Annotated in this window: 50 protein-coding genes and 1 pseudogene (2 of these 51 cut by a window edge); 22 read left to right on the top strand and 29 right to left on the bottom strand. The window is 55.8% G+C overall.

Annotated features, from left to right (window positions below; translation table 11 throughout):
- From ACTJJI_RS21875 to ACTJJI_RS21835, 9 genes and pseudogenes are all read left to right on the top strand, one after another.
- Positions 1–908: the 3' portion of an amidohydrolase gene (locus ACTJJI_RS21875; RefSeq protein ID WP_440655542.1), read on the top strand. Its footprint begins 214 nt before the window's first position; the window shows 908 of its 1,122 coding nt (coding positions 215–1,122); its start codon lies off the left edge, out of view; it ends in the stop codon at positions 906–908.
- A 16-nt stretch (positions 909–924) separates the two neighbouring features.
- A pseudogene (locus ACTJJI_RS21870) lies at positions 925–3,187 on the top strand (NtaA/DmoA family FMN-dependent monooxygenase).
- Between the two features lie 9 nt (positions 3,188–3,196).
- On the top strand, positions 3,197–3,706 hold the full coding sequence (locus ACTJJI_RS21865) for a GNAT family N-acetyltransferase (RefSeq protein WP_014832060.1): 510 nt from the start codon (positions 3,197–3,199) through the stop codon (positions 3,704–3,706).
- 9 nt (positions 3,707–3,715) lie between these two features.
- Complete coding sequence (locus ACTJJI_RS21860; protein ID WP_014832059.1) at positions 3,716–4,648, top strand: amino acid ABC transporter permease; 933 nt, start codon at positions 3,716–3,718, stop codon at positions 4,646–4,648.
- Positions 4,632–5,405: an amino acid ABC transporter ATP-binding protein gene (locus ACTJJI_RS21855; RefSeq protein ID WP_440655541.1), complete on the top strand. Its 774-nt coding sequence runs from the start codon at positions 4,632–4,634 to the stop codon at positions 5,403–5,405. Before ACTJJI_RS21860 ends, ACTJJI_RS21855 begins: the two co-directional genes overlap by 17 nt.
- Before the next feature lie 9 nt (positions 5,406–5,414).
- Entirely contained in the window at positions 5,415–6,302 is an 888-nt protein-coding gene (locus ACTJJI_RS21850) for an ABC transporter substrate-binding protein (RefSeq protein WP_440655540.1), read from the top strand.
- Positions 6,303–6,343: 41 nt separating this feature from the next.
- On the top strand, positions 6,344–6,961 hold the full coding sequence (locus ACTJJI_RS21845) for a glutathione S-transferase family protein (protein ID WP_050860628.1): 618 nt from the start codon (positions 6,344–6,346) through the stop codon (positions 6,959–6,961).
- Positions 6,962–6,998: 37 nt separating this feature from the next.
- The gene (gene pptA / locus ACTJJI_RS21840) at positions 6,999–7,229 is read left to right on the top strand and encodes a tautomerase PptA (protein ID WP_014832055.1); all 231 of its coding nucleotides are present in this window, start codon (positions 6,999–7,001) and stop codon (positions 7,227–7,229) included.
- 176 nt (positions 7,230–7,405) lie between these two features.
- A complete protein-coding gene (locus ACTJJI_RS21835; protein ID WP_014832054.1) occupies positions 7,406–8,407 on the top strand; it encodes a Kdo(2)-lipid IV(A) acyltransferase in 1,002 nt (333 codons plus the stop codon).
- 37 nt (positions 8,408–8,444) lie between these two features.
- Here ACTJJI_RS21835 and ACTJJI_RS21830 read toward each other — a convergent pair whose 3' ends face one another.
- The gene (locus ACTJJI_RS21830; RefSeq protein WP_395523280.1) at positions 8,445–10,130 is read right to left on the bottom strand and encodes an NAD-dependent malic enzyme; all 1,686 of its coding nucleotides are present in this window, start codon (positions 10,128–10,130) and stop codon (positions 8,445–8,447) included.
- Positions 10,131–10,507: 377 nt separating this feature from the next.
- Here ACTJJI_RS21830 and ACTJJI_RS21825 point away from each other — a divergent pair, with 377 nt between their 5' ends.
- Together ACTJJI_RS21825 and ACTJJI_RS21820 are read left to right on the top strand one after the other, a co-directional pair.
- On the top strand, positions 10,508–11,836 hold the full coding sequence (locus ACTJJI_RS21825) for a 2-hydroxycarboxylate transporter family protein (protein ID WP_063426991.1): 1,329 nt from the start codon (positions 10,508–10,510) through the stop codon (positions 11,834–11,836).
- Between the two features lie 121 nt (positions 11,837–11,957).
- Entirely contained in the window at positions 11,958–12,590 is a 633-nt protein-coding gene (locus tag ACTJJI_RS21820; RefSeq protein WP_014832051.1) for a helix-turn-helix domain-containing protein, read from the top strand.
- Positions 12,591–12,621: 31 nt separating this feature from the next.
- On the opposite strand, the gene ACTJJI_RS21815 is transcribed toward ACTJJI_RS21820, so the two are convergent.
- On the bottom strand, positions 12,622–12,921 hold the full coding sequence (locus ACTJJI_RS21815; protein WP_014832050.1) for an ArsR/SmtB family transcription factor: 300 nt from the start codon (positions 12,919–12,921) through the stop codon (positions 12,622–12,624).
- Between the two features lie 161 nt (positions 12,922–13,082).
- Between ACTJJI_RS21815 and fusA the strand changes: the two genes are divergently transcribed.
- Positions 13,083–15,182, top strand: coding sequence for an elongation factor G (gene fusA, locus ACTJJI_RS21810; RefSeq protein WP_440655539.1), 2,100 nt, complete (start codon positions 13,083–13,085; stop codon positions 15,180–15,182).
- Between the two features lie 35 nt (positions 15,183–15,217).
- Here the strand turns inward: fusA and ACTJJI_RS21805 are convergent, their stop codons facing one another.
- Positions 15,218–15,790: a flavin reductase family protein gene (locus ACTJJI_RS21805; RefSeq protein WP_046889592.1), complete on the bottom strand. Its 573-nt coding sequence runs from the start codon at positions 15,788–15,790 to the stop codon at positions 15,218–15,220.
- Between the two features lie 108 nt (positions 15,791–15,898).
- Between ACTJJI_RS21805 and nhoA the strand changes: the two genes are divergently transcribed.
- Positions 15,899–16,735, top strand: coding sequence for an N-hydroxyarylamine O-acetyltransferase (gene nhoA / locus ACTJJI_RS21800; protein ID WP_038419511.1), 837 nt, complete (start codon positions 15,899–15,901; stop codon positions 16,733–16,735).
- Positions 16,736–16,743: 8 nt separating this feature from the next.
- Here nhoA and ACTJJI_RS21795 read toward each other — a convergent pair whose 3' ends face one another.
- Both ACTJJI_RS21795 and ACTJJI_RS21790 read right to left on the bottom strand, forming a co-directional pair.
- On the bottom strand, positions 16,744–17,697 hold the full coding sequence (locus tag ACTJJI_RS21795; RefSeq protein WP_440655538.1) for a GlxA family transcriptional regulator: 954 nt from the start codon (positions 17,695–17,697) through the stop codon (positions 16,744–16,746).
- 49 nt (positions 17,698–17,746) lie between these two features.
- Entirely contained in the window at positions 17,747–18,472 is a 726-nt protein-coding gene (locus tag ACTJJI_RS21790) for a cysteine hydrolase family protein (protein WP_440655577.1), read from the bottom strand.
- 229 nt (positions 18,473–18,701) lie between these two features.
- Between ACTJJI_RS21790 and ACTJJI_RS21785 the strand changes: the two genes are divergently transcribed.
- Positions 18,702–19,151, top strand: coding sequence for a membrane protein (locus ACTJJI_RS21785; protein WP_046889606.1), 450 nt, complete (start codon positions 18,702–18,704; stop codon positions 19,149–19,151).
- A gap of 76 nt (positions 19,152–19,227) precedes the next feature.
- Here ACTJJI_RS21785 and narI read toward each other — a convergent pair whose 3' ends face one another.
- From narI to ACTJJI_RS21755, 6 genes are all read right to left on the bottom strand, one after another.
- Positions 19,228–19,908, bottom strand: coding sequence for a respiratory nitrate reductase subunit gamma (gene narI / locus ACTJJI_RS21780; protein WP_014832031.1), 681 nt, complete (start codon positions 19,906–19,908; stop codon positions 19,228–19,230).
- Positions 19,905–20,600 (bottom strand): nitrate reductase molybdenum cofactor assembly chaperone, encoded by a 696-nt coding sequence (narW, locus tag ACTJJI_RS21775; RefSeq protein ID WP_050860636.1) that lies wholly within the window; start codon positions 20,598–20,600, stop codon positions 19,905–19,907. Before narW ends, narI begins: the two co-directional genes overlap by 4 nt.
- The gene (narH, locus tag ACTJJI_RS21770; protein WP_440655537.1) at positions 20,600–22,144 is read right to left on the bottom strand and encodes a nitrate reductase subunit beta; all 1,545 of its coding nucleotides are present in this window, start codon (positions 22,142–22,144) and stop codon (positions 20,600–20,602) included. The genes narW and narH overlap by 1 nt, the downstream gene beginning before the upstream one ends.
- Positions 22,141–25,881, bottom strand: a complete 3,741-nt coding sequence (locus ACTJJI_RS21765; RefSeq protein WP_440655536.1) for a nitrate reductase subunit alpha — start codon at positions 25,879–25,881, stop codon at positions 22,141–22,143. The genes narH and ACTJJI_RS21765 overlap by 4 nt, the downstream gene beginning before the upstream one ends.
- A 67-nt stretch (positions 25,882–25,948) precedes the next feature.
- Positions 25,949–27,334 carry a NarK family nitrate/nitrite MFS transporter gene (locus ACTJJI_RS21760; RefSeq protein ID WP_083021962.1) on the bottom strand — a complete coding sequence of 462 codons (1,386 nt, stop codon included), beginning with the start codon at positions 27,332–27,334 and terminating at the stop codon, positions 25,949–25,951.
- 208 nt (positions 27,335–27,542) lie between these two features.
- Positions 27,543–28,118 carry a TetR family transcriptional regulator gene (locus ACTJJI_RS21755; protein WP_163281181.1) on the bottom strand — a complete coding sequence of 192 codons (576 nt, stop codon included), beginning with the start codon at positions 28,116–28,118 and terminating at the stop codon, positions 27,543–27,545.
- Between the two features lie 116 nt (positions 28,119–28,234).
- On the opposite strand from ACTJJI_RS21755, the gene ACTJJI_RS21750 reads away from it, so the two are divergent.
- Positions 28,235–29,722, top strand: coding sequence for an MFS transporter (locus tag ACTJJI_RS21750; RefSeq protein WP_047361799.1), 1,488 nt, complete (start codon positions 28,235–28,237; stop codon positions 29,720–29,722).
- Positions 29,723–29,784: 62 nt separating this feature from the next.
- On the opposite strand, the gene ACTJJI_RS21745 is transcribed toward ACTJJI_RS21750, so the two are convergent.
- The 3 genes from ACTJJI_RS21745 to yddG all read right to left on the bottom strand — a co-directional run bounded on the left by ACTJJI_RS21745 (position 29,785) and on the right by yddG (position 33,042).
- Positions 29,785–30,321, bottom strand: coding sequence for a dihydrofolate reductase family protein (locus tag ACTJJI_RS21745; protein WP_368278688.1), 537 nt, complete (start codon positions 30,319–30,321; stop codon positions 29,785–29,787).
- A gap of 141 nt (positions 30,322–30,462) precedes the next feature.
- Positions 30,463–31,536: a porin OmpC gene (gene ompC, locus ACTJJI_RS21740; protein WP_368529193.1), complete on the bottom strand. Its 1,074-nt coding sequence runs from the start codon at positions 31,534–31,536 to the stop codon at positions 30,463–30,465.
- Positions 31,537–32,163: 627 nt separating this feature from the next.
- A complete protein-coding gene (yddG, locus tag ACTJJI_RS21735; protein ID WP_083021959.1) occupies positions 32,164–33,042 on the bottom strand; it encodes an aromatic amino acid DMT transporter YddG in 879 nt (292 codons plus the stop codon).
- Between the two features lie 221 nt (positions 33,043–33,263).
- On the opposite strand from yddG, the gene fdnG reads away from it, so the two are divergent.
- The 3 genes from fdnG to fdnI are packed head-to-tail and all read left to right on the top strand — an operon-like array spanning position 33,264 to position 37,856.
- A complete protein-coding gene (gene fdnG, locus ACTJJI_RS21730) occupies positions 33,264–36,311 on the top strand; it encodes a formate dehydrogenase-N subunit alpha (protein WP_440655535.1) in 3,048 nt (1,015 codons plus the stop codon).
- An 11-nt stretch (positions 36,312–36,322) separates the two neighbouring features.
- The gene (gene fdxH / locus ACTJJI_RS21725) at positions 36,323–37,207 is read left to right on the top strand and encodes a formate dehydrogenase subunit beta (protein WP_440655534.1); all 885 of its coding nucleotides are present in this window, start codon (positions 36,323–36,325) and stop codon (positions 37,205–37,207) included.
- Positions 37,200–37,856, top strand: a complete 657-nt coding sequence (gene fdnI / locus ACTJJI_RS21720; protein WP_014832018.1) for a formate dehydrogenase-N subunit gamma — start codon at positions 37,200–37,202, stop codon at positions 37,854–37,856. The genes fdxH and fdnI overlap by 8 nt, the downstream gene beginning before the upstream one ends.
- 54 nt (positions 37,857–37,910) lie before the next feature.
- Here fdnI and ACTJJI_RS21715 read toward each other — a convergent pair whose 3' ends face one another.
- Positions 37,911–38,234 (bottom strand): CcdB family protein, encoded by a 324-nt coding sequence (locus ACTJJI_RS21715; protein WP_072058360.1) that lies wholly within the window; start codon positions 38,232–38,234, stop codon positions 37,911–37,913.
- Positions 38,235–38,525: 291 nt separating this feature from the next.
- A complete protein-coding gene (gene ppk2, locus ACTJJI_RS21710) occupies positions 38,526–39,344 on the bottom strand; it encodes a polyphosphate kinase 2 (protein ID WP_046889624.1) in 819 nt (272 codons plus the stop codon).
- A 168-nt stretch (positions 39,345–39,512) separates the two neighbouring features.
- Between ppk2 and araJ the strand changes: the two genes are divergently transcribed.
- Positions 39,513–40,688: an MFS transporter AraJ gene (gene araJ / locus ACTJJI_RS21705; RefSeq protein ID WP_203461167.1), complete on the top strand. Its 1,176-nt coding sequence runs from the start codon at positions 39,513–39,515 to the stop codon at positions 40,686–40,688.
- Positions 40,689–40,694: 6 nt separating this feature from the next.
- Here the strand turns inward: araJ and ACTJJI_RS21700 are convergent, their stop codons facing one another.
- The 12 genes from ACTJJI_RS21700 to ACTJJI_RS21645 form a co-directional block, all read right to left on the bottom strand.
- Positions 40,695–41,786 (bottom strand): alkylhydroperoxidase domain protein, encoded by a 1,092-nt coding sequence (locus ACTJJI_RS21700; protein ID WP_063425853.1) that lies wholly within the window; start codon positions 41,784–41,786, stop codon positions 40,695–40,697.
- Positions 41,787–41,796: 10 nt separating this feature from the next.
- Entirely contained in the window at positions 41,797–42,786 is a 990-nt protein-coding gene (locus ACTJJI_RS21695; protein ID WP_440655533.1) for a putative FMN-dependent luciferase-like monooxygenase, read from the bottom strand.
- The gene (locus ACTJJI_RS21690) at positions 42,783–44,390 is read right to left on the bottom strand and encodes a dipeptide ABC transporter ATP-binding protein (protein WP_440655532.1); all 1,608 of its coding nucleotides are present in this window, start codon (positions 44,388–44,390) and stop codon (positions 42,783–42,785) included. Before ACTJJI_RS21690 ends, ACTJJI_RS21695 begins: the two co-directional genes overlap by 4 nt.
- Positions 44,387–45,238 (bottom strand): ABC transporter permease, encoded by an 852-nt coding sequence (locus tag ACTJJI_RS21685; protein ID WP_440655531.1) that lies wholly within the window; start codon positions 45,236–45,238, stop codon positions 44,387–44,389. Before ACTJJI_RS21685 ends, ACTJJI_RS21690 begins: the two co-directional genes overlap by 4 nt.
- Entirely contained in the window at positions 45,235–46,179 is a 945-nt protein-coding gene (locus ACTJJI_RS21680) for an ABC transporter permease (protein WP_063411658.1), read from the bottom strand. Before ACTJJI_RS21680 ends, ACTJJI_RS21685 begins: the two co-directional genes overlap by 4 nt.
- Before the next feature lie 10 nt (positions 46,180–46,189).
- Positions 46,190–47,809, bottom strand: a complete 1,620-nt coding sequence (locus ACTJJI_RS21675; RefSeq protein WP_063411657.1) for a TIGR04028 family ABC transporter substrate-binding protein — start codon at positions 47,807–47,809, stop codon at positions 46,190–46,192.
- Between the two features lie 150 nt (positions 47,810–47,959).
- Positions 47,960–48,970 (bottom strand): alcohol dehydrogenase AdhP, encoded by a 1,011-nt coding sequence (gene adhP / locus ACTJJI_RS21670; protein ID WP_440655530.1) that lies wholly within the window; start codon positions 48,968–48,970, stop codon positions 47,960–47,962.
- Between the two features lie 196 nt (positions 48,971–49,166).
- Positions 49,167–50,876: an ABC-F family ATP-binding cassette domain-containing protein gene (locus ACTJJI_RS21665; RefSeq protein WP_440655529.1), complete on the bottom strand. Its 1,710-nt coding sequence runs from the start codon at positions 50,874–50,876 to the stop codon at positions 49,167–49,169.
- Between the two features lie 330 nt (positions 50,877–51,206).
- The gene (locus tag ACTJJI_RS21660) at positions 51,207–52,904 is read right to left on the bottom strand and encodes an NAD-dependent malic enzyme (protein WP_013096532.1); all 1,698 of its coding nucleotides are present in this window, start codon (positions 52,902–52,904) and stop codon (positions 51,207–51,209) included.
- Between the two features lie 177 nt (positions 52,905–53,081).
- A complete protein-coding gene (sra, locus tag ACTJJI_RS21655; RefSeq protein ID WP_013096533.1) occupies positions 53,082–53,219 on the bottom strand; it encodes a stationary-phase-induced ribosome-associated protein in 138 nt (45 codons plus the stop codon).
- 95 nt (positions 53,220–53,314) lie between these two features.
- Entirely contained in the window at positions 53,315–53,530 is a 216-nt protein-coding gene (gene bdm, locus ACTJJI_RS21650) for a biofilm-dependent modulation protein (RefSeq protein ID WP_008501713.1), read from the bottom strand.
- Between the two features lie 232 nt (positions 53,531–53,762).
- Positions 53,763–54,614 (bottom strand): Vmh family MBL fold metallo-hydrolase, encoded by an 852-nt coding sequence (locus ACTJJI_RS21645; RefSeq protein WP_096927958.1) that lies wholly within the window; start codon positions 54,612–54,614, stop codon positions 53,763–53,765.
- 111 nt (positions 54,615–54,725) lie between these two features.
- On the opposite strand from ACTJJI_RS21645, the gene ACTJJI_RS21640 reads away from it, so the two are divergent.
- The gene (locus tag ACTJJI_RS21640) at positions 54,726–55,622 is read left to right on the top strand and encodes a LysR family transcriptional regulator (RefSeq protein WP_014832007.1); all 897 of its coding nucleotides are present in this window, start codon (positions 54,726–54,728) and stop codon (positions 55,620–55,622) included.
- On the opposite strand, the gene ACTJJI_RS21635 is transcribed toward ACTJJI_RS21640, so the two are convergent.
- Entirely contained in the window at positions 55,623–56,579 is a 957-nt protein-coding gene (locus ACTJJI_RS21635) for a hypothetical protein (protein WP_014832006.1), read from the bottom strand.
- A 115-nt stretch (positions 56,580–56,694) separates the two neighbouring features.
- Between ACTJJI_RS21635 and ACTJJI_RS21630 the strand changes: the two genes are divergently transcribed.
- The gene (locus ACTJJI_RS21630; protein WP_014832005.1) at positions 56,695–57,123 is read left to right on the top strand and encodes an OsmC family protein; all 429 of its coding nucleotides are present in this window, start codon (positions 56,695–56,697) and stop codon (positions 57,121–57,123) included.
- Positions 57,124–57,451: 328 nt separating this feature from the next.
- Positions 57,452–57,671, top strand: partial view of a lytic polysaccharide monooxygenase auxiliary activity family 9 protein gene (locus ACTJJI_RS21625; RefSeq protein ID WP_072057284.1) — the start only. 515 nt of this gene lie beyond the right edge of the window; 220 of the gene's 735 nt are visible here — the first part of the coding sequence; it begins with the start codon at positions 57,452–57,454; its stop codon lies off the right edge, out of view.

Here is a 57,671-nt window from a genome sequence, read left to right as displayed (position 1 = left end):
CGATCGAAGAGCGCAGCGGGGTGGCGTTTAGCTCACAGCGTGCGGGGGTGATGCACGCCTGCGGTCATGACATCCACACCAGCGTGATCCTCGGGGCGGCATTAAAACTGAAAGAGCGTGAAGCGTCGCTTAACGGTCGCGTGCGGATCCTGTTTCAGCCTGCCGAAGAGAATTTTGGCGGTGCGAAGAGCATGGTGCGGGCCGGGGCGTTACGTGACGTCAGCGCCATCTTCGGCATGCACAACGAGCCGGGGTTGCCGGTGGGTGAGTTTGCCACCCGCGGCGGGCCGTTCTATGCCAACGTCGATCGGTTTGTGATCCGCATTACTGGCAAAGGGGCCCATGCCGCGCGGCCACATGAAGGCAACGACGCGATTGTGCTGGCAAGCCAGCTCATTACCGCGCTGCAGAGCGTCGCCAGTCGCAACGTGAATACGCTGGACTCCGTCGTGCTGAGCGTAACGCGCATTGCGGGCGGTAATACCTGGAACGTCCTGCCGGAAAGCGTTGAGCTGGAAGGGACGCTGCGCACACATCGCGTGGAAGTTCAGCAGAACGTCAAAGCGCGCGTCGGTGAAATCGCTGCCGGATTCGCCAGCGCCTTCAGTGCCCAGATTGATATCACCTGGTATGCCGGGCCGACTGCGCTGGTCAATGACGAGCGCTGGGCGGAATTTGCCACCTCGGTCGCCCGGGAAGCGGGGTATGAAACCCAGCATGCTGAATTGCATATGGGCGGAGAGGATTTTGCGGTCTATCTGCAGCAGGTCCCCGGCGCGTTTGTCAGCATTGGCAGCAATAGCCCGTATGGTTTACATCACCCGGCCTTTAATCCGGACGAAGCATTAATTGAGCCGGCTGCCCGTTATTTTGCACAGCTTGCGGAAAAAGCCCTGCAACACGTTTAATTCAGAAGAGGTGAATATGTCTGCAACCCGACAATTGCGGCTGGGGACCATTTTGCATGGTGCATCCGGGAATATGTCCGCCTGGCGCCATCCTGCGGCGGTCGCCGATGCCAGTATTAATTTTGATTTCGTCAAAGCGACGGCGTTAAAAGCCGAGGAGGGCAAGCTCGACTTTTTATTCGTCGCCGACGGCCTCTACATTAATGAGAAATCGATCCCGCATTTTTTAAACCGTTTTGAGCCGTTAACGGTGCTCTCTGCACTGGCGAGCATTACCTCGCGGCTGGGTCTGGTGGGCACGTTATCCACCTCCTACAGCGAACCCTTTACCGTGGCGCGCCAGTTTGCCAGCCTGGATCACCTGAGCAACGGCCGTGCGGGCTGGAACGTCGTGACCTCGCCGCTGGAAGGGTCGGCCAGGAACTTCTCGCGTGAAAAACACCCGGAGCACGCGCTGCGCTACCGCATTGCGGATGAGTATCTCGACGTAGTGAAAGGGCTGTGGGACTCGTGGGAAGGCGATGCCTTTGTGCGCAACAAAGAGAGTGGTCAGTTCTTTGACCCCGCCAAACTGCATACCCTGGATCATCACGGTGATTTCTTCCAGGTCGCCGGGCCGCTCAATATTGGTCGCACGCCGCAGGGGCGTCCGATTGTGTTCCAGGCGGGTGCATCGGACGACGGCAAAAAGCTGGCAGCGAAGCATGCCGATGCGATCTTCACCCATCATGAAACCTTTGAAGAAGCACAAGCGTTCTACCGCGACGTAAAGCAGCAGCTGGAAAATAACGGTCGTCGTGCTTCTGATTTGCACATCTTCCAGGGCGTGAGCGTGATTGTCGGAAAAGATGCCGAAGATGTGGAAAACCAGTACCAGACCACCGCGGCGCTGGTGTCGGTTAAGGATGCGCTCAATTATCTCGGACGTTATTTCGAACATCACGATTTCAGCCAGTATCCGCTCGACGAGCCGTTCCCGGACCTCGGCGATCTGGGGAAAAACAGCTTCCGCAGTACCACGGATGAGATAAAGCGCAATGCCCGTGAACGTCAGCTGACGCTGCGTCAGGTTGCGCTGGAAGCGGCCTCGCCACGCCCCCGTTTTTCCGGCACGCCGGAGCAGGTGGCGGACGGCCTGCAGGCGTGGTTCGACGGCGATGCAGCCGACGGCTTCATCATTCAGGGCGGGACGCCAGATACCTTCCCGCGCTTTGTTGACCAGGTGGTGCCGGTGCTACAGGCCCGCGGCCTGTTTCGCACTGACTACCCCGGAACCACACTGCGCGACAGCCTGGGCCTGGACGAACCCAAAAATCAGTTCACACAACAATAAAGAGAACACCGCTATGCAGAAACCATCGCTTATTCTGGCGCTCGCGCTGGCCTTTACCCCTGCCGCCTGGGCAGAGAATGTGAACATTAACGGCACCGGTGTGAGCATTGAGGCCAACAAAACGCCGATCAACACCGCCAAAAACAGCGAGGCTATCGCGCAGTTGCCGAAAGATTATCGCTTTGCCGTGCCGGGGAAATTTACCGTTGCGGTGGCAGGTCTCAATCAACCGCCACTGACGGTTTTCTCGGATGACAACAAAACGCTTCTGGGAAGCGAAGTTGACGTCGCCCGTCTGGTGGCCGACAGCCTCGGGCTGGAGCTGAACGTGGTGCCCACCTCCTGGGAAGACTGGCCGCTGGGCGTCGCCTCCGGGAAATACGATGCGGCGATCAGCAACATTACCGTGACCAAAGCGCGTAAGGAGAAGTTTGATTTCGCCACCTACCGTAAGGATTCGCTCGGTTTCTATGTGAAATCAACCAGCCCAATCACATCCCTGCAGAAGGCGGAGGACATTGCCGGGCTGCGGATTATTGTGGGCTCTGGCACTAACCAGGAGGCCATCCTGCTGGCATGGAACGCCGAAAACCTGAAGAAGGGATTAAAACCGTTTACCCCGATCTACACCAAAGATGACGCGGCACAAACGCTGGCGCTCCAGTCCGGGCGTGCGGATGCGTATTTTGGTCCGAACGTGATTGGCGCGTGTAAAGCCGCGCTGACGGGTAAAACCAGACTGGTCGGTAGCGTAGACGGCGGCTGGCCGAAGACGGCGCATATCGCGGTAACGCTAAAAAAAGGCAGCGGGCTGGTGGAACCGGTGCAGACCGCACTTAACGGCGTGATCAAAAACGGCGATTACGACAAAGTGCTGAACCGCTGGGGGGAAGGGGTGGAACGCATCCCGCTGTCGGAAGTGAACCCTGCCGGTCTGGGTGACTAAGGAGGCGCTATGAGCGAACAATTTCGTGACGTTTCGCCGGAAGATGCCGATCTTCAGCCCATCATCAATGGGCTGTTCGGTGAATACGCTGCCCGCTACGGAGACTATTTTTCGAAAGATGCAGAGGTGGAGCTCACCGAGTGGTATCTGGCGCCACAGGGGCTGTTTATCGTCCTTGAGCGTGACGGGAAAATTATCGCCACCGGTGCGTACAAACCCTTCGACGAACGCACCGCGGAAATCAAACGCATCTGGACGGACAAAACCCTGCGTCAGCAGGGGCTTGCCGGGCGCGTGGTGCAGGAGCTGGAGCGCAGGGCGGTGCTGGCCGGCTACAGCCAGATCTACCTCACTACCGGTTTCCGTCAGCCGGAAGCGGTACGACTTTATCTCAGCCAGGGGTACCAGCCGCAGTTCGATCTGCATCGCGATCCGGAAGAGTACAGCCAGCCCCCGTTTGATGGCCGGCTGCGTTTCACCAAAACGCTGGTTCGCGAAGCGTTAAGTAAAACCGCATGAGGAACGATGATGAGCAACGTTGAAACCATTAAAGTGGTCCCTGCGCGTTATCCGCTGCGGGCCGTCGGTGCCGTGGTGGCGCTGTTTGTCCTGGCGGTCGTTATCCAGTCCGTCGCCTTTAACCCGCGCTGGGAGTGGTCTGTTTTTGCCCGCTGGTTCTTCGACCCGGTGATCCTTGAAGGCGTTGGCCAGACATTACTGCTGACGCTGATCGGCACCGCGCTGAGCGTGGTTTTCGGCGGTATGCTGGCGCTGGCGAGACTCTCCTCATCCTGGTTGCTGAGCAGCCTGGCCTGGGGCTATATCTGGCTGTTTCGTTCGCTGCCGCTGATTGTGGTGCTGATCATCCTCTATAACTTTTCCTATCTCTACGACACGCTCTCCCTTGGGGTGCCGTTCACCGGCATAACCTGGGGCAGCTTTGAAACCATCAACGTGCTGGGGCAATTTTCCACTGCCGTTGTCGGGCTGACGCTGGTACAGAGCGCCTATACCGCGGAGATTATCCGCGGGGGCTTCCTCGGCGTGGATCATGGTCAGTATGAAGCGGCCGCTGCGCTGGGGCTACCGGCCTGGCGTCGTACGGTGCGGATCATTCTGCCGCAGGCGCTGCGCACCATTCTGCCGTCCGGGTTTAACGAAATCATCAGTCTCGCGAAGGGCACGGCGATGGTCTACGTGCTGGCAATGCCGGAACTGTTCTACACCATCCAGATGATTTACAACCGCACGCAGGAAGTGATCCCGCTGCTGATGGTGGGGGCCGCCTGGTACCTGGTGATTACCACCGTATTGTCCGCTATCCAGTATGGTGTAGAGCGGGGCCTGGCCCGCAGCGAACGTCGCTCGGCGGTGAATCAGAACCGTACCCTCAGCCGTACCCGTTCCCGTTCCGTCACCACCACGCCCGCACAGGAGCCCGTCCATGCAAGCCTCTCATGAAGGACATATTTCCATTACCGGCGTCAGTAAATTCTTTGGTCGCCATAAAGCGCTCGATAACGTGTCGCTTGAGATCCCACCGGGATCCGTCACCGTGATCCTCGGACCGTCCGGCTCTGGTAAATCGACCCTGTTGCGCACCATCAACCACCTGGAGCGCGTTGACGAAGGGTTTATTCAGATTGACGGGGATTACATCGGCTATCGTCGTCGGGGTGACAAACTCTACGAGTTAAAAGAGAAAGAGATCCTTAAACAGCGCGTCAATGTCGGTTATGTGTTCCAGAACTTTAACCTCTTCACGCATCTCACTGTGCTGGAAAACCTGATTGAAGCGCCCATCGCCCATAAAAAACTGAGCAAAAAAGAGGCCGTTGAGCGGGCATACAGCCTGCTGGATGTGGTGGGGCTGCGTGATAAAGCAGATGCCTGGTCGCGCCATCTCTCCGGCGGGCAGCAGCAGCGTATCGCCATTGCCCGCGCGCTGGCGCTGCGTCCGCGGGTCATGCTGTTTGATGAACCCACCTCGGCGCTTGACCCGGAGCTGGTGGGCGAAGTGCTGGATGTCATCAAGAAACTCGCCCGTTCCGGCACCACGCTGGTGGTGGTCACCCATGAGATCGGCTTCGCCCGGGAAGTGGCGGATCAGGTGGTGTTTATGGTCGACGGTAAAATTGTGGAGCAGGGCAGCAGCGACGAGGTGCTGAACCGGCCATCGCACCCGCGAACGCGTCAGTTCCTTTCCCGAGTCCTGTAAGGAGTTCCGATGAAATATGGACTTTTAGCGGGGCTGGCTTTTACCGCCGCCAGTCATGCCAGCATTGATTTAAAGGTCAACGAGCAGCCGCTGCCGGTGACAGTGGATCCGCAGGCGGTGGCGAAGATCCCCGCTCATTACAAATTTGTTGAGCCGGGAACGCTCACGGTGGCCATTTCCGCGCTTAATTCACCGCCGCTGGCGCTGCTGGCCAGCGATAATCGGACGCGTATCGGCAGCGACCCGGATATCGCCCGGCTGCTGGCGGGCAGCCTGGGGCTAAAACTGAAGCTCGTTCCTACGGCCTGGGAAGACTGGCCGCTGGGGATCACCTCCGGGCGCTATGACGTAGCGCTGGTAAACATTGCGGTGACCGAACAGCGCAAAGAGAAGTTTGATTTTGCAACCTATCGCGTCGATTCGCTGGCGTTTACGGTGAAATCCACCAGTCAGGTGCAGTCGATTAAGGGCCCTGAAGATCTTGCGGGTAAAAAGGTCATTGTTGGCTCTGGCACCAATCAGGAGCGCATCCTGTTGGGCTGGAACGAGGAGAACAAAAAGGCCGGACGTGAACCCGCGCTGCCGGTGTACCTGACGGACGATGCCTCGGGCAATCTCTATATTCAGTCCGGCCGGGCGGATGTGTTCTTCGGGCCGCAGTCGGTCGCGGCGTATAAAGCCGCGCTGACCGGCAAAACGCGCGTTGTCGGGCTGGGCCCGAAAAAAGCGTATGTCGCCACCACCACCAAAAAAGGCAATCAACTGGTCTACGCCCTGCAGGCCGCACTGGATGGTGCGATCGCGCGCGGGGAGTATCAGAAGGTGCTGGCACGCTGGGGGGAGCAGGGCGAAGCGGTGGCACAATCGGAGGTTAACCCGCCTGGGATCACGTATTAATTGTGCTCTACACTTAGGATTTTCACTCCTGAGAGGGCAACATGATCAAACTCTATGGCGTACCCGGCTGGGGCTCGGCAATCAGTGAAGTGATGCTGACCCTGGCAGACATTCCTTACCAGTTTATTAACGTGGACGGGTTTGACCAGCCCGGTCCTCAGCGTGAACTGTTGCAAAAGCTTAACCCGCTGTGTCAGGTGCCTACACTGGCACTGGAAAATGGCGCGATCATGACCGAAACGGCCGCCATCGGCCTGATGGTGCTCGACAGGTGTCCCGATCTGGCGCCGCCCGTGGGCCAGGCGGAACGTCAGCAGTTTCAGCGTCTGCTGATCTGGTTCGTGGCGAACGTCTATCCGACGTTTACTTACGCAGACTATCCCGAACGCTGGGTACCGGATGCGCCGGAACAGCTGCAGAAAAACTGCATCGAATACCGCAAATCCCTCTATTTATGGTTCGAAAGCCAACTCAAAGCTGCCCCGTTTGCGCTGGGTGAGCGACTTACGCTGCTTGACGTCTATATTGCGGTGGCGCGTAGCTGGGGTCCACGGCACGAATGGTTCGCAACCAATACGCCAAAATTGACGGCCATTGCAGATACCGTGTGCGGGCTGCCTGAACTGCACAAGGTGTTAAAGGCAAATACGATTATCTGATAACGTGGAACCCTTATTCATAACAGGAAGCCTGCACATGCCACATGTAGATATCAAAAGTTTTCCCCGGGATATGAACGACGAACAAAAAAACGCACTGGCGGCGGATATTGCTGAGGTGATAATTCGTCATTTCAACAGCAAAGACAGTTCAGTGTCGATCGCGTTGAGCCAGGTTAATCCTGAGGACTGGAAAGCGCAGGTCTGGGATACCGAAATTGGCCCGCAGATGGATACGCTGATTAAAAAGCCGGGTTATTCAATGTAAGATTTTAGCCGGGAAGCCGCTTTGCTTACCCGGCATTTACGCCTCTCGCGACCTTTCGCAAAAATCGACAATACGATCCTGTGACACTTCCGTTACACTTTGCTTCCCTAAAACTTTCACGAAATCATCTGGTAAGCACAGCAGTTGCGTTAAATTAAGTACAGGATAATTTTCTGATGACAAAATTACCTCAGTTTTCACTCGCCTTTTTTCATCCTCGTTACTGGCTCAGCTGGACAGGCATTGCAGCGCTCTGGTGCATTGTGCAGCTCCCGTATCCCCTTTTATTGAGAATCGGACACGGCCTTGGGCGTCTGGCCATGCGTTTGCTACCGCGTCGTGTAGACATCGCTCGCCGCAACCTTGAGCTCTGTTTTCCCGATATGAAAAAGGCTGAACGCGAACATTTACTGCAGCGTAATTTTGAATCGGTTGGTATGGGCGTTATCGAAACCGGGATGGCCTGGTTCTGGCCAGACTGGCGGGTACGCAAATGCTTTAGCGTCAGTGGGTATGAGCATATGGAAGAGGCGCGGGCGCGTGGAAATGGCGTAGTGCTTATCGGTATGCATTTTCTTACCCTGGAACTGGGTGCCAGAATATTTGGCATGCTCAACCCGGGTGTCGGGGTTTATCGCCCTAACAATAATGCGCTGCTGGACTGGCTGCAGACGCGTGGCCGTCTGCGCTCAAATAAAACCATGCTGGATCGCTATGACCTGAAGGGGATGATCCGCGCCCTGAAGCAGAATGAAATTCTGTGGTACGCCCCGGATCACGACTACGGCAAAACCAACAGCGTGTTTGTGCCGTTCTTTGCGGTTCCTGACGCCGCGACAACTGCCGGAAGTTACATGCTGGTGAAGAGCGCCAGGCCGGCGGTGATCCCGTTCGTTCCACGCAGAAAGGCAGACGGCAGCGGTTATGAACTGATTATTCTTGACGATATCGGCGAAACGCTGCAGGGCGGTGATAAAGCGTTGGTAGCCACGCAAATGAACAGGGCGATTGAGCGCGCGGTGCTGATGGCGCCGGAGCAGTATATGTGGTTGCACCGACGCTTCAAAACCCGACCTGAAGGCCAGCCGGACAGATATGCGCGCAAAAAAAGCGTGGTCATTTCCAACAGAACTGTATCTACAGGCGACATGCCTGAACAGTCAGGCATTCAGCACTAAAGTCTGCCCTCACCGTAACGTGAGGGCAGGCTGACGGCTACAGCGCGGCCCGGCGGTACGGCGCATAATCCGCTTGCCACCAGGTCTCTTCAATCCGCGCCAGCAACATCTCATCCTCCATGGCTGGCGCAACACCTTGCTCAATGGCCGCTCTGGCGACGGCAAACGCGATATGGCGTGACACCGTTTCTATGTGATCCACCGGCGGCAATAACCCACCTTTTTCAGTCGTCACCAGCGGCGACTGTGCGGCCAGGCTGCGGCTTGCCGCCATCAGCATCTCCTCGGTGACCCGGCGTGCATGGCAGGCCAGAATACCCAGCCCCAGCCCGGGGAATACATAGGCATTATTACACTGGGCAATATCGTACTGTTCGTCCTGCCAGAACACCGGAGCAAACGGGCTGCCGGTGGCGACGAGTGCGGCGCCCTGTGTCCAGGCAATGAGATCCTGCGGTTGCGCCTCCGCACGTGATGTGGGGTTAGAAAGCGGCATAATCACCGGACGCGGGCAGTGGCGATGCATCTCTTTTACAATCTCTTCGCTGAAGAGGCCCGGCTGGCCTGAGACCCCAATCATGACCGTCGGATGCGCGTTTTTAACCACGTCCAGCAGCGAAATATTGGTCGACTCAACCTGCCAGTCGCGGATCGCCTCGCGCGCCGTGAGCAGGTTTTTCTGGAAGTCGAGGAGGTTGGTCATATCGTCAGTCAGCAGGCCAAAGCGATCGACCATAAAGACCCGACGGCGGGCTTCGGCTTCGGTTAGCCCGTCATCCACCATCAGCGCAACGATTTTTTCGGCGATGCCGCAACCGGCGGATCCGCTCCCCAGGAAGACCACGCGCTGATCGCGAACACGGGTCCCGGCAGCATGGGCGGAAGCAATCAGCGTGCCCGCGGTCACGGCGGCGGTACCCTGGATATCGTCGTTGAAACAGCACAGCTGGTCGCGGTAGCGCTGCAGCAGTCTGGTCGCGTTTTTCTGCGCGAAATCCTCAAACTGCAGCAATACATTGGGCCAGCGCTGCTTCACGGTACTGATAAACATGTCCATAAACTCGGCGTACTGATCGTCGCTGATGCGTGGATGACGCCAGCCCATATACATCGGATCGTCCAGATGCTGCTGATTATTGGTACCAACATCCAGCATAATCGGCAGGGTAGACGCCGGGTGGATCCCACCGCAGGCGGTATATAACGAGAGTTTACCAATGGGTATTCCCATCCCGCCGATCCCCTGATCGCCGAGTCCCAGAATGCGCTCCCCGTCGGTCACAACGATGACGCGAATATCATTGCGTGAAAAGCTTTGCAGCATTTCATCAATACGATGACGATTGGGCCATGAAATAAAGAGCCCCCGCGCGCGGCGATAAATTGTCGAGAAGTGTTCGCAGGCTTCACCTACCGTGGGGGTATAGATAATGGGTAACGTCTCTTTCAGGTGCGAACGCAGCAGGTTGTAAAACAGAGTCTCATTAGTATCCTGTATATTTCGCAGATAAACGTGGCGGGAAATATCGCTTTTAAAATGACAGAATTGTACCCAGGCGCGTTCGGTTTGTTCCTCGATACTTTCAACGTTGTGTGGCAACAAACCGTGCAGATTAAAGTTATCGCGTTCTTCTTTGATAAAGGCGAGTCCTTTATTTAATAACGGGTTTTCCAGTAATACAGCGCCGCTATAAGGGGTATACAGTACTTCTTTGCGAGACATGAATGACTCCTGAATTTCAATAATCGGATAAGGTTCAGTTGCAGGCGCAGGTTTATTTATGTCTGTCGTTTCGCGCTAATCTAGCGGTTAAGAATCATAGGCGTAGTGATAACGGTCACAGTCTTTCTGGTTTAAATAATTTCAAAACACCGATGTGGCGATTAAAAACTTTAGTTACGAAAAGAAGAATTAAGTTATTTAAAAAGAAATTCTCGTGCTGTTCACGTTTCCGGCGAAATCGCCATGCTAATTTCTCGATGAACCATTTTTATAAATGGCTGTTTGAATATTATTAAATATTAGAGTTTTATTAAATACAGGCTAATTACGATTTTTTCCTGTTTATTTATATCCGAACCTACTAATCCGGTGATTATATGAAAGATAATTCTGTAACCACATCTCCAGTCGCTTCACGTGTTGCTTTTGGGTTGAGCAATGCGGAAGTCGGCGCGGTCCCGTTGATGCTGTTTGTCGGGATCGCGGCCATTGTGGCCACCTCCGCGTGGGCGGGGCTCCTGCCGAAAAACATGATCGGTGGACTCGCGGTGATCATGACGCTCGGTTTTGCCTTTGCCAAAATTGGCCGACAGATCCCGGTGCTGAAAGATATTGGTGGCCCGGCAATATTGTGCCTGATGCTGCCCTCGGTGCTGGTCTATTTTGGCGTATTCGAGAAACACACCCTGGATACGGTTCACCTGTTGATGAAAGAGGCCAATCTGCTCTATTTCGTCATCGCTTGTCTGGTAGTGGGGAGCATTTTGGGGATGAACCGCGTGCTGCTGATCCAGGGGATGATCCGCATGTTCGTTCCACTGGTGGTAGGCACCCTGATGGCTGTGCTGAGCGGGTTAATTGTCGGCTCGCTGTTTGGCTATACGCCGTACCACACCTTCTTTTTCATCATCGTGCCGATTATCGGCGGCGGGATTGGCGAAGGTATTTTACCGCTGTCGCTGGCCTATTCGGCCATACTGGGCCAGACACCTGACGTCTATGTGGCGCAGCTGGCACCCGCCGCCGTAGTGGGGAATATCTTCGCGATTATCTGTGCGGGTACGCTGGCACGCCTCGGAACAAAACGTCCTGCGCTGTCGGGAAATGGCATGCTAACCCGCAGCAAAGATGACAATAGCCTGTTTGCCAGCGCCCAGAGCGTACAGCAAACCGATTTCCAGCTGATGGGCGGCGGGCTGCTGATGGTGTGCGCGTTTTTCATCGTTGGCGGACTGTTTGAGAAGCTGGTGCATATTCCCGGCCCGGTGCTGATGATCCTCATCGCCGTGCTGTGTAAATACTTCAGGGTGATCCCAGCCTCCATGGAGCAGGGGGCGCACAGCTGCTATAAATTTGTCTCCGCTGCGCTGGTCTGGCCGTTGATGATTGGCCTTGGCATGCTGTACGTGCCGCTGGAGAGCGTCGTGGCGGTCTTCTCCGTGGGATATGTGGTGGTGTGTGGTTCGATCGTGATGGCAATGGCGCTGAGCGGCTATTTTATTGCGTCGCGCCTGAATATGTATCCGGTGGAAGCGGCCATTGTCACCTGCTGTCATAGCGGGCTGGGCGGGACAGGGGACGTGGCGATTCTGTCTGCGTCGAACCGCATGTCGCTGATGCCGTTTGCCCAGATTGCGACCCGTATTGGCGGCGCATCGACAGTGATTTTCGCCACGATTCTGATGGGCTGGTTGATGGCGCACTGATCGGAAATGTCAGGAGACTGAATCGCAACGACATTTTCATCACGCCGTTGCGGTTCAGTCCTTTATAAATATCACCGTGCTGGATAGAATTACCGCATCCACAGCGACGGGATACCACACTATGACCGGAAGAGTTGATTATCAGATTGAAAAATATCTCTTTACCGAGGCTGCCGAGCCGGAGCGTTTGACGCGCCAGTGGGCAGAGGTGATGGAAGAGTGTCGTGAGCAACAGTCTGGTGCAGAGGAGCGGCTGCGTCTGGCGTTGCTTAATGTGGATTACGTCACCAGCTTCGAGCTGCCCTTCAGGCTACTCCTCACCCGTGCCCCGCAGTTGATTGACGGCATCAGGAATGAACTTCAACTCAGTCAGAAAAATGTGCTGTTCAATGGCAAGCGGTTCGGCTGCGTGTATAGCCTTAAAATGAATCTGGACGGGATCCCTGACGAATTTAGTTATCACCTGAAGACGCGTATCCAGCGAACTGATAGCGAGGGTGGGAGCGAAGTGCCTTACCGGCAAATCGCCCAGCAGGTCAAAGCCCCCCGCGAACGCCTTAAGTTAGCGCTGGAGAACGGGCTGGCGGTAACGGCACTTGACGGGCTGTTCTGGTTTGGCATTCAGCGCATTGCGGCCGATGTGCAAAGGTTACGCAAAACAGGGATGAGGATTGTCACCTCCGAGACCGAGGTCTTTGATACCCTGACGAAGACCAGCCGGCAGATCCCGGTCTATCGCCTGGAAAAAGCGTAGCGTTGCCACGGATATTAATGTAACCGCAGGGCTACTCAGCCCGCAGCAAAATTGCCATCAGCCCTGGAAAACGGGTATCCAGATCGTCTCTTCGCAATGAAATCATATTCTCCCGCCCCTGCGGGCGTTGCCAGATAACGCCGCTGTCGCGCAGCACGCGCCAGTGGTGGGTCATTGTCGATTTCACCACATCGTCCGGGCGCAGCGCGTTACAGCTGAGTTCGCTGCCATCGGCCAGTCTGCGGATAATCGACAGCCGGAGCGGGTTGCCGAGGGCAAACAGCACATTTTCCAGCAGTATTTGTTCAGGTTCAGGGTGGTTTGGGATCATCGTTTTCCTGCGTCAACGTTCAGATTGAGCTATATCAACAATAGGTCAACCGTGAAAAAATAGTTCGATAATACTCGTACAATAGGACTATTATAGCAAACGAACACACTGGCGACCATCCTGGTCGTCACAACTCAGTCTTACAGACTTAAGGAAATATTATGCCCCGACCCATCCCTCTCGAACGTTATCGCAACATCGGTATTTCCGCGCATATCGATGCCGGTAAAACGACAACCACCGAACGCATCCTGTTTTACACCGGGATGAGCCACAAGCTGGGTGAAGTACACGATGGCGCGGCAACAACCGACTGGATGGCGCAGGAGCAAGAGCGCGGGATCACCATTACTTCCGCGGCCGTCAGCTGCTTCTGGCCGGGTATGGACAGAGGGTTTGAACCGCACCGGATCAACATCATCGACACTCCGGGGCACGTGGATTTCACCATTGAGGTGGAACGCTCCATGCGCGTGCTGGACGGTGCCGTCATGGTGTACGACTCCGTGGGTGGCGTGCAGCCGCAGTCAGAGACCGTCTGGCGTCAGGCGAATAAGTATCATGTGCCGCGCCTGGCGTTCGTCAACAAAATGGACCGTCCGGGTGCCGATTTCTTCCGCGTCGTGCGGATGATGCAGGAACGCCTGAAGGCGAATCCGGTGCCCATTGTGATCCCTGTGGGAGCGGAAGAGCATTTCACCGGCGTGGTGGATCTCATCAAGATGCGTACCATTGTGTGGGATGATGCCACGCAGGGCATGGTGTTTAACTATGCGCCGGTGCCGGACGATTTGCTGAGTACCGCGCAGGAGTGGCGGGAAAAAATGGTCTCTGCGGCAGCAGAAGCCAGCGACGCGCTGATGGATAAATACCTGGAGACGGGCGACCTTGATGAGGCTGAGATCATTAAGGGGCTGCGTATTCGGACCATCTCCGGTGAAATCCAGCCGATGCTGTGCGGCAGTGCCTTTAAAAACAAAGGGGTACAGCGCATGCTCGATGCGGTGATTGAGCTGATGCCATCCCCGCTGGATGTACCGGCCATCGACGGTGTGGACGAAAAAGGGCAGCATGCGGAGCGCCATCCAAGTGATGAAGAACCGTTTTCTGCACTGGCGTTCAAACTGATGAGCGACCCGTACGTCGGGCAACTGACCTTCATCCGCGTTTACTCTGGCGTGCTGAGAAAAGGCGACGCGGTGTATAACCCGGTGAAGGGCAAGAAAGAGCGTATCGGACGCATCGTGCTGATGCATGCCAACGATCGTCACGAGGTGGATGAACTGCGCGCCGGTGATATTGCGGCCTGTGTCGGTCTGAAGGATGTGACCACCGGTGACACGCTCACCGATCCGAATGCGGTCATCACGCTCGAGCGAATGGAGTTCCCGGACCCGGTGATCTCCCTTGCCATCGAGCCGAAGACCAAAGGCGATCAGGAGAAGATGGGCATTGCCCTGCAACGCCTGGCAGCGGAAGATCCGTCGTTCCGTCTGCATACCGATGAAGAGTCCGGCCAGACGATTATCTCCGGTATGGGTGAGCTACATCTTGAGATTATCGTCGATCGCATGAAGCGTGAGTTTGGCGTCGAGGCGAACATTGGCCGTCCGCAGGTGACCTACCGCGAGACGCTGCGCAAAGCGGTGAAAGATATCGAAGGCAAATTTGTCCGGCAGTCCGGCGGTAAAGGGCAGTACGGGCATGTGGTCCTGAGCCTTGAGCCGTTAGAGCCAGGCAGTGGCTTCAAATTTGAAGATGCCACGAAGGGTGGCGTGGTGCCGCGTGAGTATATTCCCTCTGTGGAAAAAGGGCTGCGCGAAGCCATGAACAGCGGCGTGCTGGCGGGGTATCCGGTTGTCGATGTAAAAGCGACCCTGACGTTTGGGTCCTATCACGACGTCGACTCCTCGGAAATGGCGTTCCGCATGGCGGCGATCCTCGGGTTTAAAGAGGGCGCTCGCAGAGCGGATCCGGTGATCCTTGAGCCGGTGATGCATATCGAAGTAGAAACGCCGGAAGAGTACGCCGGTAATATCATGGGCGATCTCTCATCCCGTCGTGGCATGGTGCAGGGCATGGAAGAGCAATACGGCAGCCAGATTATCCGTGCTGACGTGCCGCTGGCAGAGATGTTTGGATACGCCACCACGCTGCGCTCGATGTCGCAAGGGCGCGCGACCTACACGATGGAGTTCCACCATTTTGCGGAAGCACCGCGCAATGTGGCGGATGAGATTATTGCCCGGCGTGCGAAGTAATACGTTCACCCTCTCCCCGATGGGGGGAGGGTTTATCAATCCAGCGCCTTCACCATTTTCCCACTCGTCACAAACGTCCCGGCTCCCAGATGGTGCAGGGTATTCAGCTTATCCCCGTCAAACTGCCAGCGCCCGGCGACGAACGCGCGTTCATCGGCGGCGGCTGAAACCACTTCCCCGAACAGCGTATCGTACTTTTCTGCCGCGGATGTAACGGGTAATAACCGGCACTCCATCCACGCCAGACATTTCTCTTCAATGACGGGCAGGCCGAGTGCCGGACCGTTCACCACCGGGATGCCGTAGCAGTTGAATTTGTCTTCGTCGCGCCCGCTAACGCTTCCCACCGCGTAAGTCCAGTTGGCGGCGGACACGCCGGGAATGACGATGCCAAATTGCCCGCTGCGTTCAATCAGCTCACGCGACCAGGTGCTTTTATCCACCACAATGGCGATACGCGGTGGTTCAAACTCAACGGGCATCGACCACGCGGCAGCCATAACATTACGCCTGTCCAGGGTTTCATCCCGACTGGTGATAAGCACGGTGGGGCCATGGTTTAAAAGACGGCTGGCATGACGCAATTCAACAACACGAAAGTGGCTCATAAGGTCTCCTCATCAATAACGATGAGTATGGCGAAAAAGCACGGAAATCAAAGTGGACGCGTAAAATTAGTTTATAAACAGAACATCACTGTTAAAGGAAACTGATGCATGTCCCCATTTCTGACTGCTTATTTCGCCCGCATTGGCTGGAAACAACCGGCTACTGTTGATATCGACACCTTGCGCGCGCTGCATTTACATCACAACTGTGCGATCCCGTTTGAAAATATCGATGTCGTTCTGCCGCGCGAAATACAGCTCGACGATCAAAGCCTTGTCGACAAACTGGTGAAGGCGCGTCGCGGGGGGTATTGCTTTGAACAAAATGGCTTGTTTGAGCGCGTGTTGCGCGAAGTCGGGTTTACGGTGCGCAGCGTGCTGGGACGTGTGGTATTAGCGAATCCACCGCAAATGCCGCCGCGCACGCATCGCCTGTTGCTCGTCGAACTTAACGGCGAGCGCTGGATTGCCGACGTTGGGTTTGGCGGCCAGACGCTGACGGCACCGATTCGTCTGCTTGCCAACGAAGAGCAGGAGACGCCGCACGGGCTGTATCGTCTGCTGAGCGAGGGGAACGACTGGGTACTGCAATTCCGTCACCACGAACACTGGCAGTCGATGTATCACTTTGACCTGACGACACAATATTTCAGTGATTACGTCATGGGGAATTTCTGGTCAGCGCACTGGCCGCAGTCCCATTTCCGCCATCATCTGCTGATGTGTCGCCATCTGCCTGACGGCGGCAAACTGACGCTGACCAACTTCAACTTTACCCACTGGCAAAAGGGCCATGTGGAGGAGCAGATCCATCTTCCCGATGCTGCGGCGCTGTATCAGCTGATGCAGGAACGCTTCGGGCTGGGTGTTGACGATCCGAAGCACGGTTTTTCCCTGGCAGAGTTGACGGCGGTGATGGCGGGTTTTGAAACTCACGGAAAATAGCCGCCTCGTTATCGGCCGCGAAACTCGCGCCGATAGCGAGAAGGCGAGGTGTTAAGCAGTTTGTGAAAGTGACGGCGAAAGGAGGTTGTTGAGGGAAATCCGACACGCTCGGCAATGTCATCCACAGGCTGGTCGGTTTTTTCGAGATAACGTTGTGCGACGATAATGCGCTGGTTTAGCAGCCAGCGCGAAAAGCTCTCACCGGTGGTTTGCTGAAAACGTCGGGTAAAGCTGCGACGACTCATGCAGGCTTTTTCCGCCACGCAGTCCAGCGTGAGCGCAAGCTGGAGGTTTTCCGTTGCCCAGGCCAGCGCGTCGGTAAAGTGATCTCCACGACGCGTGTTCTGAACCGGCAGTTCTACGTATTGACGTTGTCCACCCTGGCGATGGGGCGGTACCACCAGCAACCGCGCCACGCTGTTTGCCACTTCCGCGCCCCAGGCCTGACGCACCAGATGCAGACAGCAGTCGATACTGGCCGCCGTCCCCGCAGAAGTGACAACGTCACCATTGTCGATATAAAGCACGTCTTTATCCATCTGCACAGAGGGATAGAGACGCTGAAAGTCAGACGCCCAGCGCCAGTGTGTCGTCGCAGGGCGGTTTTCAAGTAGCCCGGCAGCGGCAACGACAAACGCGCCCATACACAAACCCACAATACGCGAACCCGCGGCATGCGCTTTTTGCAGGGCCTGCAGGAGATCGGGGGCCGGGGCATGCTCGGGACTGTCCCAGCTTGGGACGATCACCATATCCATTCCGGCCAACTCATCAAGCCCGCGCTCGACAACGATAGAAAATCCGGCATTGGTTTTAAGCGCGCCGGGCGTGGTGGCGCATACCACAAGCTGGCAAAGGGGCTCGCCCTCCGGCGTCAGCGCTTTTTCAAATACAGCATAGGGCACCGAAAGATGGAAAGGGATGATGCCATCAAATACCACGATACCAATTTTCAACGTCATATCAGTCTCCATGTGCCAGCCAGTATAGAAGTCTGGCTGGCGACAGGGTTCAAGTCCGGTCTGATTTTGTGACTGGCAGTGCTATAACGTCTTCAATGGTCATTATCTCAGCGAATACATCGGCAACACCGGCTAATGCCGCACGTTGCAGTGTTTTGTGATCCACCACGCCACCCTGACCGTCATCCAGATCGCGTGTTGCTGTTGCATCTTCTGGAATAATCACGCTGTAACCCAGCGGTACGGCGTCACGTGCAGTAGACGAAATGCACATGTGCGTCATCAGACCAATCACAATCACGGTTTTAATCCCTTTTTTCTTTAATTGCGCATCCAGATCGGTGCCAACAAAAGAACTGGGGGTCGCTTTGGTGATAATAGTGTCTTGCGCAGAAGGTTGCAGATCTTTATGGAATTGCGCATAGACAGACCCTTCGGCGAACAGCGGGCTATCCTTTGGCGCTATATGACGCACGAAGTACACCTGCATTCCTTTCTGATGGGCATAGTTAACCAGCTTTTGACTGTTCTTCAGTACCTTATCGCCATCAGGGATCACCATCTGACCACGAAAATCTTTACCTGCGTAATATTCGTTTTGGATATCCACCACGATTAACGCCGTTTGTGAGGCGGATAAAGACGAAGTCGCCGTTGCGCCTGTCATTGCACGAATGGTTTTGCTATTCGTGCCGGTCGTTTCCTGCGCGGTAGCATAAGTGGGAAAAGTGCTCATCATGCCGATCAGCAATGCAGTACGAAAAAATGGTTTCATCACGCGAACTCCTTCTGTGTTGTGTTCGGGAGCCATTATTCCGCACAGTTGCTCACAGTATGAGTCACCTGGCGAACCAATAACGATACTTTTGGGCCATTATGAGACGATATTTCGTGGTGGAATTTTCTTCTGCAAAACGGCATGCTTCAGTCTTAATCGCCCGGTGGCGGCTACGCCTTACCGGGCCTACAGCCCACGCGGCGGCATTACTCGAAGGTATGTTGATATGGAAATCGTTTTGCGAAATAAATTCAGTTCATTGGGTATGTTGCTGGGAGGAATTGCACTCATTCTCTCAATTGTCCAGTTTTCATTCGGACCGTTTTCGCCAAAGCCGCCAGCGCTTGAAGCTATGGTTGCTGAGAAGGTTTCGGCTGTAAAACAAGGGATAATTGCGGGGCTAAAGGGGGAGCGTCCTGCCGCCCGAACCGAAAAAACGACGGTTGATATCGACCGCATTCTTCTTAACGCCGGGATTATTCTCGCTGTTGTGGCACTGGGACTTTCGTTCATCGGAGGGATGTGCAAGGAGAGCCGTTGGGGGATCTGCGGGGCGCTTCTTTTCTCAGGGCTAACGCTAACGTTCCATGCTGTGCTACTTGCATTCGGATTGATCGTCGCGGTGCTGTTGCTGTTATTTATTCTCTCTCTGGTAACCGGAGGGTCAGTAACTTGACAGTAAAGCCCGGTGGCGGCTACACCATACCGGGCATAACGTAGGTCGGGTAAGGCGTAGCCGCCACCCGACAAAATCAACGGCGCGATCTCACCACCTGGTACCGACGGGTAAAGTACTCAAACGGCGCGCTCCATACGTGTACCAGACGGGTGAACGGGAAGATGAGGAAGATGGTCATCCCCAGCACCAGATGAACGCGGAAGATGGGGGCCACGCCGCTCAGCATTTCCGATGAGCCGCCCTTAAACGTCACAATTCCCTGTGCCCAGCCGACCAGCTTCATCATCTCGCTTCCGTCAGGATACTGGGCGGAAAAGGGGATAGTGGTCAGCCCCAGAATGCACTGGATCAGCAAAATACTCATGATAATGATATCCGGCGTGGTGGACGTGGCGCGCACGCGCTGATTGAACAGGCGACGGTATAGCAGCATGGACCCGCCAATCAGCGTCAGCACGCCGCAAATCCCCCCTGCAATCATGGCTAACTGCTGCTTAACCGCGACGGGTAAAAACCAGGCATACATCCAGTGCGGGGTGAGCATGCCGAACAGGTGCCCGAAGAAAATCCCCAGGATCCCAATATGAAACAGGTTAGAGGCCCAGTTCATACCGCGTTTGCTGAGCATCTGGCTCGATGAGGCGCGCCAGGTGTATTGCCCGTAGTCGTAGCGCAACCAGCTGCCAAGGAAAAAAACGGTAGCGCAGATGTAGGGATAAATGTCATAGAAAAAGACGTTCAGGTAATGTGTCATTTTGGGCCTCCGGCGCTGACGTCCACGTACTGCGGGGCGACGTCCTGGCTAAAGCGTCGTTGATAGTGCTGCATCGGCGAGCTGTCGCACGATGTGGCGTTGTCTTCGATAAACTTGACCTGTTCCTCTTCCCAGACGGCATCCAGCGCCTGGCGGGTATCATCCCGTTTTTCACCGGACACCTGTTTCGCCACGCTGTCGCTGGAAAGCCGCGTTCCCGCCAGCACCAGCAGGGCATCGAACAGCTGATAATGGGCCACGCCGCGCTGCTTCAGCCGTCCGCCAATCAGCGCCAGGATCGGCGCGACGTTCTGCAATCCTTCGCGCGCTTCGTCGTCCTTAACGATACTGAGGTACTCCAGGTAGAGCGGCAGGTAGTCCGGCAGCTCGCGGCAGTCGAGCTGTAGTCCGGCTTTCTCATACTGCCCCATGAGGTCGACCATCGCCTGACCGCGATCGCGGGATTCAGCGTGAACGTGCTCGAAAAGCAGCAGCGAGGTCGCGCGGCCACGCTCAAACACCTCACACCACTCGGCCTGTTTATCCAGCAGCGGGGCGCTCAGGTGCTGGCGGGCAAACGACAGCAGCATGGGGGCGTCCTGCTCAATGAGCGAAAGCGCTTCTTCGCGATTTTCCCACAGGGTCTCATCGGGATACTCAATCAGCAACGCGATGATTTTGAGGATCTGCATTACTCTCCCTCCCCATGTTCGCGCACCTCGGTGATGTTGATGGCATCAATCCGGCTGCTGTTGAAGAGGTTAAATTTAGTGTCAGAGCCGTGGCAGCCGTCGCCAAAGGTGAAGCCGCAGCCGTTTTTCTCCGGGAAGGCGTCGCGCGCCATTTCGCGGTGGCTGGTCGGGATCACGAAGCGATCTTCGTAGTTGGCGATGGCCAGATAGCGGTACATCTCTTCAACCTGCGCTTCGGTCAGGCCGACCTCTTCGATGGCGCGGGTATCGGTCACGCCTTCGACGGTCTGGGAGCGTTTGTAGTGTCGCATCGCCATCATGCGCTTCAGGGCGCGCAGCACCGGGCCGGTATCGCCCGCGCTAAGCATGTTCGCCAGATACTGTACCGGGATACGCAGGTTCTCCACCGCCGGGAGCACGCCATCGCTCATCGGCAGGCCGCCCGCGTCAGCGTAAGACTGAATCGGTGACAGCGGCGGCACATACCAGACCATCGGCAGAGTGCGGTATTCCGGGTGCAGCGGCAGGGCCAGCTTCCAGTCCATCGCCATTTTGTAGACCGGGGAGCGCTGGGCCGCATCGATCACGTTCTGTGGAATACCCTGTTTAACCGCTTCCTCAATGACCGCCGGATCGTGCGGATTCAGGAACACGTCGCACTGGCGCTCATACAGATCGGTTTCATGTTCGGTACTGGCCGCCTCTTCAATGCGGTCCGCGTCATACAACAGTACGCCGAGATAGCGGATGCGGCCGACGCAGGTTTCCGAGCAGACGGTCGGCTGGCCGGATTCAATGCGCGGATAGCAGAAGATGCATTTTTCTGACTTGCCGCTCTTCCAGTTAAAGTAGATTTTTTTGTACGGGCAGCCACTGATGCACAAACGCCAGCCGCGGCATTTGTCCTGGTCAATCAGCACAATACCGTCCTCTTCGCGTTTGTAAATCGCCCCGCTCGGGCAGGTGGCAACGCAGCTTGGGTTCAGACAGTGCTCGCACAGACGCGGCAGGTACATCATGAAGGTGTTTTCAAACTGGCCGTACATCTCTTTCTGGATCTTGTCGAAGTTGCGGTCGCGGGCGCGTTTTTCGAACTCGCCGCCCAGCAACTCCTCCCAGTTGGGGCCCCAGACGATTTTGTCCATCCGCTTGCCGTCAATCAGGGAGCGCGGGCGGGCAGTAGGGAGGTGATCGCCTTCCGGGGCGCGGTGCAGATCCTGATAATCGAAGGTAAAGGGTTCATAGTAATCGTCAATCTGCGGCAGGACAGGGTTAGCGAAAATTTTCGACAGTACGCCCATTTTGCCGCCGAGACGCGGCGTGAGTTTGCCGTGAATACCGCGGATCCAGCCACCTTGCCACTCCTCCTGGTCTTCCCAGTTTTTCGGGTAGCCGATCCCCGGTTTGGTCTCGACGTTGTTGAACCACGCATATTCCATCCCTTCACGCCCGGTCCAGACGTTTTTGCAGGTGACCGAGCAGGTGTGGCAGCCAATGCATTTATCGAGATTCAGTACCATGCCAACCTGTGAACGTATTTTCATTTTTTCGTCTCCTGTACCTGATCCCGACCTTCGCCATCCAGCCAGTTAATGTTTTTCATTTTGCGGATCATGATGAATTCGTCGCGGTTGGAGCCAACGGTGCCGTAATAGTTGAAGCTGTATGCCAACTGGGCGTAACCGCCAATCATGTGCGTCGGTTTCGGGCAGACGCGGGTCACTGAGTTATGAATACCGCCCCGGCGTCCCGTCACCTCTGAACCGGGAATGTTAATAATGCGCTCCTGGGCGTGGTACATCATGGTCATACCCGGCGGCACGCGCTGGCTCACCACCGCGCGGGCGGTGAGGGCGCCATTGGCGTTGAAGGCTTCAATCCAGTCGTTATCTTCAATACCAAATTCTCTGGCATCGGTTTCGCTGATCCAGACAATCGGCCCGCCGCGCGACAGGGTCTGCATCAGCAGGTTTTCACTGTAGGTGGAGTGGATGCCCCATTTCTGGTGTGGCGTCAGGAAATTGAGCGCTTTTTCCGGGAAGCCGTTCGGCGGGATCTCGCGCATATGGCTGACGCTACGGGTATCAATCGGCGGACGGTAGGCCACCAGACTTTCGCCGAAGGCGCGCATCCACGGGTGATCCTGATACAGCTGCTGACGGCCGGAGAGGGTGCGCCACGGGATCAGCTCGTGAACGTTGGTATAACCTGCGTTATAGGAGACGTGCTCGCTTTCCAGACCGGACCAGGTCGGGCTGGAGATGATTTTGCGCGGCTGCGCCTGAATATCGCGGAAGCGGATCTTCTCGTCTTCTTTATTCAGCGCCAGATGGGTGTGATCGCGCCCGGTCAACTCGCCGAGCGCTTCCCAGGCCTTTACCGCCACCTGGCCGTTGGTTTCCGGTGCCAGGGCGAGGATCACCTCAGAGGCGTCAATGGCGGTTTCAATACGCGGTCGGCCTTTCGCCGGACCGTCGGATTTGACGTAGTTCAGCTTGCCGAGGAACTCGACCTCGCTTTGCGTGTTCCACGAAATGCCTTTCCCGCCGTTGCCGAGCTTATCCATTAGCGGGCCAAGGGAGGTAAAGCGTTCCCATGTCTCGGGGTAGTTACGCTCGACGACCGCGATGTTCGGTGCGGTTTTGCCGGGGATCAGATCGCATTCGCCTTTGCGCCAGTCCTGAATATCAAACGGCTGTGACAGTTCCGCCGGGGAGTCATGCTGCAGAGGCTGCAACACGACGTCCGTTTCCGTACCGAGATGGCCGACGCACACGTCAGAGAAGACTTTGGCGATGCCTTTGTAGATCTCCCAGTCGCTGCGTGATTCCCACGCCGGGTCGACGGCGGCAGAGAGGGGATGAATAAACGGATGCATGTCCGAGGTATTCATGTCGTCCTTTTCATACCAGGTGGCGGTCGGCAGGACGATGTCAGAGAACAGGCAGGTGCTGGACATGCGGAAATCGAGCGTCACCAGCAGGTCAAGTTTGCCCTCAATGGCGTTGGTTTGCCAGTCGACCTCTTCGGGCTTGACGTCATCGGTCGAGCCTAAATCTTCCCCCTGGATCCCGCTTTCGGTACCGAGCAAATACTTGAGCATGTACTCGTGGCCTTTACCGGAGGAGCCAAGCAGGTTCGAGCGCCAGACAAACAGGTTGCGCGGGTGGTTTTTTCCGCTGTCAGGCTGCTCGCAGGCGAAGCGGATATCGCCCGATTTTAACGCCTGAGTAGTGTAATCCTGCGGCGACAGGCCTGCTGCCTCTGCGCGGGCTTTAATATGCAGCGGGTTGAGGTTGAGCTGCGGCGCCGACGGCAGCCAGCCCATACGCTCGGCGCGGACGTTGAAGTCGATCAGGTGTCCGGTGAATCGGGATGCATCCGCCAGCGGGGAGAGCAACTCCTGCGCCGTCAGCTTCTCATAGCGCCACTGGCTGGCGTGGTTGTAAAAGAATGAGGTACTGTTCATCTGCCGCGGTGGGCGGTTCCAGTCCAGCGCGAAGGCCAGTGGCAGCCATCCGGTTTGCGGACGCAGCTTTTCCTGGCCCACGTAGTGCGACCAGCCGCCACCGCTTTGGCCTACGCAGCCGCAGAAGACCAGCATGTTGATCATCCCACGGTAGTTCATGTCCATGTGGTACCAGTGGTTTACCCCGGCCCCGAGAATGATCATCGAACGCCCGTGCGTCTTGTGCGCCGTGTCAGCAAATTCACGGGCAATCTTTTCGATCAGGTGAGCCGGTACGCCGGTGATCTGCTCGCCCCAGGCCGGTGTATACGCTTTAATCTGACCATAACTTTCAGCCGCGTTACTGTCTTCGAGGCCGCGGTCGAGACCATAGTTCGCCAGTACAAGATCGTACACGCTGACCACATGTTTCTGGCTGCCATCGGCAAGCGTCAGGATTCTGCTCGGCACGCGGCGGGTCAGCACCGGCTCCTGCTTCACGCTGCGAAAATGCGGGTTCTCATTGCCGCCAAAGTAGGGGAAGGCGACATCCGCCACGCTGTCATGGGTGATCAGCAGGGAAAGAGTCAACTCCGTTTCCTGACCCGCCGCCAGCGATTCCAGGTTCCATTTGCCTTTTTCGCCCCAGCGGAAGCCAATGGAACCGTAAGGAACCACCAGATTACCGGCAATATCAAAGGCGACGGTTTTCCACTCCGGATTATTGGTTTCGCCCAGCCCGTCGACAAGGTCGGACGCCCGCAGCATGCGTCCCGGCACCAGACGGCCATCGGCCTGTTCATCCAGCAGAACCAGCATTGGCATATCGGTATAGCGGCGGCAGTAGTTAAGGAAATAGTCGCTGGGATTATCGAGATGGAACTCTTTGAGGATCACGTGACCCATGGCCATCGCCAGTGCACTGTCAGTCCCCTGTTTGGGGGCGAGCCACTGGTCGCTCAGTTTGGCAACTTCAGAGAAGTCCGGGGTAATGGCGACAGTTTTGGTCCCTTTATAACGTACCTCGGTAAAGAAGTGGGCGTCCGGGGTGCGCGTCTGGGGAACGTTGGAGCCCCAGGCGATGATATAGCTGGAGTTGTACCAGTCGGCGGACTCCGGCACGTCGGTCTGCTCGCCCCAGGTCATGGGCGAGGCGGGAGGCAGGTCGCAATACCAGTCATAGAAACTCAGGCAGGTACCGCCGAGCAGAGAGAGATAGCGGGTACCGGCGGCGTAAGAGACCATCGACATCGCCGGAATTGGTGAGAAACCGGCCACGCGGTCCGGACCATAGTGCTTGATGGTCCAGACGTTGGCGGCGGCAATCAACTGGTTCAGTTCTTTCCAGTTCGAGCGGATAAAACCGCCGCGTCCGCGCGCCTGTCTGTAGCTCTGCGCTTTTTGTGGATCATTTTGAATGGCATCCCAGGCCAGTACCGGATCGGTGTGCTGCGCCAGTGCCTCGCGCCAGAGTTCAATCAGCCTGCGGCGTACCAGCGGATATTTGAGGCGGTTGGCGCTGTACAGATACCAGGAGTAGCTCGCGCCACGCGGGCAGCCGCGCGGCTCATGGTTAGGCAGGTCCGGACGGGTGCGGGGGTAATCGGTCTGCTGGGTTTCCCATGTCACCAGGCCGTTTTTGACATAAATCTTCCAGCTGCAGGAGCCGGTACAGTTCACGCCGTGGGTAGACCGCACAATCTTGTCGAACTGCCAGCGCTGGCGGTAGCTGTCTTCCCAGTCCCGGTTGGTGTGATAGACCTGCCCGTGCCCATCGGCGAAGCTGTCGCCTTTTGTTTTGAAATAACGAAAGCGATCCAACAGTTTGCTCATGACATTTCTCCTGCTTCGATAGCATGGCCGGAAAGCGCTGCATCACGCTCCGGCGAAGAGGTAGTTATTATTTTTGTGAGGATTTACGGCCGTATACCAGCCAGGTGACGAGCACACAGACGATGTAAAAGACGAGGAAGACTTTCATGGCGCCGACCGGCGACCCGGTCATCGCCAGCGAGGTGCCAAAGGCCTTGGGAATGAAGAACCCGCCGACGGCACCGATGGCGGAGATAAAGCCCAGCGCGGCGGCGGTCTCCGTCACGGCTTCATGCTGCGCCTGCTCGTCGGTGCCGCCTTGCTTTTTCACCCGGTCGAGTGTGATTTGGCGGAAAATAATGGCGATCATCTGGAAGGTCGATCCGCTGCCCAGTCCGGCGGTGAGGAACAGCCCCATAAAGACCAGATAAAACGCGACAAAGCTGCCGGAGCCCGAGCCGGGCAGGGTCAGAAAGATCAGGGCGCTAAAGATGGCCATAAAGACAAAGTTGATAAGCGTGACGCGCACACCGCCCAGCCTGTCGGAGATCATACCGCCCGCTGAACGCGCCAGCGCACCAATCAGGGGGCCAAAGAAGGCAAGATGAAGGATATTCACGTCCGGGAACTGGGTTTTTGACAGCATGGCAAAACCAGCCGAAAACCCGATAAATGAGCCAAAGGTTGCCAGATAGAGCAGGCTCAGCAGCCAGAGGTGAAATCGCTTAAGCACCGGAAGCTGGCTGGCGATAGAGGCTTTTGAACTGGCGATGTCGTTCATGCCAAAAAACGCCGCAATGGTTGCCAGCAGCAGAAGCGGGGCCCAGACCCAGGCTGCGTTCGCCAGCCACATGGAAGAACCGTCCTCCTGGGGCACCCCGTTCACCCCCAGAAAGGTGAACATGGGCAGAAAAATGACCAGTGGCGCGACCAACTGCATCACGCTGACGCCCAGATTACCCAGTCCGCCATTGATCCCAAGGGCGCTGCCCTGTCTGGATTTTGGGAAGAAGAAGCTGATGTTGCCCATGCTGGAGGCAAAGTTGGCGCCAGCAAACCCGCAGAGCAGGGCAATCACGATAAAAATCCAGTAAGGCGTCGCGGTGTTCTGAATGGCTATTCCCAGCCAGACGCAGGGAATAATCAGGATGACGGTACTCAATACTGTCCAGTACCGTCCGCCAAATATTGGCACCATAAAAGAGTAGGGGACGCGCAATATCGCGCCGGAGAGAGAAGGTAATGCCGTTAACATAAAAAGCTGATCGGTGGTGAAATTAAATCCGACCTTATTCAGATTAACCGCAATGGCACTAAATAACATCCACACGCAAAAGGCTAATAGCAGGCAAGCCACAGAGATCCATAGGTTTCTTCGCGCGATATGTTTGCCTTTATTCTCCCAGAATTGCGGATTTTCCGGTTTCCAGTTACTTAAAAGATGGTGATGATTCTTCTCACTTTGTTGTGACATATCGCCCTCTTGCTTACCTAAATGAAGATATAAAAATAAGTAAAAACAGCCAGATATGTGAAGATTTGTTATGGAGTTTATTGGAAGTATTGAGATACATCTGAAAGGATAGATAAAAAAGCGAACCCCAGAGTCTGGAATAGAAACAGGGGAACGCTTAATGTGTTACTAATTGTAACGGTGTGATGAAATTACTCACAACGGAGTATTAAAAAAGCTCCAGAGAAATTAATTTATCAAGATGATTATTAAACGCAGTGTCATCCATTTCGGGCATGTTTAATATATACAGACCGTCAAGGCCACACACCAGGCCAATTAAACGCCAGGCAATACTTTCTGCCGGGTCTCCGGAACGGAATACGCCTGCATTCCTGCCAGCCTCAATGAGGGCAACGGTCTCCTGATGCCACATCTCCATTGTCAGCACATACGCGCCTTTGATTTCCACGTCGCGGGTGGCCAGGATCTGCGCTTCACGCCAGAGGCGAATGTAGGGTTCAAACCTGCCATCATCGCTACCGAGCATGGCATGCAAACGCGCCCGCCAGCTGGCGTGTTCACCGGGCCCATCCGCATCCAGCAGTTCGCGGATCAGCCGGACGAAGGCCAGCGATTTTAACTCACCGCCGGAGGTGAAATGGTGATGCACTTGCCCGGTTGCGACACCGGCTTCGGCCGCGATGCGGCGCACCGTCATGGCGGTAAATCCTTCGGCCAGCGCCACGCGCATGGCGGCCTGTAAGATCTCTTCCCGTCTTTCATCCCTGGTCAGATAACCCATTTTCTCTCACTCTTAAATGGCAATGAAACGAGTGTAACAAAGAGCTGGACAAGTGTTCAACATTCCGTAGGATCGCATCCTGGACATGTGTCCATTTTTATATAAAAAGGAAATTTATGTTTCGTCAGTGGTTAGCGTTAGTGATTATCGTGCTGGTGTATATCCCGGTGGCGATTGACGCGACGGTGCTGCACGTGGCGGCGCCGACATTGAGCATGACGCTGGGCGCCAGCGGTAACGAATTATTGTGGATCATCGATATCTACTCCCTGGTGATGGCGGGTATGGTGCTGCCGATGGGGGCACTGGGCGACCGCATCGGTTTTAAACGGCTGCTGATGATCGGCAGCACGCTGTTTGGCCTGTCATCGCTGGCGGCGGCCTTTGCCCCTTCTGCAGGCTGGCTGATCGCCGCGCGCGCCTCGCTGGCAATTGGCGCGGCAATGATCATACCGGCAACCCTTGCGGGTATACGCACCTTGTTTGTTAACGTGCGGGATCGCAACATCGCGCTAGGCGTCTGGGCCGCGGTCGGCTCCGGTGGGGCGGCGTTTGGTCCGCTGATCGGCGGCATGTTGCTGGAGCATTTTTACTGGGGATCGGTCTTTTTAATCAACGTGCCGATCGTGCTGGTGGTGGTGTCACTTGTTGCGGTCTATGTTCCGCGTCAGCAAGGGCGACCTGAGCAGCCGCTCAATATCAGCCATGCCGTCATGCTGATTGTGGCCATTTTACTGCTGGTCTATAGCGCGAAAACGGCGCTGAAAGGGGTACTTTCACCGTGGCTTGTGGCCTGTACGCTGCTCACCGGCGCGGTATTGCTGTTTATCTTCGTGCGTATTCAGCTTCGCGCCCGCGTGCCGATGATCGACATGCGCCTGTTTTGCCATCGCATCATTTTAAGCGGGGTGGTGATGGCGATGACCGCCATGATCGCCCTGGTGGGGTATGAATTGCTGATGGCCCAGGAGCTGCAGTTTGTGCATGGCTTTACCCCGTTTGAAGCGGGCATGTTCATGCTGCCGCTGATGGTCGCCAGCGGGTTCAGCGGCCCGATTGCCGGGATACTGGTAGGTCGTCTGGGACTGCGCATGGTAGCGGCAGGCGGAATGGGGCTGAGCGCCGTCAGCTTTATTGGCCTGTCGATGCTCGACTTCAGCACGCAGCAGTGGCAGGCGTGGTGTCTGATGGTGCTGCTTGGCTTCAGCGCCGCGAGTGCGCTGCTGGCCTCCACCTCGGCAATCATGGCGGCGGCGCCGAAAGAGAAAGCCGCCGCTGCCGGGGCGATTGAAACCATGTCCTACGAACTGGGCGCGGGGCTGGGGATTGCGATATTTGGTCTGTTGCTGACCCGCAGCTTCTCGGCGTCGATTGAACTGCCGCAGGGCTTACCTTCAACGCTGGCTGATAAAGCCTCGTCATCCATTGGCGAAGCGATGAAGGTCGCGCAGGATCTCAGCCCGGCGCTCGGTGAAACCGTTATTGAGGCGGCAAAAACGGCGTTTATCACGTCGCACAGCTTAGCGTTAGGCAGCGCCGGTGGGATGTTATTGCTGCTGGCGGTGGGGATTTGGTTTAGCCTGGCGAACGCGCCGCAACAGTAAATGCAAGCCCGAAGGCGCTGCACCTTCGGGCTTTTCACTCCTGCTTCAGTGACGCGGTATCGTTATCGCGTCAGCCGATAGTGCGACTGCACCAGACCCGACGGGAAGCTGCGGGTGGATAAAAGCGTTAAATCGATATCCCGGGGCAGCGAGCCGAACAGCGGCTTGCCTGAGCCGATCAGGACAGGAACGGTGGTGATCACCATATCGGCCACCAGTCCTTCGCGCAGAAACGACTGGATCACCTGTCCGCCATCAATATAGACGCGGTGTGCGTTCTGCGCTGCCAGCTCAGCAAGCGCTTCCTTTGGGGGACGGCGGGAGAACTGCACTTTACCTTTCAGCGCCTCGGGCACCTCGGTGTCAGCCAGCTGACTGGAGAGCACCAGCACGGGTCGGTTATAGGGCCATTGGTCAAAGGTCAGCACTTTCTCATAGCTTCCCCGGCCCATCACAATCCAGTCTTTGTCGGCAATGAACGCATCATAACCATGATCTTCCGTTGGATCATCGCGCTGGAGTAGCCAGCCGATATCGCCATCCTGGCGGGCAATGTAGCCATCAAGACTGACGGCGATAAAAACGTGGGTGGTAATCATCGAGGGCTCCCTGTTCAGGCTGTGACGTTAGGACAGTGACGACAGAGCAGTATACCGGAACCAGGGGATGACAATCAGTAGAGCGGGCGAAGGGGCAAAAAAAAGCCAGCCGCAGGGGCTGGCTTTCTGGTGTGACAAATCTTAGAACTGGTAGGTCAGACCTACAGCAACGATATTGTCGGTAGCGATTTTAGCGTCTTTGGTGAACGTATTGTCGTCCAGCAGGTTGATTTTGTAATCAACATAGGTAGACATGTTTTTGTTGAAGTAGTAGGTCGCGCCAACGTCAACGTATTCCACCAGATCCTGGTCGCCGTAAGAACCGATGTCTTTACCTTTGGATTTCAGGTAAGCGATGGACGGACGCAGACCGAAGTCGAACTGGTACTGAGCCACAACTTCGAAGTTCTGTGCTTTGTTCGCAATGTGGCCGTCACCGAAAGCCGTCATATTACGGGTTTCAGAGTAGGTGGTTGCCAGGTAGATGTTGTTCGCATCGTACTTCAGACCGGCTGCCCACACTTCTGCGTTCTCGCCACCTGCGTTCAGGTTGCTTGCCGCACGAACCTGACGGTCAGTACGGTCAGATTTCGCGTAGGTTGCACCCGCTGCAAAGCCGTCGAATTCATAGGTAGAAGAGAGACCCCAGCCGTCACCGTTAGATTCGGTGATGTCGTTACGGTCGTTTTTACCCTGGTACTGAGCGGCAACGTTCAGACCGTCAACCAGACCGAAGAAGTCGGTGTTACGGTAAGTCGCTACGCCAGTCGCACGCTGAGTCATAAAGCCATCAGTCTGGGTCCAGGTATCGCCACCGAACTCAGGCAGAACGTCAGTCCATGCGCCGATGTCGTACGCCACGCCGTAGTTACGGCCGTAGTCGAAGGAACCGAATTCGTTGAATTTCAGACCTGCGAACGCCAGACGCGTTTTGTTACCGTCAGCACCCTGGGATTCAGAGCGGTTGCCCTTGAACTCATATTCCCACTGGCCGTAACCGGTCATCTGGTCGTTGATCTGAGTTTCGCCTTTGAAGCCCAGACGAACGTAGGTTTTATCACCGTCGTTGTCAGTATCATCAGAGAAATAGTGCAGACCTGTGACTTTACCGTACAGATCCAGCTTGTTACCGTCTTTGTTAAAAACTTCAGCTGCGTTTACAACGCCTGCTGCCAACATGGAAGTGACCGCCACTGCAACTAATTTAAGTTTCATCTTAAATATTCCTTATAATTTTCTTGGGTATTTCCTGAACCATTTCGAACGATTTCTAAACGAGGCTGTTCGTCAATGGCAGACTATTTTTAAAAATCTTGTAGCCTGCTTTCAATAATAAGTTTCAAAATATTAAAGATAATTTCAATTAGTGTGATCGCGATCGGGTAAATTTCAGTCCGAATGAATGAATTGACTGGAATTCATTCAATTGGTGCGTATTTTTACGCCATATTGGTTGTGGGAGATATAATTATTAGTGACTTTATTTCAGAAGGGTAATAGTCGCTATCTCCGAGCTTTACTGGAGTGGTGTGCAGTGATTTTATATTTATATCAATAACTTGCCATGAGGAATGCTCGGTTGATATGAGGCTTTTGATTAAATGTTTAGAAAGGGATTATTTGATTTTTTGCAATCCCCTGTGTGATTGTTTGGCCATTACTAATTACGCCGGGGTGTCAGTTTATGTCAATTATCAACATTCGCTCTTTACGAATAACAGAGACTATAAACAGAATCTAAACCACTTTCTATTATTTTGCTAAAGAGTCTGATGGGTATCGCATTTTAAATTTATGTTAACTTTGTTGCTGGAATGTAATTTCCCCGGCATCAGAAAAGCCTTATTTCCGGGTGGCATACCAGCACAGCAGGGACCCGACAGAGACCATGATTGCGCCTTGCCAGAAAGAGAACGACAGCGGGGAGTTTAGCAACACTGCCGCCAGCGCAGCAGATAATACCGGAGTGAAATAGGACGCGGCCGCCAGCACCGTGACGTTACCGTGAAGAATACCGATATTCCACGACGCATAGCCAAATCCCAGCGCGACGCCGCACATGAGTAATTTTAACACCACCGGCACGCTGAAGACCATGTCCGGTTGATCGCTCAGGGCATATTTCACCCACAAACTCAGCGCGGTAAGCAACACAAAGAGCGTGATCCCGTTTTGTCCTTTGGCATATTTACTGGTTACCGTGCAGTACGCCGCCCAGATAAACGCGCCGGCAAATGCAAGGGCATAGCTGAGGGGGCTGGAGACAACATTGCGGATAATCTCATTCACCTGCAACCCCTGTTCGCCGCCCAATACCCAGCACACACCGAGTAAAGAGAGGGCTAAACCTGGGATCACCCAAAGGGACGATTTCTGCCCGTTAAACAAAATGGCAAACACAATGGTCAGGCTCGGCCAGAGATAATTCACCATGCCGACTTCAATCGCCTGCGAACGCGTAGCGGCATAACCTAACGACAGCGCCAGGCAAATTTCGTAGCTGACAAACAGTACGCTACCGGCAATAAGATACCGGGGAGTGAAGCGCCGGATATCAGGAAATCCTACTGTCACCAGACAGAGTAAACCACTGACGGTATAAATCATGGCGGCGCCCCCCACCGGCCCAAGTCCCTCGCTCACGCTGCGAATCAGGCCCACCATGGTGCTCCATAACACTATCGCCGCCAGTCCAGTCAGCGTTGCTCTTTTCCTGTCCATACCCTTGCCATCACGATAAAAACGAAAGGCAAAATTTATAGCATTAATCCCCTGACGGCTGCGAATTATTCTCTTAAGCCGTTAATCAAAAAGAGGTATTCAAAAGGGTGGTGGGTGACTATTAAGGGGGCGAACACCGGCGACCTTGATTTGACGCAAAAAAAACAGGGGCTTTGCTGTTAGTTTGCGGCGCGAAGTCTTATCCGTAAATGAGGACAACAATGGACGTCAGCCGCAGACAATTTTTTAAAATCTGCGCGGGCGGTATGGCCGGAACAACAGCCGCGATGCTGGGATTCGCTCCCAAAATGGCGCTGGCTCAGTCACGCAACTATAAGCTGCTGCGTGCCAAAGAGATCCGTAACACCTGCACATACTGCTCCGTGGGTTGTGGGCTTTTAATGTATAGCCTGGGCGATGGCGCGAAGAACGCCAGAGAGGCCATTTATCATATTGAAGGGGATCCGGACCATCCGGTGAGCCGTGGGGCACTCTGCCCGAAAGGGGCGGGACTGCTGGACTATGTTCACAGCGATAACCGTCTGCGCTATCCGGAATACCGCGCGCCGGGCTCCGACAAATGGCAGCGTATTTCCTGGGATGACGCCTTCTCCCGGATTGCCAGACTGATGAAAGCCGACCGCGACGCCAACTTCATTGAGAAGAACGCGCAGGGCGTGACGGTGAACCGTTGGCTCTCTACCGGCATGCTGTGCGCCTCGGCGGCCAGCAATGAAACCGGCATGCTGACGCAAAAATTTGTTCGCTCCCTCGGGATGCTGGCGGTAGACAACCAGGCACGCGTCTGACACGGACCAACGGTAGCAAGTCTTGCTCCAACATTTGGTCGCGGTGCGATGACCAACCACTGGGTGGATATCAAAAACGCCAACGTCGTGATGGTGATGGGCGGTAACGCCGCCGAGGCCCATCCGGTGGGATTCCGCTGGGCGATGGAAGCGAAAAACAATAACGATGCGACGCTTATCGTCGTCGATCCGCGCTTTACGCGTACGGCATCGGTGGCCGATATCTACGCGCCGATCCGCTCCGGAACCGACATAACGTTCCTGTCGGGCGTGCTGCTGTATCTGATTGAAAACAACAAAATCAACGCGGAGTACGTAAAACACTACACCAACGCCAGCCTGCTGGTGCGGGATGATTTTGCCTTTGATGACGGGCTGTTCAGCGGCTATGACGCGGACAAACGTCAGTACGATAAATCGTCCTGGAACTATCAGTTCGATGAAAACGGCTATGCCAGACGCGATGAAACCCTGAGTCATCCACGCTGCGTGTGGAACTTGCTGAAACAGCACGTTTCCCGCTATACGCCGGACGTGGTGGAAAACATCTGTGGTACGCCAAAAGCCGACTTCCTGAAAGTGTGTGAGGTGCTGGCCTCTACCAGTGCCGCCGACAGAACCACCACGTTCCTGTACGCGCTGGGCTGGACGCAGCACACCGTTGGTGCGCAGAACATCCGTACCATGGCGATGATCCAGCTGCTGCTCGGCAATATGGGCATGGCGGGAGGCGGGGTAAATGCCTTGCGCGGTCACTCCAACATCCAGGGCCTGACCGACCTCGGCCTGCTGTCGACCAGCCTGCCAGGCTACCTGACGCTACCGTCTGAGAAGCAGGCCGATCTGCAGACCTATCTCGCGGCGAATACGCCTAAGGCGACGCTGCCGGATCAGGTGAACTACTGGAGCAACTATCCGAAGTTCTACGTCAGCCTGATGAAATCCTTCTACGGTGATGCGGCGCAGAAGGAGAACGACTGGGGCTTTGAGTGGCTGCCTAAGTGGGACCAGGCCTACGACGTCATCAAGTATTTCAACATGATGGATAAGGGCAACGTCACGGGCTATATCTGCCAGGGCTTTAACCCGGTGGCGTCCTTCCCGGACAAAAACAAAGTGGTTCGCAGCCTGAGCAAGCTGAAGTACATGGTGGTTATCGATCCGCTGGTGACGGAAACGTCTAACTTCTGGCAGAACCACGGCGAGATGAATGATGTGGATCCCGCATCAATTCAGACCGAGGTCTTCCGCTTGCCGTCAACCTGTTTTGCCGAAGAAGACGGGTCGATCGCCAACTCCGGTCGCTGGTTACAGTGGCACTGGAAGGGGCAGGATGCGCCGGGTGAAGCGCGTAATGACGGTGAAATTCTGGCCGGGATTTACCATCGCCTGCGTGAGATGTACCGCACCGAAGGCGGCAAAGGCGCTGAACCGTTGCTGAAGATGCGCTGGAACTATAAGCAACCGGATCATCCTGAATCCGAAGAGGTGGCCAAAGAGAACAACGGCGTGGCGCTGGCCGATCTCTATGACGTCAACGGCAATCTGCTGGCGAAGAAAGGCCAGCTTCTGAACAGCTTTGCGCTGCTGCGCGATGACGGCACGACGGCGTCGTCCTGCTGGATCTACACCGGCAGCTGGACGGAGCAGGGTAACCAGATGGCCAACCGCGATAACGCCGACCCGTCCGGGCTGGGCAATACGCTGGGCTGGGCATGGGCATGGCCGCTAAACCGTCGGGTGCTGTACAACCGTGCGTCGGCGGATATCAACGGTAAACCGTGGGATCCGAAACGGATGCTGATCGCGTGGAACGGCGCGAAATGGGCGGGGAATGATATTCCTGACTTCAACACCGCGCCACCGGGCAGTGAGACCGGGCCGTTTATTATGCAGCCGGAGGGGCTGGGACGCCTGTTTGCCCTCGACAAGCTGGCAGAGGGGCCTTTCCCGGAACACTACGAGCCGATGGAAACGCCGCTGGGGACTAACCCGCTGCACCCGAACGTGATCTCCAGCCCGGTGGTGCGTATTTACGAAGAGGACGTGCTGCGCCTGGGCAAAAAGGACAAATTCCCATACGTCGGAACGACCTACCGCCTGACCGAGCATTTTCACACCTGGACCAAGCACGCGCGGCTTAACGCCATCGCGCAGCCGGAACAGTTTGTGGAAATCAGCGAAACGCTGGCGAAGGCGAAAGGCATTGCCAACGGCGATCGCGTCACGGTCAGCAGCAAGCGCGGCTTTATTCGCGCCGTTGCCGTGGTCACTCGCCGCCTGCAGTCGCTGAACGTGCACGGTCAGCAGGTTGAAACCGTGGGTATTCCGCTGCACTGGGGCTTTGAGGGCGTGGCGCAGAAAGGCTACATCGCCAACACCCTGACGCCTAACGTCGGCGATTCCAACTCGCAAACGCCGGAGTACAAGGCGTTTCTGGTCAACATCGAGAAAGCGTAAGGAGCGATTCAATGGCGATGGAAACACAAGACATTATTAAACGCTCCGCGACCAACCCAATGACCCCCGCGCCTCGCGCGCGGGACTATAAGGCCGAGGTCGCCAAGCTTATCGATGTCTCTTCCTGCGTGGGCTGCAAAGCCTGCCAGGTGGCCTGCTCGGAGTGGAACGATATCCGCGATGAGGTAGGGCACTGCGTTGGCGTTTACGACAATCCGGCGGATCTGAGCGCCAAATCCTGGACGGTGATGCGTTTTAGCGAAACTGACCAGAACGGCAAGCTGGAATGGCTGATCCGCAAAGACGGCTGTATGCACTGCGAAGATCCGGGCTGTCTGAAGGCGTGCCCGTCTGCCGGTGCGATTATTCAGTACGCCAACGGGATCGTCGACTTCCAGCAGGACAACTGCATCGGCTGCGGGTATTGCATCGCGGGTTGTCCGTTTAACATCCCGCGCCTCAATAAAGAGGATAACCGGGTATACAAATGCACCCTGTGCGTGGACCGCGTCAGCGTCGGACAGGAGCCTGCCTGCGTCAAGACCTGTCCCACCGGCGCTATCCACTTCGGCACCAAGAAAGAGATGCTGGAGGTGGCGCAGCAGCGCGTGGACAAACTGAACGCGCGCGGCTACGACAAGGCGGGCATTTACAACCCGCAGGGGGTGGGCGGTACGCACGTGATGTACGTTCTGCATCACAATAACCAGCCGGAGTTGTACCACAATCTGCCGAAAGATCCGGCGATCGATACCTCAATCAATCTCTGGAAAGGGGCGCTAAAACCGCTCTCGGCGGCGGGCTTTATCGCCACCTTTGCCGGGCTGATTTATCACTACATTGGGATCGGGCCGAATAAAGAGGTGGATGACGACGAGGAGGAACACCATGAGTAAGTCGAAAATGATTGTGCGCACGAAGTTTATCGACCGCGCCTGTCACTGGACGGTGGTGATCTGCTTCTTCCTGGTGGCCGTATCCGGGATCTCGTTTTTCTTCCCGACACTGCAATGGCTGACGGAAACGTTCGGCACGCCGCAGATGGGGCGTATTCTGCACCCGTTTTTTGGCGTACTGATTTTTGTGGTGCTTATGTTTATGTTTGTGCGTTTCGTCCATCACAATATCCCGGACAAGCAGGATATTCCCTGGCTGAAGGGCATTATTGAAGTCCTGAAGGGGAACGAACATAAAGTCGCGAAGGTCGGTAAATACAATGCCGGACAGAAGATGATGTTCTGGAGCATCATGAGCATGATTTTCGTCCTGCTGGTGACCGGTGTGATCATCTGGCGTCCTTATTTTGCGCAGTACTTCCCGATGCAGGTCATCCGCTACGCGCTGCTGATCCATGCAACCTCAGCCATCATTCTGATCCATGCCATTCTGATCCATATGTATATGGCCTTCTGGGTGAAAGGGTCGATTAAAGGCATGATTGAAGGGAAGGTGAGCCGCCGTTGGGCGCAGAAACACCACCCACGCTGGTACCGGGAAGTGGAGCGACAGGAAGCGAAACAGGAGAGTACGGAAGGGATGAAGTAAAACGTCCTGCGCCGTCGGCTTTGCCCGGCGGCGCTTCGCTTGCGCGGGCCTACGTTATGTATTTGTCACTAACGCATCTATCGCCGCAATCACGGTACTTCTTGCGCTGCGAAGATTGCATACATAGTTTTTATTATTTAATCTCTTTTTCTCCACGTGTGTTATACCAGCGGTATTGAGAAAATATCTCTCAAATTCAATATTCACTAATGGTGCGGCGGCGTTGTAATGCCCATGTAAATTATTTTGATAGCTCAAAGGAACAATCAGTCTCGTTGATAAATCATCATAATAGTCATGCTGAATTATCATAAAATAAGGCTGATACTCGCGCGTCTTGTCTGATGGGTTACGATAAACATCGAACTGAAAGCACATCAAAGCCCTCCAAAATAAGGGTCATCTGATAATAATCCCGCTTTAGCAGTAAATTCATTCATAGCTTTTATGAATTCCTGATCCTGATGGCGCTGGCGTCTGCGCTCCTCTGGGGGTAACGCCTGGCGCGGTATCGTCTCAGCCCGGGTCGGTCTGCCACTGCAATTTCCTGTTCGGTTTGGTTTCATTTTTACCCTCCTTTGTTGGTGCGGTCATTATCAACCTCAGCCAACAAAAAACAATACCGTAACCCCTGGTAATCTACATTCTGCGAGCCGTCTTCCAGTAATGTCAGAATTTCTCTTCAATATACCTGAAAGGATATTTTGTCGGTTTGACTTTGCCAATTTTTCGCTTCGGCAAATCCACTTTTTCAACGTGAAGTTCTTTATATGGGATCTGCGAAAGCAGATGGGAGATAATATTCAACCGCACGCGTTTTTTATCTTCCGAGCGCGCCACAAACCACGGCGCCCAGGCGGTATCCGTTGAAGCAAACATGGCATCCCGCGCTACGGTGTATTCATCCCATAAATTGAACGATTTAATATCCATAGGCGATAATTTCCAGATCTTGCGGCCATCGTTGATGCGATCGCGTAGCCTGCGTTCCTGCTCTTTCGGCGTCACTTCAAGCCAGTATTTCAGTAAAATGATCCCGGCATCCACCATCGCTTTTTCCATCACCGGTGCGCCATCAAGAAACTTTTCAACCTGCTCCGGCGTGCAGAACCCCATCACCCGTTCAACGCCTGCGCGGTTGTACCAGCTGCGGTCAAATATGACGATTTCACCGGCAGCGGGCAGGTGCGGGACGTAGCGCTGGAAATAAAGCTGCGTTTTCTCTTTCTCAGTGGGCGCAGGCAGCGCGACAACGCGGAATACGCGCGGGCTGACGCGCTCGGTGATCGCTTTGATGGTGCCGCCTTTACCGGCGCCGTCGCGTCCTTCAAACACAATACAGACCTTTAATCCTTTGGCGACGACCCACTGCTGGAGTTTAACCAGTTCCACGTGAAGGCGACGAAGCTCTTGTTCATACTCTTTTGTTTTCAGAGGAGCATTCTTAACGACATCAACAGCGACACTGGTTTTCTTTTTGCTTACCATGATTGTCATCCTCAGGTTGTCCGGTCGCGGGGAAGAAGCGAGGCCGCATTAAGAAGTGTAATCCACCTGAATTAATGGATTAACGTGTCAGCCTGCCGATTTGAACTGGCTCACCATACAAGATTATTCAATAATGCCCGCTGCGAATTTTTCACACGTGGTTGTGGTATGAAAAAGACAATTTTCTCGTTAGCCCTCGGCACGTTTGGCCTCGGCATGGCTGAATTTGGCATTATGGGTGTCTTAACCGAACTGGCGCATGACACCGGCATTTCCATTCCCGCCGCCGGGAACATGATCTCGTTTTATGCCTTTGGCGTGGTGATTGGCGCGCCGATAGTGGCGCTGTTTTCCAGTAAATTCTCGTTAAAAACCACGTTGCTGTTTCTGGTTGCCCTGTGTGCGGTGGGCAACGCGATATTTACCTTTTCCACATCCTACTTGTGGCTGGCGGCAGGGCGCTTAATTTCGGGGTTCCCGCACGGTGCAATTTTCGGCGTGGGGGCGATTATCCTCTCGAAAATCGCGCCACCGGGGAAGGTGACGGTGGCCGTGTCGGGGATGATCGCCGGGATGACCGTGGCGAATCTGGTGGGGGTACCGTTTGGAACCTGGCTGGGGCACGCGTTCAACTGGCGCTACACCTTTTTCCTGATTGCCCTGTTTGACGCGCTGGTGATCCTCTCGGTACTGGTGTGGGTGCCGAACATTCATGACGCATCAGAAATAAAACTCACCGAGCAGTTTCACTTTCTCAAAAAACCGGAGCCGTGGCTGATCTTCGCCGCCACCATGTTTGGCAACGCTGGTGTTTTTGCGTGGTTCAGTTTTGTGAAGCCGTTTATGGTCAATGTCTCTGGCTTCTCCGAGGGGTTGATGACGATCATCATGATGTTGATGGGCCTGGGTATGGTGCTGGGTAACCTGCTGAGCGGGAAACTATCGGGTCGTTACAGTCCGCTGCGTATTGCGGCCACGACCGATATGGTGATTGTCGCCTCGCTGTTATTGCTTTTCGCCTTTGGCGAACAGAAAACCGCGTCGCTGGTGATTGGGTTCATCTGCTGTGCCGGGCTGTTCGCACTCTCTGCACCACTGCAAATTCTGCTGCTGCAAAATGCGAAAGGAGGGGAAATGCTGGGGGCCGCAGGCGGACAGATGGCGTTTAATCTGGGCAGCGCGATTGGCGCGTATTTTGGCGGGATGATGATTACGCTCGGGTTTAGCTGGAGCTATGTCACGCTGCCGGCGGCGATGTTATCCTTCTCGGCCATGAGCGCGCTGTTGATCTACGGCCATCTGCGTGCCCGTCGGGCTCAGGCTAACGCTCGCGCGCTAGCCTGATTGCATTCAGGCCAGCCAGGGTTCGCCCAGGGTCAGCATCAGGCGGTTGGCCCAGGCGAAGAATGCCGCCGATTGAACCAGATCGAGTTGCGACAGCGTATCCAGCCCTTCCTTTTCCAGCGACGCCAGATGATGCGGCGTGGCGGCTGGCGGCGTGACTGACAGCGCTGCCGCAAAATTGATTTCCGCCTGCCAGCGCGCAGACTGCCCCTCACTCAGGGATTGGCCTGGACGAACCGCCAGAAGCGCCTCTACCGCTGGATCATCCTTAGACAGCTGGCTGGCTTTCCGCGCATGGACAGATGCGCAGTAGATGCAGCCGTTAATTTTACTGGTCACCGTGGCGGCCAGCTCGCGCTCGGCACGTGGTAAACCGCCCGGGGTGTAAAAAATCCCTTTATCCGTTAACGTACGTTGCTCAAGCACCGGCAGGTTGCGTCCCAGCAGGCGGAAATAGTCCGATTCGGTATGACCAAATTTCGTTAAAATGGCGACCTCATCGTCACGAAACTCCGCCAGCGGTTTGGCGGCGATCCACGGTTCCCAGCCCAGCTCCTGTTGGGTGAAGACGACAGGGGCGGTTTTACCCGTGGCCGTTTTTGTGCGGGTGTGCCAGATGCCCGCAGCCACCGGGGTATCGCTGGAGGCGACCGGTTTATCGTTCAGCAAACGCAGCCCGACAATGAGCCGGCTCTGGAAGCTGACAAAAGCGATCAGCTGCGCCAGCGTGACAATGCCTTCTTTGCTCCATCCCGCCTGCGTAAGGGGCTGTAATGCGCCAGGTGAGGCTTCGACCGGTGAGAACGTCAGTAGCCGCGCGAAATTCAGCGCTGGGGTCAGGCGTTCAGAGGTCGGATCCGCCAGGCCAAATCCGGCATAGTGTGCGGCTAATGCCTCTGCGTTGTGCCATCTGGCGACTTTTGCCGCCACGGCAAAACGCTCCTCCAGCGTAAAATCACTCTCCTGCTGACTAAACAGAACCTCGTAGCTGCCCTGGGCGTGACGCGTCGCGGCGTCGCGAATGGCACGCGCCTCTGCGAGGGGGGAGCCGGCTTTAATCTCCGCCAGCTCGGCGAGAATGTCCTGACTTAATGACATAGGTATCTCCTCAAAGAATGTGGGGGGCGATATGTTCTGCAATCAGTTCAATCGAGCGCAGGGTGCCGCGGTGAGAGGGCTCGACCGAATGCACCTGAAACGAGATGTCCGTGGCGCGCGTCAGAATGGAATCAGCCTTCAGCGAACGCAGCACTGTCTCCGGTGAGCCAATATGGGCGTCAAACTGGCGACGATAATCAGTGACAGTGTCACCTGTTACAGTGTACCCGGCACGCTGATGCTGCTGCGCCTGCTTCGTTAAGCCCGGCGTGGCGACTTTCAGGGCATATTCGTCGCTGTCGGCGACGAACGCGGTTCGGGAGGCCAGAATACGTGGCGCAATCCCCGCCGGAAGCGCATCAAGATAGGCATCGACAATCGGGTTTTGGATCTCGTCGAGCGTCAAATCCGGTTGTCCTGCCGGACGCGGCTGAGTGCGGGAGAGCATCAGGCCATGTCCGGCCTGCGCGGCGCGAACGGCCCCCTCCACAGAGAAGGTGGCAATCCAGATACGCTGCGCCAGTTGCGGGGCCGGGGGATAAAGATGATTGTCAGGATGAACGAGCGAATCGCCGCGCCAGGCACTCTGGATCACGTGCAGATGGTCGGCAAACGCCGCGCCGCGTTCCTCAAACGTGAGGCCGAATGGCAGAAATGACGTTGGCGTACCGCCCGATCCGAAGCCAATCTCCAGGCGTCCGTTGGCCAGCAGATCCAGCACGGCTGCGTCTTCCGCCACGCGCAGCGGGTTTTCCATCGGCAGGGTGATGATGGCCGTGCCCAGGCGAATGGATTCGGTGTGCGCCGCCACATGAGCCAGAAACAGCAGCGGCGACGGCAGACCGCCTTCCTGTTCATGGAAGTGATGCTGCGCAATCCAGGCGCTGTCAAAACCGTAACGCTCGGCGTGACGGATCTGTTCCGTTGCCAGACGATAGCGCTCCTTCGGGGTGGCATCATCAAGCAGACGGGTGAAAAATCCCAGGCGTTTTCGCGTCATGCGAACTCCTCCGTAACGGGTGAAAAATGGGGGATAGCGTCAATCAGTTCACGCGTATAGCTGTTCTGCGGCGAGGCGAATAAGCGCTCCACATCACCCTGTTCCACAACCTGGCCGCTGCGCAGCACCGTGACGCTGTGGGCGATGCGGCGTACTGTCGCCAGGTCGTGTGTGATAAAGAGGTAGGTCAGCCCCAGCTGCTGTTGCAGTTGCTGCAGAAGTGCCAGAATTTGCGCCTGCACGGTGACATCCAGCGCCGAGGTGGCTTCATCCAGAACCAGAATGGTGGGTTGCAGGATCAACGCCCGGGCAATCGCCACGCGCTGGCGTTGCCCGCCAGAGAGCTCCCGGGCGGTTCGGGTTAATATCTCCACGGGCAGCGCCACCCGCTGTGCCACCGTCTCAACCCGGTCTTTACGCTCTGCTTTGCTGATGCGGGCGAAGTTTTTCAGCGGCTCTTCAATGATCTCAAATAGCGTCTGGCGCGGGTCGAGAGAGGCAAACGGGTTCTGGTAAACAAACTGGATTTTCTGGCGCAGCTGGCGGCGCGCCTCGCGGCTGAGCGTGGTGGCGTCAATGTCATCAATGATCACCCGGCCGCTGTCGGCCTGCTCAAACCCGAGCAAAATACGGGCGAGGGTGGTTTTCCCTGACCCCGACTCACCCACCAGCGCATGCGTGCTACCGCGCCTGACGGTAAAGCTCACCTGATCCAGCGCCTGCAATTGTTGGCCCTTGCCCAGGGAAAACTGCTTGCTGATAGCCTGTGCACGAATGGCGGGCGAGGCCAGCGGGCGGCCAGAAACAGGTGCAATGGTTAACCGTTGTCCATGAAGATCGCTCAATAACTGGCGGGTATAGGCATGCTGTGGCGCACAAACGACGTCAGCGGTGGCGCCGTGCTCCTGAACTTCGCCGTGGCGAAACACCAGCAGCCTGTCGGCGCGCTGTGCGGCCAGCGCCAGATCGTGGGTCACGAACAGCACGGCGGTGCCCGATTCCCGGCGCAGGCGATCCAGCAGATCAAGAATGCGCTTTTGCACCGTCACATCCAGCGCGCTGGTCGGCTCGTCGGCAATGATCACGTCCGGTCGCAGGGAAATGGCGATGGCAATCAGCACGCGCTGTTTCATGCCGCCGGAGAGCTGATGAGGATACTGTTTCATGCGCTGTTCGGGGTGGCTCAACCCCACTTTAGTCAGCAGGGCGAGCACCTGTTCATCACGATGTGCATGGGTCACTTTTTGGTGTAGTTCAATTATTTCACCCACCTGCGTACCGATGGTTTTCACCGGGTTGAGGGAATTACCCGGATCCTGCGGGACGAGGCTAATCCGCGCGCCACGAAGGGTATCGAGACGTTTAGCTGACCACTGGCTTATCTCCTCACCGTTGAGGATGATTTTGCCCGCATCACGCCGGGCGTTGTCGGCCAGCAATCCCATGATGGCCTGTGCAATGCTCGTTTTACCGGATCCTGACTCGCCCACAAACGCCAGCATTTCCCCCCGCTTGAGGGTAAAGCTGACGTTATGCACCACCTCTTGCCACTGGCGCGCGGTGCGATAGCTGATCGTCAGGTTTTCAACTGCGAGTACGGTCATGAACGGCCTCCGCTGAACTGTTGGCTGATACGGTAGGTGGCCAGCACGACGGCGATGACGACCACGCCAGGGAAGGTGGTTAACCACCAGGCAGTAGAGAGATAGTTGCGGCCTTCGGCAATCAACAGACCCCATTCCGGTACGGGCGGTGGGGTACCATAGCCGAGAAAACTGAGGGTGGAGAGCGCCAGGATCGCCTGACCGAACTGCAGGGTGGCGAACGCCAGAACGGCGGTCAGGGAGTTCGGCAGAATGTGACGCCACAGTACGGCCCAAAAGGTGCCGCCGCTGCCATACGCGGCTTCAACGTAATCCGTATGGCGGATCCGCACCACTTCCCCCCGCGCCAGACGCGCGAAGCTGGCGACCGAGGCGACACCAACAGCAATGGCGGCGTTGACGGTGCCAAACCCGAGCAGAATGATTACCGTCAGAGAGAGCAGCAGGGAGGGAATCGACAGCAACACATCGACAAAACGCATCAGCAGGGACTCGACGCGACCGGCAAACGCGCCGGCAATCACCCCCAGCACGGTCCCCACCAGCAGCCCCAGGGTGACAGCCGCCAGCGCCGCGCTCAGGGAGTGAGACGCGCCGTACACAATGCGGGTGTAGACGTCACGACCCAGTTGATCGGTCCCCAGCCAGTGTCCTGCCTGCGGTGCCAGGCGTTGTGCCCCCGCGATGCCCTCAATCGGGTTATAGTGCGTAAACAGGCCGGGTGCCACGGCGGCTAACGCCGCGACAACGATTGTTGCCCACGCCAGCCATAACCCCGGTTGCCACTGCAGCCCCTGCCATGTCGGGACGCGTTTTCGCGCCGCGGCGGCGTAATCGACCAGACTCATGATGCACCTCCGGTAACAGTTTGCAGACGGGGATCGAACAGCGGCATCAGCAGATCCACCAGCAGATTGATCAGCACAAACCCGAGGGCGGATATCATCACCACCGCCTGCAGAACGGCGATATCCTGGTTATTTACCGCCTGCTGAGTCAGTTGACCCAGACCACTGCGGCCAAAAACGGTTTCGGTGATCAGCGCCCCGGCAATCAGTTCACCCAGCAGCAATCCGGCGATATTCAGTACCGGTAGCAGGGCGTTGCCGGTGACGTGCCGCCACAGCACGGCGGTTTCACTTAACCCTTTGGCCCGGGCAACGGCCACAAACGGCTGCGCGGCCACCTGATCCAGGCTGCGCATAAGAATTTGCGCCAGCGGGGCAGAGATCGGGATGGCGACGGTGACGATCGGCAAAATCAGCCCCTGCAGCGGCGTCGGGTTAATCACCGGGATCAGCCGCAATTGAAAAGAAAAGAGCTGGATGAGGGCAATCCCCAGCCAGAACGTTGGTAAGGAGATAAACAGGACCGGCAGGGACTGGATGAAATTGCTCAGCCAGCGCAGACCCGGCAGGCGTGAGGCAAAAGCCAGCGCAAACGCCAGCAGCACGGCCAGCGCAAAGGCGGGCAGGGCGAGGCTCAGCGTGTCCGGCAGGTTGCTGGCAATCAACTCACTCACCGGGACTCCGGCCTGGAGTGAATAACCAAAGTCCCCCCGCAGCATCGCCAGCAGCGTGTGGCCATATTGCTGCCACAGCGGACTATCGGCACCATACGCCACGCGCATCTCCTCGATTTGCGCCGGGCTCAGCCCCAGATCCGGGTTCTGAAATTTAATCAGCACCGCGTCACCCGGCAGCACCTGGAGCAACACGAATGAGAGGGTAAACGCAGCCCACAGTACCAGCAGCCCGTGACCAAAGCGTTGAAGAAGTGCGTGGCGCATCGTCAGCTCCTCAGTGTTTCTCAATCCACGCGCCGTAGAACGACGGGCGGCCAACCGCTTCAAAATTCACACCTTTTAACCACGGCGCACCGGCAAAGACCTGCGGCTCCTCGAAAATCGGTATCACGTAGGCGTTATCCAGCAGATAGCGCTGGGCATCCCCGGTCAGTTGCAGCCGTTTTTGCGGATCCACCTCAGCGGAAATATTTGCCAGCAACGCATTCAGCTTGTCGTCACGGAAGTTTTTGACCTTGTCGCTGGAGCCACCTTTTTGCAGCAGTGCGTCACGGTTGGCGGGGTAAAACATGCTCTTCACCACATCCGGATCCGCGCGTCCTACTTCCGATACGGTGAGCGGCGTTTTGAGCGGGTCGAGGTTATCCAGGGTTCGGCTTCCGGCGTCACCGGCTTTGACGTTCAGCGCCACGCCCACCTGCCGCCACTGCTGGGCAACCAGCTGGAGCACTTCTTTGTTTTGCGGTTGTGGGAGTGATTCGTAAACGGTCAGCGCCAGACGCTGGCCGTCTTTTGCCCGGATCCCGTCGCTGCCGGTTTTCCAGCCCGCGTCGTCCAGCAGGGCGTTGGCTTTCGCCGGATCAAACGTCAGCCTGTCGCTGAGATCGACAAAACCAGCGGCAGAACCGGCGATAACCGATTTTGCCTGCGGATAATGAGACGAGAAGAGGGTATCGACCACCTGTTTCGCGTTTGTGGCGTGCAGCAGCGCCTGGCGCACGCGGATATCGGCAACCAACGGATTGTCCGGGCGGAAGCTGATGCTGTCATTGACCCCACGCGTAGGCGCCGCGTATATGTGATAGCCCTGATCGGTGGCCTGTTTTTCGTCATACGCCTGCACCTGACGGATAAAGTCGGCCTGGCCCGCCAGCAGAGCGCCGACGCGCACGCTGTCTTCCTGAGTGACGATAAACTTGATGCCGTCCAGATTGGCCGGGCCCTGCTGCGCCAGGCTCTTCGGCCCCCACTGGTAGTCTTTGCGCGCCTCCAGCGTGACTTCCCGCCCGAGCTTTTCGTCTTTTACGACAAACGGCCCGGAGCCAATGATATGGCGGGCGTCACCCAGGGCTTCAAAGTTACGCTTAAGCGTGCTCAGAGATACCAGCCCGGAGCCAATGGTGGCCGTCCCTTGCAGAAAGCCGGGTGACGGTTTTTTGAAGTAAAACTTCACCGTCAGCGGATCAACCACTTCACTGCGATCGTAGTTATTGATCACCTCCGAAACCGGTAAGCGCTGCGCCTTATTGCCCAGACCGTAAGTATCGAAGTTTTTAGCAACCGCACTGGCGTCCAGCGGTGTGCCGTCAGAGAAGGTGATCCCGGGACGGATTTTGAAGGTGTATTCGGTATTATCCGCATTGGTGGTCCAGCTTTCAGCCACCCAGGGTTCAACCTGCAGCGTCTTCGGGTTTTGCCAGGTCAGTTTGTCGGTAATTTGATTCAGAATGCCGCCGTTGGGATAAAACCCTCCGGCTGGCGGATAGAGGTTAGTGTGGGCCTGTTGTTCCAGATAGATCAGCGTACCCCCCTTAACAGGAGACTCTGCAGACCAGGCTGCGGTGGAGGCCAGAATCAACGCCGTCAGCAGCGGCAGGCGAAAAGGGGTTTGCATGGTGAATTCCTTTGTTATCTTCTTGTTAGCGTCGGATTCATCATCGGGCGCACAGGAAAACAAGGGAACAAAGGAATTAAGATAAGGATTGCCGGAAAGTGGCAATAAAAAAACCGCCCCATAAACGGAGCGGTTAGCGGGAACGGACCGTTACGAGCGTAAATCAATCACCATACGGCCGCGGATCTGGCCCTGTTCCATCTCTTTGAAGATGGCATTGATATCTTCCAGCGGGCGCATCGTCACTTTTGGCACCACTTTGCCTTCGGCTGCAAACTGGAACGCTTCCTGCAGATCCTGACGGGTCCCAACCAGCGAACCGACCACCTGAATGCCGTCCAGCACCAGACGCGGAATGTCGAGGCTCATGGCTTCCGGCGGCAGGCCAACCGCGACCACGCGGCCACCGGCACGTACGGCATCAACGGCTGAGTTGAATGCGGCTTTTGCGACGGCAGTAACGACTGCGGCATGTGCGCCGCCCGTTTTCTCTTGCACAATTTTCGCGGCATCTTCGCTGCGGGAGTTGATGGTCAAATCTGCCCCCATGCTTGCGGCCAGCTTCAGCTGTTCGTCGTTAACGTCAAGGGCGATGACTTTGGCGTTAAAGACGTTTTTGGCGTACTGCAGCGCGAGGTTGCCCAGCCCACCCAGACCATAAATTGCAATCCACTGGCCCGGTTTGATTCCAGACACTTTCACCGCTTTGTAGGTAGTCACGCCGGCGCAGGTGATGCTGCTGGCCGCAGCCGAATCCAGACCGTCCGGCACTTTCACCGCGTAATCCGCAGTGACGATGCACTCTTCCGCCATGCCGCCGTCAACGGAATAGCCGGCGTTTTTCACATCACGGCACAGGGTTTCGTTGCCGGTATTACAGTATTCACAGTGGCCGCAGCCCTCAAAGAACCACGCGACGCTTGCGCGGTCGCCGACGTTCAGCGACGTCACGCCAGGCCCAACTTCTTTCACGATCCCAATCCCTTCGTGGCCCAGGATCACACCGGTTTTATCACCGAAATCGCCATTTTTGACGTGGAGGTCGGTATGGCAAACGCCACAGCACTCCATTTTAAGCAGGGCTTCGCCGTGCTTCAGTGGGCGTAGGGTTTTTTCGGTAACATTGACCTGATGATCCTGTGTAACAACAGCAGCCTTCATAGGTTTCTCCTTGTTTTTGATGGGTATGTGTATCGCAGGGGAATACTACTTAAGGATTAATAGTTTAGAGGAGTTATGCAAGGCGGCGGCAACATAATGTCACCAATTGATGCGATTTCAGATTAAGAATACAGCGATCCTCTAATAATTAGGGGGGGAATTGACTGGCCCGGCGAGGTCTTCGCCGGGCACAGACTTACAGTTTTGCTTCTATCACCTCAATCTCTTTACGCCATTGCGCCTGCAGCTGCGGTTTCTGATGTTTTGGCTTACGCGCCAGGTCTTCCGCCAGCAGCGTTTCCAGCGCGATCAGTCTTTCAAGCAGATCGTCTGAGGCGAACGCCTTAACGTCCGCAACCGCTGGCGTAGCCGACGGGGTCGCCAGGCCTGCGCTTTCACGCAACCGCTCGAATACCGCTTCGGCGTCATGCCATTCGCTCAGCGTACCGTCCTCAATCAGCCAGAAGCGGTTACAGCTTTGGGCAATCAGCTGTCGGTCATGACTTACCAGCAGCACGCCGCCTTCAAACTGTTGCAGGGTAGCGGCCAGCGCCTCTTTACCTTCCATGTCCAGATGGTTGGTAGGCTCATCCAGCATCAGCAGGCTATATCGGGCAAGCGTCAGGCCGATGAACAGCAGGCGCGAACGCTCCCCGCCGCTGAGGGTGCTGACCTGTTGCCCGTGACGCGCCCACGGGAACCCGGCACTGATGAGCGCCATTTTGCGATCCTGTGGCGCTGGCGCAAAAGGCTCCAGCGCGTCGAAGATCGTTGCCTCATCCGGAAGCTGATTCAGCGTCTGGTCGTAATAGCCTGGCGACACGCGGGGATGAAGTTTCAGGCCCGCGTTTGCCTGCTCATGCGCATAATGACGCCAGATAAGCTTCATCAGCGATGATTTGCCGCAGCCGTTACGCCCGACGATAGCCACCCGATCGCCGCTTTTAAGCCGCGCAATGTCGACGTTAAACAGGTCTGGCAACCCAGGTGCAGGCGGTACGCCGAGGTTTTCCATCTCCAGCAGTCGGTCAGCCCGCAGGGCATCACCGCGCAGGGTTAACGTCCATGGACTGCCTGCTGTCAGCTCTGTCTGGCTCTCCTTTAGCCGCTCGACCTGTTTTTCCATCTGTTTGGCTTTGCGCGACAGATCTTCGTTATCGTAGACCTTACCCCAGGTGGCCAGCCGTCTGGCACTGGCGGTTACGCGGTCGATTTCCCTTTGCTCCGCCTTATGCCGCAGCGCATCGCTTTCGTCTTTCGCCACCAGCGCCTGGCGTGCGGCGGTGCAGGGAAGGGCGAAGTAGTGCAACATTTTATCGCGCAGGATCCAGCTACCGTTGGTGACGGCATCCAGCAACTGCCTGTCGTGCGAGACCAGTACAAAGCTGCCGGACCAGTTTTGTAAAAACTGCTCCAGCCAGAGCATGGTAGGCAAATCGAGGTGGTTGCTCGGCTCGTCCAGTAGTAACAGATCCGGATCGCCGATCAACGCCCGCGCGAGCAGGAGACGCGTGTGTTGCCCGCCGCTCAGCGTCGCCGACGTTAAGGCCATGTCCTGCGGCGTAAAGCCCATACCCGCCAGCAGCGTTTCTGCTTTCCAGCGCAGGCTCTCGCGCTCAGTCGTGGGCAGTTGCGCCAGCACGGCATCCAGCATGGTCAGGGGATAAATGGCTTCTGGCAGATGTTGCTCAACGCGCGCCATCAGACAGTGTCCGGCTAGCGCGACCGTTCCGGCAGCCGGGGAATCTGTGCCGTCCAGCACCTTCAGAAGCGTACTTTTGCCGCAGCCGTTGTCGCCCAGCAGGCCAATGCGGTCGCCTTTTTTCAGCGTAAAGGAGAGGGAGTCGAAGAGCGTGCCAAACGCCGTATCAACACGTAAAGATTGTGCAGTGAGTAAAGTGCTCATTGTTGCTTACCCAAGAGTTACAGGCATGTTTATGCCTCGTCAAACATCGCTGACGATAACTCAGTAAGCCCGAGAGAAGGGATTTCAGGGGTTGGTGTCTTCGCTCAAGCAGAAGTTATCGCAGCACGATACCGATAACGCTTGAGCTGGTGCGATCACCAAATGTATGTGAAACATTGAAAATTTCACAGTACAGCATAATTGGCCTCCTTATATATTCAGTGGGTTAATGGATGAAAGGAGTGTAGCGGGGGAAAGGCGGTTTGGCTAGTGGGGGGGACGAATGTAATTCCCTCTCCCGGTGGGAGAGGGAACGGTCGGAACACAGTGTTAGATCGAGGTACGACGATAGCTGCGGTATTCCGGCATCCAGAAGTTGTCGTCGATGGCCTGCTGCAGCGCGTCGGCAGAGGTTTTCACCGCCACACCCTGCTGCTGCGCCATTTTCCCGACCGCGAACGCGATAGCACGCGACACCTTGTGAATGTCTTTCAGCTCTGGCAGCACCAGTCCTTCGCCATCGTTCACCAGCGGCGAGTGGCCCGCCAGAGTTTCGCTTGCCGACATCAGCATTTCATCGGTAATGCGCGACGCGCCGGAGGCGATCACACCCAGACCAATACCCGGGAAGATATAGGAGTTGTTGCACTGGGCAATAGGATAGGTTTTATCTTTCCACACCACCGGATCGAACGGGCTGCCGGTTGCGACCAGCGCGTTCCCTTCGGTCCAGGCAATGATGTCCTGCGGCGTTGCTTCTACCCGCGAGGTCGGGTTGGAGAGCGGCATCACGATAGGGCGTTCGCAGTGCTTGTGCATCTCACGAATGATCTCTTCGGTGAACAGCCCCGTCTGACCGGAGACGCCAATCAGGATATCCGGCTTCACGTTGCGCACCACGTCCAGCAGAGAGAGCACTTCGTTGTCGGTGTCCCAGTTCTTCAGGTTCTCACGTTTTTGCACCAGTTTGGTCTGGAACGGCAGCAGGTTTGGCATGCCGTCGGTCAGCAGGCCGAAACGGTCGACCATGAACACGCGGGAGCGCGCCAGCTCTTCGCTTAGCCCTTCACGCTGCGTCTGGGCGATAATCTGCTCGGCGATACCACAGCCCGCAGAGCCTGCACCGAGGAAGACGATTTTCTGGTAGCTCAGCTGGCTGCCTGCCGCACGGCTGGCGGCGATCAACGTGCCGACGGTGACCGCGGCGGTGCCCTGAATGTCGTCGTTAAAGGAGCAGATCTCATCGCGATAGCGGTTCAGCAACGGCATCGCGTTCTTCTGCGCGAAATCTTCAAATTGAAGCAGCACGTCCGGCCAGCGGTGCTTTACCGCCTGGATGAAATCATCGACAAACTGATAGTACTCGTCGTCAGTAATACGCGGATGACGCCAGCCCATATACAGCGGATCGTTAAGCAACTGCTGGTTGTTGGTGCCCACATCCAGCACCACCGGCAGGGTATACGCCGGGCTGATGCCGCCGCAGGCGGTATACAGAGAGAGCTTACCGATTGGGATCCCCATGCCGCCAATACCCTGGTCACCAAGGCCCAGAATACGCTCGCCGTCAGTCACCACGATCACTTTGATATTGTGGTTCGGCACGTTCTGCAGAATATCGTCCATGTTGTGACGGTTCTGATAAGAGATAAAGACGCCACGGGAGCGACGGTAGATCTCTGAGAAACGTTCACAGGCGGCACCCACCGTTGGGGTGTAGATCACCGGCATCATCTCTTCGAGATGGTTTTGTACCAGCCGATAGAATAGGGTTTCGTTGGTGTCCTGAATGTTACGCAGGTAGATGTGTTTGTCGATTTCGGTTTTGAAACCCTGATACTGGATCCACGCGCGCTCTGCCTGTTCTTCAATGGTTTCCACCACTTCTGGCAGTAAACCCAGCAGGTTAAAGCTGCTGCGCTCTTCCATGCTGAAGGCGCTGCCTTTGTTGAGCAGGGGGAATTCGAGTAATACCGGGCCGGCATAAGGGATATATAGGGAACGATGTTTTTTCAGTTTGTTGTCCATGTCACTCACTCTTTTTTTGAAGATCCGTCCCTGACACTGCTGTTTGTCATCTTTCTGGCCTGTGCGATGGGGTGCGGTCAGGCGGTATTATAAAGGAGCTAAATATTAATTACCGCAACACATAAACAAAAACACCATCGGTTTTGCCGATGGTGTTGAGGGATCTCTCTCCGGGACTTACTTGCCCGCGTGGCGTTTTCTGCCGGTGGCGTGAGTGACCTGTGTTTCACTGTCGCCTTCAATCACCACTTTACGTTGGTTAGAAAGCTTGTAGTTCAGTCCCAGTATATGGCGTGCCTGACGGTTCGATTTCATGTTAACTCCTCAATCCTGTTGATAGTTTTAAGGACCAGTTCGCTTACGCAAACGAAATGTAACCCCTTAGGTTGCAGATCCAGCTTAGCAGGTTTTTACAAAGGTGCGTTTTGCCCGCTGACGACGTAGTTAATGGTCTGCTGGTAGATGTCACTGAGGATGTCATTGTCCGTGGATTCCACCCACCTGGTCAGTTCCATCAAAATGTCATCTTCAGTCACAGCACCATGCTCGGCGTGAAGACCCTGTGCAATCGCGTTAACGAGTTCAGGTTGTGCTGCTGCAGTATTGGCCGGGTAATAAGTAAACATGCTGCCTCCGTGTCGTTGTCTGTTTAATGGTACGGCTCGCAAAAAATTTAATTCACAAACAGAATGGCAAATATTTTGGCCGCTGTGTCTAAGATTCATCTTAGAAATAAAAATGACATAAGTGCATGCTTTTATGCGCTTTTAGAATGGGGGGATATATTGAGGGTTTACCGCGAGGTTATTTTGCAGGTGCTCCTGCTATCACCGAAATATAGCAGGAGCAGATTTTACATTACCACTTCATTTCGCCGGTATTCACTTTGGCGCTTAATTCCAGTGAGCTCTCTTCAGCCAGACCCGGATACTGTTTTTTCATGGCGCTGATCACGCCTGTCGATGTTTTATGTTCTGACAACGCCTGTTCGAAGCGCTGGAGATAATCACGGGTAAAGTCGATAGCACCGTTCCCTGCCGGCGGTGTTCCCAGATAGTGACCCGGGATCACGCGTTCAGGCTTATGTGCCGCCATGCTTTCCAGCGTCTGTTGCCACTGCTTGCGGCTGGCTGGTGTCTGGGTGTCTGCCGTCCAGACGTGAATACCCCAGGCGACGCCGGTTCCACCGAGGATGGTTTTCGCCGACGGGATCCAGACATAGGCGGCGTAGCTTTCTGGCTGCTCGATATCAATCTTCTCGCCGTCCACCATAAAGGTCGTGGATGCCAGTACCTGCGGGACAACAAGCTCGGTTGGTGCCCCGTCTTTCATCTGCGGGCCCCAGAAGGCAAGCTTGGCGTCTTTGGTGGCCTTGATATGATCAACCACCTGCTGTGTGGCCACCACTTTGGCATTCGGGAAGGCTTTCACCAGCGGTTGCAGACCAAAATAGAAATCCGGATCGCCAGAGGTAATGACGATTTTGTTCAGGGTTTTCCCGCTTTTGCGAATTTTGTCGACCAGCGCTTCGCCATCTTTGACGCTGAACTGGGCGTCAAACAGCACGGCCTCTTTTGGACCAGAGACCAGCGTGGAGGAGACCGCAAACATCCCTTTGTCCTGCGGGTTATAGGTATCAATGGTTAATGGCGCAGCAAACACCGTGGGTGTGATAAGCGTGGAAAGCAGTGCAAGGTGAGTGAATTTCATTCTGATGTCTCTGTTGTTCAGGAAAGTCATTATTGTACGGATATTCGCATTTGCCAGAATTCCTGAAACAAGACATGCTTTGTTTCATAAATCGAGCAAATGGGGTGTTATATGGATCGCGTTATTGCCGCTCAGGTCTATAACCGGATATGCGAGCTGGGAAGCCTGAGTGCAGCGGCCCGGGCGTTGGGGATCTCCCGTCCGATGGTGAGCCGCTATCTTGAGCAAATGGAGAAGTGGGCCGGTACGCGGCTGGTAAACCGCTCGACGCGCAAGCTGACGCTGACGGCGGCCGGAGAGAAAGTGCTGCAAAAAACGCGAACGCTGTCCCAGCTGTCGCAGGAAATTGAAGGCCAGTCGGAGAAAGATCTCCCTTCTGGCACGCTACGGGTGGCCTGCGCCCATTTTACCGCCATGCATCTGATTGCCCCGGTGCTGCCCGGTTTGCTTTCGCGCTACCCGCAGTTGCGCATTGAGCTGGATGTGAACAACCACCCGGTGAGTCTGGTCGGGGAACGCATTGATGTGGCGATCCGCATTACGGATAACCCCGAGCCCGGGATGATTGCCCGCAGGCTCGGGGATTGCCGTTCCGTGCTGTGCGCGTCGCCGCAGTATCTTGCCACTCACGGCACGCCAGGACAGGTGGAGGAGTTAGCGCAGCACAACTGCCTGCATTACAGCTTTTTCGCGGGTCAGTCGTGGCACTTCCTGACGCCGGAAGGGGAAAACGTCAGCGTCGCCGTGAGCGGCAACCTCAGCGCCAGCATCTCGTCATTGTTGATGGAGGCAGCGGTGAAGCATTGCGGCATTGCCATGTTGCCAGAGCAGGAAGCACATGCCGCCATTGAGCAGGGGATGCTGGTCCCGGTGCTGAGTGGGCTGACGCCCAGAACGTTAGCCATTCATGGCATCTATCAGTCCCGGGAATATCAGCCGGCAGCACTGCGTGTGTTTCTTGACCACATTGCGCGTCATCTGTCGAACGAGGCGCAGCAGGGCGGATAGTTATTTTGCCTTCAGCCACGGGGAGGCCGTGCTCCAGAAGATGATATCCGCGCCGAGATAACGCTCCGCAAACTGAACAAACTCATCTTTGGTGAACGGTTTTCCTGTCTCCGGGTTACGATAAGTCAGGGTCGGTTCCTGAACGGCCATGGCAACGAGCGAGAGCTTGTCTTTGTACTGATTGAAGAACGGGTAGGCATTCTTCATATGCGCCTTGCGGTTGGGAACAATATCCGGACCGCCAAGCCCAATGTTATTGGCACTGGCGAACGCAAACAGACGTCCCATGTAATCGTGGTCATTATTCCACTCGCACGGCCAGAAATTCACATACTGTACGACATAGGAGTGCCTGAATGCTTTTCGCGCATAGGCCAGGTTTTCCATTTCGCCGGCAAAATAGGTATCACATGAAAACCCCTTTGGTGGTTTTTTCTCGTCAGGATCAATCGCCGTTTCGGGCAGGTTCACGCCATACACCCGGCCGTCAAACTGTTTAGCAATAGCAGCCAATAGTGCCTGATATCGCTGGCGCACAGCGGGATCCCACTGCTGAGCCACCCAGCCCGACCCGACCGGTTTGCCTTCACCCGGGTTATCAAACTGCGGTGCAATGCCGCCGCCGTATTGCTTATCCTTCATCAGATAGTCAGGAACATAGCGGGCGTCTTTGTCGAAAAAGCGATCCTGAATTTGAATAAAAAGTTTTTTATCGGCGGCCTTAAGGCGCGCCAGATCCTGTTCTATCTGCGAGAAGTCATAGCTGTCTTTCGCTGGCTCCAGCGCTCGCCAGTTGTATACGATCTGCACGCCGCCGATGTCGCTTCGCGCGATAAGAGGGAATGCCGCATCGAGATCGCCAGAACTGGTATAGATAAAGTTTTCCGGGGTTTTTGCCAGCAGAGACAGCGACATAGCAAGGGTTGTTACCGCGACGGCGATCCTGATTTTTCTCATAGGTTTATCCTTTTTAGTCGTACAGCAGGTGCAGGTTACGGAATTGTCTGTGTTCCAGGGTATGCCAGAGGCATAGTCTATACTTAACCCTTTGTAAGCCAAAAGGAGAGCAAGAATGACGATTCATAAGCACGGTTCGGCACACTGGTCTGGTGACATCAAGAAGGGAAAAGGGACGGTTTCAACGGAAAGTGGCGTCCTGAATCAACAACCTTACGGCTTTAACACCCGCTTCGAAGGCGCTAAAGGCACTAACCCGGAAGAGTTGATTGGCGCAGCACACGCCGCCTGTTTCTCAATGGCGCTGTCGCTGATGATTGGTGAAGCGGGCTACACAGCCGATTCCATCGATACCACGGCGGATGTCTCGCTGGATAAAACCGATGGCGGCTTCGCAATCAGCAAAATTGCGCTAAACAGCAAGGTCACCGTACCGGGTATCGACCCGCAGAAATTCGATGGCATCATCCAGAAAGCGAAAGCGGGATGCCCGGTGTCGCAGGTACTGAAAGCTGAAATCACGCTGGACTATAAACTTAACTGAGCATGAGCCGGGCGAAGGCCCGGCTGTTCCTTTAATACCCATAAGTCATTAACCGTATTTCATTAGCATAGGGCATTTCGGTATAACTCATCTATTTAAAATTGTCTCGTTGCGTGATTATCATTTTATTATATTTATTAATTTCGACAGAAATATTCCCTCCTGCAATGTTAGTCTCTATATAATATATTGTGCATTCACCTGCCAATAATGGCTGAATGAAATGTCGAACACGTGCCCAGACATTTTATTGCGCTTGTATTTTAATTCCATCGTCTATGCTGACATTGCTGTTGTTAATAGATTAATGAACTCCAAGGTGAATGTTATGAAATATTCAGCTCTGACTCTTGGCTGTATTATGATGTTTTCTGGTTTTAGTTCACTCTCCATGGCTGAAGAGGCAAAAAAGGTTGATGCAGTACCCGCACCCAGACACGGCACGTCAGAAATGCCGCCTTCCCGACAGTATTATTGTTACAGTCAACAAGATTACGGCGGGGGTAGCGGGGGGATAAAAAATGCTGCATGCAAGGCGGCATACGAGG

It is taken from the genome of Enterobacter sp. 22466 (genome assembly GCF_052044775.1).
In the GTDB taxonomy this organism is placed as follows: Bacteria; Pseudomonadota; Gammaproteobacteria; order Enterobacterales; family Enterobacteriaceae; genus Enterobacter; species Enterobacter dissolvens.
Note: the sequence above shows the minus strand (reverse complement) of the source record. Positions and strands in the feature narration are given on the sequence as shown.

Excerpts from the sequence above, each read along its gene's own strand:
- ACTJJI_RS21865 (WP_014832060.1), top strand. The coding sequence starts at position 3,197 with ATGAGCGAACAATTTCGTGACGTTTCGCCGGAAGATGCCGATCTTCAG.
- ACTJJI_RS21860 (WP_014832059.1), top strand. The coding sequence starts at position 3,716 with ATGAGCAACGTTGAAACCATTAAAGTGGTCCCTGCGCGTTATCCGCTG.
- ACTJJI_RS21855 (WP_440655541.1), top strand. The coding sequence starts at position 4,632 with ATGCAAGCCTCTCATGAAGGACATATTTCCATTACCGGCGTCAGTAAA.
- ACTJJI_RS21850 (WP_440655540.1), top strand. The coding sequence starts at position 5,415 with ATGAAATATGGACTTTTAGCGGGGCTGGCTTTTACCGCCGCCAGTCAT.
- ACTJJI_RS21845 (WP_050860628.1), top strand. The coding sequence starts at position 6,344 with ATGATCAAACTCTATGGCGTACCCGGCTGGGGCTCGGCAATCAGTGAA.
- pptA (WP_014832055.1), top strand. The coding sequence starts at position 6,999 with ATGCCACATGTAGATATCAAAAGTTTTCCCCGGGATATGAACGACGAA.
- ACTJJI_RS21835 (WP_014832054.1), top strand. The coding sequence starts at position 7,406 with ATGACAAAATTACCTCAGTTTTCACTCGCCTTTTTTCATCCTCGTTAC.
- ACTJJI_RS21830 (WP_395523280.1), bottom strand. The coding sequence starts at position 10,130 with ATGTCTCGCAAAGAAGTACTGTATACCCCTTATAGCGGCGCTGTATTA.
- ACTJJI_RS21825 (WP_063426991.1), top strand. The coding sequence starts at position 10,508 with ATGAAAGATAATTCTGTAACCACATCTCCAGTCGCTTCACGTGTTGCT.
- ACTJJI_RS21820 (WP_014832051.1), top strand. The coding sequence starts at position 11,958 with ATGACCGGAAGAGTTGATTATCAGATTGAAAAATATCTCTTTACCGAG.
- ACTJJI_RS21815 (WP_014832050.1), bottom strand. The coding sequence starts at position 12,921 with ATGATCCCAAACCACCCTGAACCTGAACAAATACTGCTGGAAAATGTG.
- fusA (WP_440655539.1), top strand. The coding sequence starts at position 13,083 with ATGCCCCGACCCATCCCTCTCGAACGTTATCGCAACATCGGTATTTCC.
- ACTJJI_RS21805 (WP_046889592.1), bottom strand. The coding sequence starts at position 15,790 with ATGAGCCACTTTCGTGTTGTTGAATTGCGTCATGCCAGCCGTCTTTTA.
- nhoA (WP_038419511.1), top strand. The coding sequence starts at position 15,899 with ATGTCCCCATTTCTGACTGCTTATTTCGCCCGCATTGGCTGGAAACAA.
- ACTJJI_RS21795 (WP_440655538.1), bottom strand. The coding sequence starts at position 17,697 with ATGACGTTGAAAATTGGTATCGTGGTATTTGATGGCATCATCCCTTTC.
- ACTJJI_RS21790 (WP_440655577.1), bottom strand. The coding sequence starts at position 18,472 with ATGAAACCATTTTTTCGTACTGCATTGCTGATCGGCATGATGAGCACT.
- ACTJJI_RS21785 (WP_046889606.1), top strand. The coding sequence starts at position 18,702 with ATGGAAATCGTTTTGCGAAATAAATTCAGTTCATTGGGTATGTTGCTG.
- narI (WP_014832031.1), bottom strand. The coding sequence starts at position 19,908 with ATGACACATTACCTGAACGTCTTTTTCTATGACATTTATCCCTACATC.
- narW (WP_050860636.1), bottom strand. The coding sequence starts at position 20,600 with ATGCAGATCCTCAAAATCATCGCGTTGCTGATTGAGTATCCCGATGAG.
- narH (WP_440655537.1), bottom strand. The coding sequence starts at position 22,144 with ATGAAAATACGTTCACAGGTTGGCATGGTACTGAATCTCGATAAATGC.
- ACTJJI_RS21765 (WP_440655536.1), bottom strand. The coding sequence starts at position 25,881 with ATGAGCAAACTGTTGGATCGCTTTCGTTATTTCAAAACAAAAGGCGAC.
- ACTJJI_RS21760 (WP_083021962.1), bottom strand. The coding sequence starts at position 27,334 with ATGTCACAACAAAGTGAGAAGAATCATCACCATCTTTTAAGTAACTGG.
- ACTJJI_RS21755 (WP_163281181.1), bottom strand. The coding sequence starts at position 28,118 with ATGGGTTATCTGACCAGGGATGAAAGACGGGAAGAGATCTTACAGGCC.
- ACTJJI_RS21750 (WP_047361799.1), top strand. The coding sequence starts at position 28,235 with ATGTTTCGTCAGTGGTTAGCGTTAGTGATTATCGTGCTGGTGTATATC.
- ACTJJI_RS21745 (WP_368278688.1), bottom strand. The coding sequence starts at position 30,321 with ATGATTACCACCCACGTTTTTATCGCCGTCAGTCTTGATGGCTACATT.
- ompC (WP_368529193.1), bottom strand. The coding sequence starts at position 31,536 with ATGAAACTTAAATTAGTTGCAGTGGCGGTCACTTCCATGTTGGCAGCA.
- yddG (WP_083021959.1), bottom strand. The coding sequence starts at position 33,042 with ATGGACAGGAAAAGAGCAACGCTGACTGGACTGGCGGCGATAGTGTTA.
- fdxH (WP_440655534.1), top strand. The coding sequence starts at position 36,323 with ATGGCGATGGAAACACAAGACATTATTAAACGCTCCGCGACCAACCCA.
- fdnI (WP_014832018.1), top strand. The coding sequence starts at position 37,200 with ATGAGTAAGTCGAAAATGATTGTGCGCACGAAGTTTATCGACCGCGCC.
- ACTJJI_RS21715 (WP_072058360.1), bottom strand. The coding sequence starts at position 38,234 with ATGTGCTTTCAGTTCGATGTTTATCGTAACCCATCAGACAAGACGCGC.
- ppk2 (WP_046889624.1), bottom strand. The coding sequence starts at position 39,344 with ATGGTAAGCAAAAAGAAAACCAGTGTCGCTGTTGATGTCGTTAAGAAT.
- araJ (WP_203461167.1), top strand. The coding sequence starts at position 39,513 with ATGAAAAAGACAATTTTCTCGTTAGCCCTCGGCACGTTTGGCCTCGGC.
- ACTJJI_RS21700 (WP_063425853.1), bottom strand. The coding sequence starts at position 41,786 with ATGTCATTAAGTCAGGACATTCTCGCCGAGCTGGCGGAGATTAAAGCC.
- ACTJJI_RS21695 (WP_440655533.1), bottom strand. The coding sequence starts at position 42,786 with ATGACGCGAAAACGCCTGGGATTTTTCACCCGTCTGCTTGATGATGCC.
- ACTJJI_RS21690 (WP_440655532.1), bottom strand. The coding sequence starts at position 44,390 with ATGACCGTACTCGCAGTTGAAAACCTGACGATCAGCTATCGCACCGCG.
- ACTJJI_RS21685 (WP_440655531.1), bottom strand. The coding sequence starts at position 45,238 with ATGAGTCTGGTCGATTACGCCGCCGCGGCGCGAAAACGCGTCCCGACA.
- ACTJJI_RS21680 (WP_063411658.1), bottom strand. The coding sequence starts at position 46,179 with ATGCGCCACGCACTTCTTCAACGCTTTGGTCACGGGCTGCTGGTACTG.
- ACTJJI_RS21675 (WP_063411657.1), bottom strand. The coding sequence starts at position 47,809 with ATGCAAACCCCTTTTCGCCTGCCGCTGCTGACGGCGTTGATTCTGGCC.
- adhP (WP_440655530.1), bottom strand. The coding sequence starts at position 48,970 with ATGAAGGCTGCTGTTGTTACACAGGATCATCAGGTCAATGTTACCGAA.
- ACTJJI_RS21665 (WP_440655529.1), bottom strand. The coding sequence starts at position 50,876 with ATGAGCACTTTACTCACTGCACAATCTTTACGTGTTGATACGGCGTTT.
- ACTJJI_RS21660 (WP_013096532.1), bottom strand. The coding sequence starts at position 52,904 with ATGGACAACAAACTGAAAAAACATCGTTCCCTATATATCCCTTATGCC.
- sra (WP_013096533.1), bottom strand. The coding sequence starts at position 53,219 with ATGAAATCGAACCGTCAGGCACGCCATATACTGGGACTGAACTACAAG.
- bdm (WP_008501713.1), bottom strand. The coding sequence starts at position 53,530 with ATGTTTACTTATTACCCGGCCAATACTGCAGCAGCACAACCTGAACTC.
- ACTJJI_RS21645 (WP_096927958.1), bottom strand. The coding sequence starts at position 54,614 with ATGAAATTCACTCACCTTGCACTGCTTTCCACGCTTATCACACCCACG.
- ACTJJI_RS21640 (WP_014832007.1), top strand. The coding sequence starts at position 54,726 with ATGGATCGCGTTATTGCCGCTCAGGTCTATAACCGGATATGCGAGCTG.
- ACTJJI_RS21635 (WP_014832006.1), bottom strand. The coding sequence starts at position 56,579 with ATGAGAAAAATCAGGATCGCCGTCGCGGTAACAACCCTTGCTATGTCG.
- ACTJJI_RS21630 (WP_014832005.1), top strand. The coding sequence starts at position 56,695 with ATGACGATTCATAAGCACGGTTCGGCACACTGGTCTGGTGACATCAAG.